At 63.9% G+C, this 57,671-nt stretch carries 51 protein-coding genes (1 of these 51 running past the window's edge); 33 read left to right on the forward strand and 18 right to left on the reverse strand.

Annotated features, from left to right (window positions below; translation table 11 throughout):
• Positions 1 to 343 precede the first annotated feature (343 nt).
• Complete coding sequence (locus ARTB_RS18880) at positions 344 to 1,519, forward strand: acyltransferase family protein (RefSeq protein WP_243181868.1); 1,176 nt, start codon at positions 344 to 346, stop codon at positions 1,517 to 1,519.
• A gap of 161 nt (positions 1,520 to 1,680) precedes the next feature.
• Here ARTB_RS18880 and ARTB_RS18885 read toward each other — a convergent pair whose 3' ends face one another.
• From ARTB_RS18885 to pdhA, 3 genes are read right to left on the reverse strand one after another with little or no spacing between them, the layout of a single operon-like run.
• A complete protein-coding gene (locus ARTB_RS18885) occupies positions 1,681 to 3,165 on the reverse strand; it encodes a dihydrolipoamide acetyltransferase family protein (RefSeq protein WP_243181869.1) in 1,485 nt (494 codons plus the stop codon).
• A gap of 2 nt (positions 3,166 to 3,167) precedes the next feature.
• Positions 3,168 to 4,280, reverse strand: a complete 1,113-nt coding sequence (locus ARTB_RS18890) for an alpha-ketoacid dehydrogenase subunit beta (protein WP_243181870.1) — start codon at positions 4,278 to 4,280, stop codon at positions 3,168 to 3,170.
• Complete coding sequence (gene pdhA, locus ARTB_RS18895) at positions 4,277 to 5,530, reverse strand: pyruvate dehydrogenase (acetyl-transferring) E1 component subunit alpha (protein WP_243181871.1); 1,254 nt, start codon at positions 5,528 to 5,530, stop codon at positions 4,277 to 4,279. Before pdhA ends, ARTB_RS18890 begins: the two co-directional genes overlap by 4 nt.
• Positions 5,531 to 5,689: 159 nt before the next feature.
• Here pdhA and ARTB_RS18900 point away from each other — a divergent pair, with 159 nt between their 5' ends.
• The 15 genes from ARTB_RS18900 (at position 5,690) to ARTB_RS18970 (ending at position 22,732) form a co-directional block, all read left to right on the forward strand.
• Entirely contained in the window at positions 5,690 to 6,154 is a 465-nt protein-coding gene (locus ARTB_RS18900; RefSeq protein ID WP_243181872.1) for an Lrp/AsnC family transcriptional regulator, read from the forward strand.
• A 196-nt stretch (positions 6,155 to 6,350) separates the two neighbouring features.
• Positions 6,351 to 7,826, forward strand: coding sequence for a polysaccharide biosynthesis tyrosine autokinase (locus ARTB_RS18905; protein WP_243181873.1), 1,476 nt, complete (start codon positions 6,351 to 6,353; stop codon positions 7,824 to 7,826).
• A gap of 190 nt (positions 7,827 to 8,016) precedes the next feature.
• Entirely contained in the window at positions 8,017 to 8,979 is a 963-nt protein-coding gene (locus ARTB_RS21800; protein WP_243181874.1) for a glycosyltransferase, read from the forward strand.
• Positions 8,957 to 10,090 (forward strand): polysaccharide pyruvyl transferase family protein, encoded by a 1,134-nt coding sequence (locus tag ARTB_RS18915; protein ID WP_243181875.1) that lies wholly within the window; start codon positions 8,957 to 8,959, stop codon positions 10,088 to 10,090. The genes ARTB_RS21800 and ARTB_RS18915 overlap by 23 nt, the downstream gene beginning before the upstream one ends.
• Before the next feature lie 15 nt (positions 10,091 to 10,105).
• Positions 10,106 to 11,164 carry a glycosyltransferase family 4 protein gene (locus ARTB_RS18920; protein ID WP_243181876.1) on the forward strand — a complete coding sequence of 353 codons (1,059 nt, stop codon included), beginning with the start codon at positions 10,106 to 10,108 and terminating at the stop codon, positions 11,162 to 11,164.
• Positions 11,154 to 11,948, forward strand: coding sequence for a glycosyltransferase family 2 protein (locus ARTB_RS18925; RefSeq protein WP_243181877.1), 795 nt, complete (start codon positions 11,154 to 11,156; stop codon positions 11,946 to 11,948). Before ARTB_RS18920 ends, ARTB_RS18925 begins: the two co-directional genes overlap by 11 nt.
• Positions 11,945 to 12,829: a glycosyltransferase family 2 protein gene (locus ARTB_RS18930; protein ID WP_243181878.1), complete on the forward strand. Its 885-nt coding sequence runs from the start codon at positions 11,945 to 11,947 to the stop codon at positions 12,827 to 12,829. Before ARTB_RS18925 ends, ARTB_RS18930 begins: the two co-directional genes overlap by 4 nt.
• Positions 12,830 to 12,831: 2 nt before the next feature.
• On the forward strand, positions 12,832 to 14,154 hold the full coding sequence (locus tag ARTB_RS18935) for a hypothetical protein (protein ID WP_243181879.1): 1,323 nt from the start codon (positions 12,832 to 12,834) through the stop codon (positions 14,152 to 14,154).
• A 169-nt stretch (positions 14,155 to 14,323) separates the two neighbouring features.
• Complete coding sequence (gene gmd, locus ARTB_RS18940; protein ID WP_243181943.1) at positions 14,324 to 15,352, forward strand: GDP-mannose 4,6-dehydratase; 1,029 nt, start codon at positions 14,324 to 14,326, stop codon at positions 15,350 to 15,352.
• The gene (locus ARTB_RS18945) at positions 15,352 to 16,326 is read left to right on the forward strand and encodes a GDP-L-fucose synthase family protein (RefSeq protein WP_243181880.1); all 975 of its coding nucleotides are present in this window, start codon (positions 15,352 to 15,354) and stop codon (positions 16,324 to 16,326) included. The genes gmd and ARTB_RS18945 overlap by 1 nt, the downstream gene beginning before the upstream one ends.
• Before the next feature lie 25 nt (positions 16,327 to 16,351).
• Positions 16,352 to 17,821, forward strand: coding sequence for a sugar transferase (locus tag ARTB_RS18950; RefSeq protein ID WP_243181881.1), 1,470 nt, complete (start codon positions 16,352 to 16,354; stop codon positions 17,819 to 17,821).
• A gap of 64 nt (positions 17,822 to 17,885) precedes the next feature.
• Positions 17,886 to 19,199, forward strand: coding sequence for a UDP-glucose dehydrogenase family protein (locus ARTB_RS18955; protein WP_243181882.1), 1,314 nt, complete (start codon positions 17,886 to 17,888; stop codon positions 19,197 to 19,199).
• Between the two features lie 696 nt (positions 19,200 to 19,895).
• The gene (locus ARTB_RS18960) at positions 19,896 to 21,089 is read left to right on the forward strand and encodes a DUF4012 domain-containing protein (protein ID WP_279294441.1); all 1,194 of its coding nucleotides are present in this window, start codon (positions 19,896 to 19,898) and stop codon (positions 21,087 to 21,089) included.
• 170 nt (positions 21,090 to 21,259) lie between these two features.
• Positions 21,260 to 21,964 (forward strand): LPXTG cell wall anchor domain-containing protein, encoded by a 705-nt coding sequence (locus ARTB_RS18965; RefSeq protein WP_243181884.1) that lies wholly within the window; start codon positions 21,260 to 21,262, stop codon positions 21,962 to 21,964.
• A gap of 387 nt (positions 21,965 to 22,351) precedes the next feature.
• Positions 22,352 to 22,732: a VanZ family protein gene (locus ARTB_RS18970; RefSeq protein WP_243181885.1), complete on the forward strand. Its 381-nt coding sequence runs from the start codon at positions 22,352 to 22,354 to the stop codon at positions 22,730 to 22,732.
• Positions 22,733 to 22,740: 8 nt separating this feature from the next.
• On the opposite strand, the gene galU is transcribed toward ARTB_RS18970, so the two are convergent.
• Genes galU through paaA form a run of 7 tightly spaced genes read right to left on the reverse strand, consistent with a single transcriptional unit; the run spans position 22,741 to position 28,581 of the window.
• Positions 22,741 to 23,631 (reverse strand): UTP--glucose-1-phosphate uridylyltransferase GalU, encoded by an 891-nt coding sequence (galU, locus tag ARTB_RS18975; RefSeq protein WP_243181886.1) that lies wholly within the window; start codon positions 23,629 to 23,631, stop codon positions 22,741 to 22,743.
• Positions 23,632 to 23,685: 54 nt separating this feature from the next.
• Positions 23,686 to 24,468 carry an enoyl-CoA hydratase/isomerase family protein gene (locus ARTB_RS18980; RefSeq protein ID WP_243181887.1) on the reverse strand — a complete coding sequence of 261 codons (783 nt, stop codon included), beginning with the start codon at positions 24,466 to 24,468 and terminating at the stop codon, positions 23,686 to 23,688.
• Positions 24,469 to 24,507: 39 nt separating this feature from the next.
• Positions 24,508 to 25,734 (reverse strand): 1,2-phenylacetyl-CoA epoxidase subunit PaaE, encoded by a 1,227-nt coding sequence (gene paaE / locus ARTB_RS18985; protein ID WP_243181888.1) that lies wholly within the window; start codon positions 25,732 to 25,734, stop codon positions 24,508 to 24,510.
• A 15-nt stretch (positions 25,735 to 25,749) separates the two neighbouring features.
• Complete coding sequence (paaD, locus tag ARTB_RS18990; protein WP_243181944.1) at positions 25,750 to 26,322, reverse strand: 1,2-phenylacetyl-CoA epoxidase subunit PaaD; 573 nt, start codon at positions 26,320 to 26,322, stop codon at positions 25,750 to 25,752.
• 11 nt (positions 26,323 to 26,333) lie between these two features.
• Positions 26,334 to 27,254 (reverse strand): 1,2-phenylacetyl-CoA epoxidase subunit PaaC, encoded by a 921-nt coding sequence (gene paaC / locus ARTB_RS18995; RefSeq protein ID WP_243181889.1) that lies wholly within the window; start codon positions 27,252 to 27,254, stop codon positions 26,334 to 26,336.
• Positions 27,251 to 27,553 (reverse strand): 1,2-phenylacetyl-CoA epoxidase subunit PaaB, encoded by a 303-nt coding sequence (paaB, locus tag ARTB_RS19000; protein WP_028277739.1) that lies wholly within the window; start codon positions 27,551 to 27,553, stop codon positions 27,251 to 27,253. Before paaB ends, paaC begins: the two co-directional genes overlap by 4 nt.
• Complete coding sequence (gene paaA, locus ARTB_RS19005; RefSeq protein WP_243181890.1) at positions 27,550 to 28,581, reverse strand: 1,2-phenylacetyl-CoA epoxidase subunit PaaA; 1,032 nt, start codon at positions 28,579 to 28,581, stop codon at positions 27,550 to 27,552. The genes paaB and paaA overlap by 4 nt, the downstream gene beginning before the upstream one ends.
• Before the next feature lie 168 nt (positions 28,582 to 28,749).
• Between paaA and ARTB_RS19010 the strand changes: the two genes are divergently transcribed.
• From ARTB_RS19010 to arfB, 3 genes are all read left to right on the forward strand, one after another.
• Positions 28,750 to 29,112 (forward strand): PadR family transcriptional regulator, encoded by a 363-nt coding sequence (locus ARTB_RS19010; protein ID WP_243181891.1) that lies wholly within the window; start codon positions 28,750 to 28,752, stop codon positions 29,110 to 29,112.
• Positions 29,112 to 30,461 (forward strand): permease prefix domain 1-containing protein, encoded by a 1,350-nt coding sequence (locus ARTB_RS19015; RefSeq protein ID WP_243181892.1) that lies wholly within the window; start codon positions 29,112 to 29,114, stop codon positions 30,459 to 30,461. Before ARTB_RS19010 ends, ARTB_RS19015 begins: the two co-directional genes overlap by 1 nt.
• A 63-nt stretch (positions 30,462 to 30,524) precedes the next feature.
• Positions 30,525 to 30,947 carry an alternative ribosome rescue aminoacyl-tRNA hydrolase ArfB gene (gene arfB / locus ARTB_RS19020; RefSeq protein WP_243181893.1) on the forward strand — a complete coding sequence of 141 codons (423 nt, stop codon included), beginning with the start codon at positions 30,525 to 30,527 and terminating at the stop codon, positions 30,945 to 30,947.
• 85 nt (positions 30,948 to 31,032) lie between these two features.
• Here arfB and ARTB_RS19025 read toward each other — a convergent pair whose 3' ends face one another.
• A complete protein-coding gene (locus tag ARTB_RS19025) occupies positions 31,033 to 31,362 on the reverse strand; it encodes a hypothetical protein (protein WP_243181894.1) in 330 nt (109 codons plus the stop codon).
• 305 nt (positions 31,363 to 31,667) lie between these two features.
• On the opposite strand from ARTB_RS19025, the gene lepB reads away from it, so the two are divergent.
• Positions 31,668 to 32,381, forward strand: a complete 714-nt coding sequence (gene lepB, locus ARTB_RS19030) for a signal peptidase I (protein WP_243181895.1) — start codon at positions 31,668 to 31,670, stop codon at positions 32,379 to 32,381.
• 68 nt (positions 32,382 to 32,449) lie between these two features.
• On the opposite strand, the gene ARTB_RS19035 is transcribed toward lepB, so the two are convergent.
• The 3 genes from ARTB_RS19035 to ARTB_RS19045 form a co-directional block, all read right to left on the reverse strand.
• Positions 32,450 to 33,916, reverse strand: coding sequence for a polysaccharide biosynthesis tyrosine autokinase (locus ARTB_RS19035; RefSeq protein ID WP_243181896.1), 1,467 nt, complete (start codon positions 33,914 to 33,916; stop codon positions 32,450 to 32,452).
• Between the two features lie 84 nt (positions 33,917 to 34,000).
• Entirely contained in the window at positions 34,001 to 34,969 is a 969-nt protein-coding gene (locus ARTB_RS19040) for a hypothetical protein (protein ID WP_243181897.1), read from the reverse strand.
• A gap of 401 nt (positions 34,970 to 35,370) precedes the next feature.
• Positions 35,371 to 36,324, reverse strand: coding sequence for a hypothetical protein (locus ARTB_RS19045; RefSeq protein ID WP_243181898.1), 954 nt, complete (start codon positions 36,322 to 36,324; stop codon positions 35,371 to 35,373).
• Between the two features lie 240 nt (positions 36,325 to 36,564).
• On the opposite strand from ARTB_RS19045, the gene ARTB_RS19050 reads away from it, so the two are divergent.
• Positions 36,565 to 37,167, forward strand: a complete 603-nt coding sequence (locus tag ARTB_RS19050; RefSeq protein ID WP_243181899.1) for an arsenate reductase/protein-tyrosine-phosphatase family protein — start codon at positions 36,565 to 36,567, stop codon at positions 37,165 to 37,167.
• Between the two features lie 85 nt (positions 37,168 to 37,252).
• Positions 37,253 to 38,437: a PP2C family protein-serine/threonine phosphatase gene (locus tag ARTB_RS19055; RefSeq protein ID WP_243181900.1), complete on the forward strand. Its 1,185-nt coding sequence runs from the start codon at positions 37,253 to 37,255 to the stop codon at positions 38,435 to 38,437.
• Positions 38,438 to 38,485: 48 nt separating this feature from the next.
• On the opposite strand, the gene opgC is transcribed toward ARTB_RS19055, so the two are convergent.
• Positions 38,486 to 41,038, reverse strand: coding sequence for an OpgC domain-containing protein (opgC, locus tag ARTB_RS19060; RefSeq protein WP_243181901.1), 2,553 nt, complete (start codon positions 41,036 to 41,038; stop codon positions 38,486 to 38,488).
• 214 nt (positions 41,039 to 41,252) lie between these two features.
• Here opgC and ARTB_RS19065 point away from each other — a divergent pair, with 214 nt between their 5' ends.
• From ARTB_RS19065 to ARTB_RS19090, 6 genes are all read left to right on the forward strand, one after another.
• Complete coding sequence (locus ARTB_RS19065) at positions 41,253 to 42,308, forward strand: LCP family protein (protein WP_243181902.1); 1,056 nt, start codon at positions 41,253 to 41,255, stop codon at positions 42,306 to 42,308.
• A gap of 75 nt (positions 42,309 to 42,383) precedes the next feature.
• Positions 42,384 to 43,499 carry an LCP family protein gene (locus ARTB_RS19070; protein ID WP_243181903.1) on the forward strand — a complete coding sequence of 372 codons (1,116 nt, stop codon included), beginning with the start codon at positions 42,384 to 42,386 and terminating at the stop codon, positions 43,497 to 43,499.
• 27 nt (positions 43,500 to 43,526) lie between these two features.
• Complete coding sequence (locus ARTB_RS19075; protein WP_243181904.1) at positions 43,527 to 45,743, forward strand: S9 family peptidase; 2,217 nt, start codon at positions 43,527 to 43,529, stop codon at positions 45,741 to 45,743.
• A 245-nt stretch (positions 45,744 to 45,988) separates the two neighbouring features.
• Positions 45,989 to 46,771 (forward strand): peptidoglycan-binding protein, encoded by a 783-nt coding sequence (locus tag ARTB_RS19080; protein WP_243181905.1) that lies wholly within the window; start codon positions 45,989 to 45,991, stop codon positions 46,769 to 46,771.
• Positions 46,772 to 46,778: 7 nt separating this feature from the next.
• Positions 46,779 to 49,325 (forward strand): hypothetical protein, encoded by a 2,547-nt coding sequence (locus ARTB_RS19085; protein WP_243181906.1) that lies wholly within the window; start codon positions 46,779 to 46,781, stop codon positions 49,323 to 49,325.
• Positions 49,326 to 49,721: 396 nt separating this feature from the next.
• The gene (locus ARTB_RS19090) at positions 49,722 to 50,348 is read left to right on the forward strand and encodes a dihydrofolate reductase family protein (RefSeq protein WP_243181907.1); all 627 of its coding nucleotides are present in this window, start codon (positions 49,722 to 49,724) and stop codon (positions 50,346 to 50,348) included.
• 87 nt (positions 50,349 to 50,435) lie between these two features.
• Here the strand turns inward: ARTB_RS19090 and ARTB_RS19095 are convergent, their stop codons facing one another.
• The gene (locus tag ARTB_RS19095; protein WP_243181908.1) at positions 50,436 to 50,999 is read right to left on the reverse strand and encodes a GNAT family N-acetyltransferase; all 564 of its coding nucleotides are present in this window, start codon (positions 50,997 to 50,999) and stop codon (positions 50,436 to 50,438) included.
• Positions 51,000 to 51,058: 59 nt separating this feature from the next.
• On the reverse strand, positions 51,059 to 52,228 hold the full coding sequence (locus tag ARTB_RS19100; RefSeq protein ID WP_243181909.1) for an acetate kinase: 1,170 nt from the start codon (positions 52,226 to 52,228) through the stop codon (positions 51,059 to 51,061).
• 223 nt (positions 52,229 to 52,451) lie between these two features.
• On the opposite strand from ARTB_RS19100, the gene ARTB_RS19105 reads away from it, so the two are divergent.
• Positions 52,452 to 52,715 (forward strand): hypothetical protein, encoded by a 264-nt coding sequence (locus ARTB_RS19105; protein ID WP_243181910.1) that lies wholly within the window; start codon positions 52,452 to 52,454, stop codon positions 52,713 to 52,715.
• A 32-nt stretch (positions 52,716 to 52,747) separates the two neighbouring features.
• Here ARTB_RS19105 and pta read toward each other — a convergent pair whose 3' ends face one another.
• Positions 52,748 to 54,859 (reverse strand): phosphate acetyltransferase, encoded by a 2,112-nt coding sequence (gene pta, locus ARTB_RS19110; protein WP_243181911.1) that lies wholly within the window; start codon positions 54,857 to 54,859, stop codon positions 52,748 to 52,750.
• A 91-nt stretch (positions 54,860 to 54,950) separates the two neighbouring features.
• On the opposite strand from pta, the gene ARTB_RS19115 reads away from it, so the two are divergent.
• From ARTB_RS19115 to ARTB_RS19130, 4 genes are all read left to right on the forward strand, one after another.
• Positions 54,951 to 55,481 carry a hotdog fold thioesterase gene (locus tag ARTB_RS19115; RefSeq protein ID WP_243181912.1) on the forward strand — a complete coding sequence of 177 codons (531 nt, stop codon included), beginning with the start codon at positions 54,951 to 54,953 and terminating at the stop codon, positions 55,479 to 55,481.
• A gap of 16 nt (positions 55,482 to 55,497) precedes the next feature.
• Positions 55,498 to 56,826 (forward strand): phenylacetate--CoA ligase PaaK, encoded by a 1,329-nt coding sequence (gene paaK, locus ARTB_RS19120; RefSeq protein ID WP_243181913.1) that lies wholly within the window; start codon positions 55,498 to 55,500, stop codon positions 56,824 to 56,826.
• Positions 56,827 to 56,857: 31 nt separating this feature from the next.
• Positions 56,858 to 57,463: a TetR/AcrR family transcriptional regulator gene (locus ARTB_RS19125; RefSeq protein WP_028276376.1), complete on the forward strand. Its 606-nt coding sequence runs from the start codon at positions 56,858 to 56,860 to the stop codon at positions 57,461 to 57,463.
• A 69-nt stretch (positions 57,464 to 57,532) separates the two neighbouring features.
• On the forward strand, positions 57,533 to 57,671 hold the start of the coding sequence (locus tag ARTB_RS19130) for a DUF427 domain-containing protein (protein ID WP_243181914.1). 731 nt of this gene lie beyond the right edge of the window; only the first 139 of its 870 coding nucleotides appear in the window; its start codon is at positions 57,533 to 57,535; its stop codon lies beyond the right edge, outside the window.

The following is a 57,671-nucleotide window of genomic DNA, read 5'->3' on the forward strand; positions in this document are numbered from 1 at the left end:
ACAGGCGATGCCGGGCGGCATCGGTGACCGACAACGCGACCGTCCTCTTGCCAACGTCGACAGCAACAACAACGGGTGATTCACCGGTCACCACGCCCTGAACAGACATAACAAACACCTCCGAAGGCGTCGGGAGGACCCCGCGGATCAACCTCAGGTCCTCAAAGGAATCTGATACATCCCGTCCTGACATCTCCGGAGGTGTTTGTGAAGGACAGACTCAACTCATATCAGCTGTTGCGGACGGCCCCTTGAGTCCTCCAGCTTATTGCGCCAGGGGGCATCCTGTCTGGAAATGCGACACATTAGTTGGAAAGCTGTACCCCGCTATATCGTGTCCCCCATGTCGGGGGAAAATACGTTGACCGTTGCCAAGAAACCTACTCACCTTAAAGCACTCACTGGCCTGCGAATCATTGCCGCCGTGTGGGTTTTGCTACACCACTTTCACGATGTCATATTCGGGCTGCTGCCAGGGCTCACGTTCCTAGCCCCCTTGTTCGATCAAGGATGGCGCGGCGTCGACCTGTTCTTCATGCTTTCAGGCTTCATCCTCTCCTACCAATACATGGACAGATTCAGCGCCGGTCTTTATCGGAAGGAATATCTGCATTTCCTCCGACTCCGCATCGCTCGCGTTTACCCAGTACACTTCCTGACCTTGCATACATCTATGATTCTTTTCACGGCCGCCGCGCTGTTAGGAGTCCCGGTACAGCCAGGACTCAGCGACAATACATTTTGGACCTACCTGCAAAACGTGTTCCTCATCCAAGCGTGGTGGGGCCATCTTCAAAGTTGGAACGGCGCTTCGTGGTCGGTCAGTGCGGAGTGGTTCGCTTACCTGTTGTTCCCGATCGCAGCCACTGTAATCTTCCGGGTGCGATCCATTGCTCTTTCATGGATTGTCGGATTGGTCTCTTTGGCGTGCTTCACGGCCGCTTATCAGATGGTGAACTCCGACGCGACGGTCTCGACCGACGGCGACCTCTTTAGGATCGCGGGTGCGTTCATCGCAGGGTGCTGCCTGTTCAAGGTTTATGCGCTCACTCCGCGACTGGGGCGGCTTTGGTCCGTCGCTCCGAGCCTAGCCATTGTCCTAGTTCTGGTCCTCGCCTACGTTCCATCCGCAGTTTCCATTCTTATGCTGCCGGCCTTCGGCATCCTCATATTGGGCCTTGTCCGAGGAACTGACGGCGTTTCAAGAATGCTCTCGACCAAGGCGATGGTCCACGGCGGCGCCATCAGCTATTCCTTCTACATGATCCATCAGCAAGCGTTGACTGTTGTCAGGAACGTGATTCCAGATTCCCTGTATGGGGGCAGCCTTTGGCCGTTTGGAGCCCTGGTAGTCCTCGGAACGCTCGGCTTTGTTTATCTTGCTGCGCATTTGGTTTTCCGGTTTGTCGAGGAGCCTTGCCGCAAACTCATCCGCGGCGACGGTAAGCATCAAGCCCCGGTTACCCCTTCTGCCCACCCTCAGCCAGACGTGCAGCTGGAGGTGTCGAAGGCTCCATAAGACCGGTTAAGGGTCCCAGCCGGGCCGCAACAGTTTGCCCGCTCGTTCCGCGGTTCACAATGGCGTCCGGAACAACCGAACGTCGAACCCAAGCGAACACTCCCGTTGGGTCAGCATTAGGCTCAATCGGAACGCCTAGGAAATCGTCAGCTCCTCGCTTGTCACATGTCCGCGAGCACCGACCCCGGGTTCTCGATCGCGTCGGCCACGTAGCGCAGGAACCCGCCGGCGGTGCCGCCGTCGCACACCCGGTGGTCGAAGGTGAGCGTCAGTTCGGTGACCTTGCGGACCGCGAGCTCGCCGTTGACCACCCAGGGCTTGTCGATGATCCGCCCGACGCCGAGGATCCCAACCTCGGGGTGGTTGATGATCGCGGCGGACCCGTCAACCCCGAACACGCCGTAGTTGTTCAGCGTGAACGTGCCGCTGCCTAGTTCCGCCGGGGTCGCCTTGCCTTCGCGCACGACGGCGGTGAGGCGGCGGATCTCCGCGTCCAGTTGGCGGGCGCTGAGCTTGTCCGCGTTCCGCACGGACGGCACCATCAGTCCGCGGTCAGTCTGCGCCGCGAAACCGAGGTTGACGCCGTCGAAGGCCACAATCTCCTGCATGGCGCCGCCGGCCACGTCCTCTGTGGTCACGATCCTGGTGTTCAGCTCCGGGTACTTCTTCAGCCCCGCGACGACGAACCGGGCGATGAACGCCAGCAGGCCCGGCGTGTTGTGCGGGTCGGCCTTCTTCAGCGCGGCGCGCATCTCCACGAGCGCCGTCGCGTCCACATCCACCCACACTGTGGCTTCCGGAATCTCGGACCGGCTGCGGGCCATGTTCGCCGCGACGGCCTTCCGCACGCCCCGGACGGCCGTGCGTCCGGCAATGCCCAGCCCAGTGCGCGCATCCGTGGTCACAGTTCCGGTGCCCGATGAAGTGTTGGGACCGGCCGTGACCGGGCTGGTGCTCGGCACTACCGCCGGGCACTCAACCGCCGGGGCGGGTTTGATGGCCGCCTCAACGTCGCGCCGCATGATGAGCCCGCTGGCCCCCGACCCCTGGAGTCCCCCCAAATCGACCCCATGATCGCGCGCCATCCGGCGGACCAGCGGAGAAATAACGGCCCCCAGCTTCCCGGGAACCCGGGTGCGCAGGAGCACCAGGTCATCGGCCGCCCTCTCGGCCTCCGACAACCGTGCCACCGGCGCAGCCGCAGCAGCCTTGGGAGCCCGGGTCCGCCGGGCCACCCCATGCCCGCCAGGAGTCCCGTACCCGATCAGGACATTCCCAGACCCAGCCTTCTCCTCCTCGCGGTAGGTCTCGGCAGCGGCGTCCTCAGTTCCGGCCTGCTCAGCCTCCGGAGTCGCTGCAGGTGCAGTCTCCGGGGCTGCGGCAGGCGCGAACGTCTGGGCACCAACCGGCATCACCGAGATCAGCGGCTTGCCGACGTCGAGCGTCTGGCCGGGCTCGCCGTGCAGCACGGCCACGGTGCCGGCGTACGGGGAGGGCACCTCCACCATGGACTTGGCGGTCTCCACCTCGGCGATCGGCTGGTCCACGCGGATCTCGTCGCCCACGGCCACGAGCCAGTTCACGAGCTCGGCTTCGGTGAGGCCTTCACCCAGGTCCGGCAGGAGGAATACTTTCGGTTCGCTCATGGTCAGTCTTCCCACTGGAGGTCGTCAACGGCGTCGAGGATGCGGTCCACGCCGGGCAGGTAGTAGTGCTCGAGCTTCGGCGCCGGGTAGGGCACGTCGAAGCCGGTGACGCGGCGGATCGGTGCGGCCAGGTGGTGGAAGCAGCGTTCCTGGACCCGGGCGACGATTTCCGAGGCCATGGACGCGAAGCCGTGGGCCTCGGCGATCACGACGGCGCGGCCGGTCTTGCGGACCGAGGCGCAGACGGTCTCGTCATCGAACGGCACGATCGATCGGACGTCGATCACTTCGAGCGAGCGGCCTTCCTCGGCGGCGGCGGCCGCGGCGGCGAGCGCCGTCGGGACGGACGGACCGTAGGCGATCAGCGTCGCGTCGGTGCCGGGGCGGGCGACGGCGGCCCGGCCCTCGGAGGAGGTGCCGCGCTCGGTGTTCGCGGCGTGCTCGGCGCGCAGCGCGTCCAGGTCCACCTGGTCCTTGGACCAGTACAGCTTTTTGGGCTCCATAAACATGACGGGGTCGTCGGAGTCGATGGCTTCGCGGAGCATCCGGTAGCCGTCGGCCACGGTGGCCGGGGTGAAGACCTTCAGGCCGGCGGTGTGCGCGTAGTAGGCCTCGGAGGAGTCGCAGTGGTGCTCCACTCCGCCGATGCCGCCGGCATACGGGACCCGGATGACCATGGGCAGCTTCACGGCGCCCTTGGTGCGGTTGTGCATCTTGGCCACGTGGCTGACAATCTGTTCGAAGGCCGGGTAGGCGAACGCGTCGAACTGCATTTCGATGACCGGGCGCATGCCGTTCATCGCCATGCCGACGGCCATGCCGACGATGCCGGATTCGGCCAACGGGGTATCGAAGCAGCGGCTCGTGCCAAAGGTCTTGGTGAGCCCGTCCGTGATGCGGAAGACACCGCCGAGCATGCCGACGTCCTCGCCGAAGACCAGGACCGAGGGGTCCGCGTGCATGGCGTCCACCATCGCGGTGTTCAGGGCCTTGGCCAGGGTGATGGTCTGCGGGCCGGCCTGCTCGGCCGCAACAGCAGCCTTGGCGGCGGCGCGGGCGGTCGCGGCGCTGACGTTGCCGTTCGCCTCGGAGGACGTGGTGATGGTAGGGCTCATTTCCCGGCCTCCCTTGAGATGGATGCGGCTGCGGCAGATGCGGTTGCGGTGGATGCGGCGTCGCGGGCCAGTTCGTCGGCGAGCATGGCGGACTGTTCTTTCAGCTGTGGTGTGGGGGTGGAGAAGACGTACTTGAAGAGATCCTGCGGTTCCACCGGGACCTCTTCGCTGAGGCCTTCGCGCAGCTGCGTGGCTACCGCCTCTGCCTTTTCGGCGATCACGGCGGCGCGGTCATCGTCCAGCAGGCCGCGGTCCGTCAGGTAGGTCTGCATCCGGCTCAGCGGGTCCTTGGCCACCCATTCGGCGACTTCGCTGTCCTGCCGGTAGCGGGTGGCGTCGTCGGCGTTGGTGTGCGCCTGCATCCGGTAGGTGTGTGCCTCCACGAGCAGCGGGCCGGAACCTTCCCGGGCGAGCTTGACGGCCCGGCCGAGGACGGCGAGCAGGGCCACGATGTCGTTGCCGTCCACGCGTTCGCCGGCCATACCGTAGCCCACTGCCTTGTGGGCGAGCGAAGGCGCAACGGACTGGTGCGCGAGCGGCACGGAGATCGCGTACTGGTTGTTCTGGACGAAGAAGACCACGGGCAGGTGGAAGACGGCGGCGAAGTTCAGGGCCTCGTGGAAGTCGCCCTCGCTGGTGGCGCCGTCGCCGCACATGGCCAGGACCACGGTGTCCTCGCCGCGCAGCTTGGCGGCGTGGGCCACGCCGACGCCGTGCAGCAGCTGGGTGGTCAGCGGGGTGCACTGGATGCCGACCTTGTTCTTGGCGGGGTCGTAGCCGCCGTGCCAGTCGCCGCGGAAGAGCGTCATCGTCTGGACGGGATCCACGCCGCGAGCCATGACGGCCACGGAGTCGCGGTAGGTGGGGAACAGCCAATCACCCTCGGCAAGGCACAGTGCGGCGGCAACCTGGCACGCCTCCTGGCCGTGGCTCGAGGGGTAGACGGCCATGCGGCCCTGCCGGACCAGCGCGGAGTTCTGGTCATTGACGCGGCGGCCGATGACGAGCTGCTCGTAGGCGGCCATCAGTTCGGTCTCGCTGGGCAGGCTGTACTCGTGCCCCGGCTGGGTGCCCTGCTCCGTGTGGGCATTCAGGGTTCCGCCCGGGCCCACCATCTGGATCTGGTGGCGTGCGGGCAACATGTAGTCCTCAACGCTGATACCGAACTTGCTCACGGCATCACCGGCTGGATCTTGTTGCGCGGCCTGCTGTGCAGCTGGCTGCGCAGCGTGGTCTGCGGAGATCGTCATTGGTCCGTCCTTCTGTAGCCACTAATCTTTCCCAGTATGCCGCCAGCCGATGTTTCGTATCCACCTCTCCCGTGAATCGTGGAGATGTCCACAAATTTGCCCTAATCTGGAAGACAAATCGTAAGTGTGAGCTGGATTACCGGCAGGGGTTGTAGACAAATGGCAGAGCTCGAATCAGACCAGGTGGCGGTGCCGCTGGACGATGTGGACCGGAACATCATCGCGGAGCTGACCCGGGACGGCCGGATGTCTGTGACCCAGGTGGCTGAGAACGTCCACATTTCCCGCGCCCACGCCTACACGCGGATTGCCCGGCTGACCGGCGAAGGCGTCCTGACCAAGTTCACGGCGCTGGTGGATCCCATCAAGGCCGGCTTGAAATCGTCCGCCTACGTCACGCTGAAAGTGCGCCAGCATTCCTGGCGAGAGCTGCGCGAACTCCTGCGCGCCATCCCGGAGGTTCATCACATCGCGCTGGTGGGCGGGGACTTCGATGTCATCCTGCTGGTGCGCGCCGTGGACAACATAGACCTTCGCCGGGTGATCTTCGACCAGCTGCAGTCCATGCCCGGGGTCCTGGATACGCAGACGTTTCTGGTGTTTGAGGATGTTGATACGCGCTAGCGATCGACGGGTCGTGAATCCACCAGCTACAAGTCACCCGAACATCAAAGCCCAAGAACTGAATTGTGTCCTTCGAAAGCAGGGGTGACCGCTGTTGGATTTCATTCCGGGTACAATCTCAGAGACCGCAAGAATAAAGCCGTTCTGGGGACGTGCCATGCGGCAGGTCCCCGAGCGTAAGACCAGGGGGCCACGGTTGGACCTGCGCGAATATCTCCAAATCCTAAGAACCAACTGGATTCTTATCGTGGCCGCCACGTTGGCTGGAACTGCAATTGCTGGCGGCGCGTCTGTACTGATTCAGCCAACATATACCGCGGAAACTGAGCTTTTCGTCTCCATTCAGAGCTCAGGCACGGTGCAGGAGCTCCAGCAGGGCAATACATTCAGTCAGGCCCGGGTCCAGTCTTATGCCAAGACCGTGGGTACACCCGCAGTTCTCCAGCCGGCCATCGATAGCCTGGGGCTCGATACCACACCCGGAGAGCTGAGTCGACGAGTAAAGGCATCCACGGACCTCAATACCGTCCTCATTACAATTTCGGTCGAGGACAGCTCTCCCGTTCAGGCGGGCGCAACGGCACAAGCTGTGGCAAACAGCCTCATCAAAGCGGTCGACATATTGGAGCGGCCCAAAACTGGCGGGGCATCCCCAATTAGTCTCTCCGTCATCACGCCCGCAACAGCTCCTGCAGCCCCGTCGGCCCCTAACACAAAACTGAACATCGTCCTCGGCTTCTTGGCAGGACTGGTGATTGGCATAGGGCTTGCCATTCTGCGCACGATTCTTGACACCCGCATCAAGTCCGAAAGTGACCTTAGGCGCGTGAGCGATGCACCCCTGCTGGGACGCATTGCATTTGAGTCAGATGCTTTGAAAAAGCCCCTGCTCACGCAGGTTCCGGCCCAAAGCCCAAGAGCAGAGTCCTTCAGGCAACTGCGCACCAATTTGCAGTTTGCCAACGTGTCCGGTCATGCAAAGACTTTCGTCGTCACTTCATCCCTGCCAGGGGAGGGAAAGAGTACGACTGCTACAAACCTGGCAATCGCACTGTCGGAGGCTGGCCAGGCTGTATGTCTCGTGGACGCCGACCTACGCCGACCAATGGTGGGTGAGTACCTGGGGCTTGAGCGGAATGCCGGGCTAACCACCGCGTTGCTCGGGGCAGCAGACGTAAATGATCTGCTCCAACCATGGGGTTTGGGTCACCTCTACGTATTGACGTCCGGACAAATTCCGCCCAACCCAAGCGAACTTCTGGGTTCGACCGAAATGCAGAATTTGCTTTCGCGGCTAGAACAAGAATTCGATACCGTAATCGTGGATGCTCCGCCGCTGCTGCCTGTAACTGATGCTGCCGTCCTGTCCCGGCACGCGGGCGGAGTCGTCGTCGTCGTAGGCGCGCAGAAGACCAGAGTCCAGGATCTGCAGAAAGCCCTGGAAACTCTCACACTCGTTGGGGCAACAGTGCTCGGCGTCGTGCTGAACCGATTGCAGCTGAAATCCTCGGACGCCTACTCCTACACGTACTACACCGCCGATCCGCAACAGGGTGGTCAACCCGATTCAGCTACAGGTCAGTACGACGATGAAGAGCCTTACTCGGGAGCAGTGGCGAGCCATTCGGCAAGAGCGGCCAGCAAATTCCCTCAAAAGATCCACGGCAGCTAGGGCTCGATGGCATTCACCACCCGTCAGAGAACGGGTGCCCCATGTCTTGCTGATCCTTTCAAAGAAAGTCACTGTAGTGATATCTGCACAGTTGCGCCCCAAGTCGACGTTCATTGTTGTCCCCTGGCTTGAAGGCGGAGGCGCCCAAGGGGCGCTGGAGGGGATCCTCCGTCAGCTAGGACCGGAGAATGTGACTATCGTCATTCTCTTCTCCGGCAATAGAAACCACGCCTCCGCCAAGAACCTGGCCAGCTCGACAATCGAATTAGGCTGTAGACGCAACCCTTGGGGAGTATTTCAGGCCCGTCGAAAACTCAGCCAAATACTCGGCGATGCCACTTCGGTCTACTCGTTGATGCGAGCGAGTCACCTCGTTTTGGGACTTCTCCCCAAGCGCATACTTTCGGACAAACGGCTGGCAGCATCCTTCCATCAACTGCCATCCCAAGACTCGTCTGGAATTCAGGGCAAGATCGAAGACGTTCTTGTGAAACGCGGAGTTAAGTCCGCCGGACTGATTACCGCTCCTTCCGCGAGAGCCGTCGCCGAACTCATTGAACGTGGCTTTGGAACGGAAGCCAACACCAGGGTTGAACACAATATGATCGCGACTTCCGATAAGCCCGCGGTACCGCCCCGGGAAGGCACACTGGAACGGCTGAACTTGGTGTTCGCTGGCAGACTATCTCAGCAAAAGGGCCTCGACCGCATTCCAGAGCTTCTAGCTGGCGTTTCCACCCCCGTTCATCTTCTGTGTCTGGGTGACGGAGAACAGCGGTCCGAGATAGAACGATCCATAGCCGATGTACGTTCACCCCACCGGGTTGAATTACTCCCCCACACTTCTGACGTTGAATCTTTCTTCGACTGGTCCGATGCGGTGTTCCTGCCAAGTCGCTGGGAACTCAATCCCCTTGTTATCTGGGAAGCACGCGCTCGCGGCCGCGGCGCCATAGCGTCAGACATTGACGTATTTGAAGATCTCGCCAGCAGCGGCCCGGTCTGGATGTTCCGTGACCGGTCAACCTTTTCCTCAGTCGTCGAGAGACTGGCGCACGACGAGTCCGAACGGCGACGTGCCTTCATCTCAGCGATTGAATCAGTCGAGCAGCTAAGCACAAGGAGCTCCATTGTCGAATACCTGGAAGTCTGACCTACCCAAGGTCCTACTGCTTCACGCATACAGCCCTAGGAACTCCGGGGACGGACTGCTCGTTGAATTAGCTCGCGAGTCGGTACTAAAGGCCGTCGGACCGGCAGACATCAGGGTGATAGCGTCCGACGCGGAAGCCTTCGGCGGCCCCGCTTACCATCAATGGAACGCTCCGCTACTGGACAAGTGGAACAAGGTTCCTCGACGGTTATCCATGCTGGCAACTGGATTCCTCGGCGGGTCCCGTGTATTCCGGGAAATGGCTCAAGAGGCCGATCTCATAGTTGCGGTCGGTGGAGGATACCTGCGAGGTGACGCTCTCGTCCCGGCCATCAAGAGCTGGGGCGCCCACTTCGGACAGTTGCGTCTGGCGGCCTCCCAGGGACACAAGAGTGTCTATCTTCCGCAAAGCATCGGCCCCTTCCACGGAGTCTATAAGCGAGCAATGCAGAAGAACCTGAGCAAGATCCGTACGGTCTATGCGCGTGATGACCGGTCGGTCTCCGAGTTCGCCGCCGTTTCCTCGCTGCAGCGGATGCCCGACATGGCGGTCCTCGAACTTGCGGAGAGCCCGGCCGGCGCGAAGAGGCCGCAGAATCTCAGCGCGAGGCCGATATTCGTAGCACGTGAACTCTCCAATCCTCGCAACTATTACAACTTGCTTGAGGAAGTTGCGAGATCTGAAGAATTTGAGTGGGCCCTGCAATCGACCGGGGGCGGGAATGATGACTACCCGCTCACGAGTCGCCTCAGCCCCGCGGAACCAAGGAGCATGAAGACCGTGCTTGCGGAGCCTGCGGCTCGGATAGTTGTTAGTACCCGTCTACATGGCGCTCTGTCGTCGCTGATAGCTGGATTCCCCGCAATCCACCTGAGTTACGAGCGCAAGGGGTGGGGGGCTTATGAGGACTTGGGTCTAGACCAATTCGTACTTAACGCAAGGGATGCAACTCTCCCACAGATCAACGATCTTCTGGCCCAAATCCGGACTCATCCGGAAGACTTCTGGGCAACCATCGACGCCAAGCGACAGGATATTAGGGCGCTTCACGGCTCCCTAATATCAAATATGCGCACCGTCGCCTCCCTGCAATCAACGAGTGGTGACTAGGTTGTGGCCAACAAGATGAAGATCATGCACGTTACCGAGGCCATGGGTGGCGGGGTCCAAAACGCAATTTCGAAATATACGCAGATTCTCCCCCATGCAAACCATGTGGTGGTCGGACGCCCCAGACATGGCGAGGAGTCTGGCGAGTTCAGCGACGACACACAGGTGATCGAGTTCAGGGGAAATCTCGTCCAGTTTCTCGTCAAGATTCGACGTACAATCCTAACTGAACGTCCGGACGTCGTTCACCTGCACTCCAGTCTTGCCGGCCTGGCCCGCCCTCTGGTTCCCAGGGCAGTGCCAATAGCGTATTCGCCCCATTGCTACGCCTTTGAGCGAAGGGACAGGAGCGTCCTATGGCGTACGACCCTACGCGCGGCGGAGTGGACGCTGGCGCTGCGGCAACAAACTCTCATTGCAGTGAGCCCGCATGAAGCCGATCTGGGGAGGGCCCTCAATCCCAAAATGGCCGTCCACTACGTTCCGAACGTCCTGACGGCCGAGGGGATCCCGAGTTCCAAGCCACTACGCCCGACTGTTTCCATGGTGGGGCGGATCGGGGCTCAGAAAGACCCCGGGCTCTTCGCCGCCGTCGCAAGAACCTGCGGTCGCGACATAGATTTCACATGGATAGGCGACGGAGACCCGCATCTTAAGCAACAACTCTTAGATGCAGGCGTCACCGTGAGCGGCTGGGTAGATCCCAGAGAAGCGCGGCGCCTTGTTGCCTCCTCAGACCTATATCTGCACACGGGTTCCTGGGAATCTGCTCCAATCTCAGCCATGGAAGCAGCCGCAGCGGGTGTTCCAGTCATCGCCAGAAGAATACCTACGATGGAATCTCTTGGGTATTTCACTGCGTCCGAGTCTGTTACCGACCTAGCTCGAGCAGTTCAGCGGTTCTTCACCGACGACGCCTTTCAGCGCACCGTCTCACTCACGACTTCCAATATGGTTGGGCTCCTCACGGCTGACGAGGCACGACGAAGCCTCGAGACTGCATACACCGACGCCTGCAAAGGGCAACAATCTTTAGGCACCCGAAGTTCAGAAGGAGCTCTATATGAAAATTAGCGTAGTCACAATTGCCTTTAATGATCTGCCGGGCGTCAAGAAGACCCTTGAGAGCGTCAAGCATCAATCCTGGGATGACATTGAGCACATCATTGTTGACGGCGGCTCAACTGACGGAACTCGCGAGTATCTTGCCGGCTTCGGTGACTCAATTCGATGGGTCAGCGAAAAAGATAACGGGCGTTACGACGCAATGAATAAGGGCGCCAAGATGGCCACGGGAGAACTGCTTTGGTTCCTCCACTCGGCAGACATTTTCCATTCCGAAACGTCCGCCAGTGTCGTGGCACAAACATATATTAACGAACACTTTCATTGGGGCTACGGCTTAAGCCGAATTGTGGACGGCAACAATTCTCTCGGCATCGGCGGCCAAGTACCTTTTGAGCACGCACGCTTCCTCATCGGCGGCCGAATCATCCCGCATCAGGCTTCCGTCTTTGATCGTCAGTTCTTCGAGAGCCTTGGAGGCTACAAGACTGAATTTGGATTGACAGCCGATCAAGAGTTTATGATGCGCGCATCGATGAATTCTGCGCCGCGGGTTTGGGCTGAAATCCTGTGTGATTTCGACGCAAACGGCGCCGGATCAAAGCGCAATGCATGGGCTCATTATAGGGATATGATCCGCGCCCGAGCCGAGGCTCGTATTCGTGTTACGAATTTTACGGCGCTCGATAGTATGCTGTCTGTTTTCTTCTGCGGACTGACCGTCCTCGAGAGAGTGATGCGGCGCCCACTACGTAAGTCTGCTCCCCAGATTATTCAGGGGCAACCCAAATGAGCGGTGCCGATGGGATCACCGTAATCATTCCGGCGTACAACTCACAAGACACAATCGAGAGGGCCATCTCCAGCTGCAGTGGGCTGGACGGCTGCAGGATAATAGTCGTTGATGACGGTTCTGTAGACTCTACAGCTGGCGTTGCACGAGCTGCAGGGGCGGAAGTACTCCGCCAGACAAATTCCGGAGCATCCGTCGCCCGTCAAACAGGTCTTCGCGCCGCAACGAGCGAGTTTATCGTCTTCTTAGACGCTGACGATGAGCTCATACCGGCAGGCGTACTCGAGTCAGTAAGAATCCTTAACCGGCAACCCAGTGCGGGAGTAGCCGCAGGAACAGTCATCGGAATCCTTCCGAATGGACGCGAACGTCTCCTGCAACGCACCTACACAGTGGTCAACACTAAGGAGTTGCTTTCGAAGGGCTTCGGGCCTTGGCCTCCCGCTGCTTCGGTTATCAGACGGGAAACCCTGTCGAAGACAGAATCTCTGGATATTCCCGGGCTTGGCACACGTTTTGCGGAAGATTACGAGATGCTTATTCGCCTCTCACTCGCCGGACACGTGATCATGCACGACAGTCCTTCAACGCGATACCGTCTTTTCGCCGGAAAATCCAGCAAAGCACCCATCAAAGCAATAGAGGACAAAGAGTCGATCCGTCGTTACTACGCCGAATCGCTACGCTGGCCTGTCGCTCTTATGAACGGGGCAGAAATAGCAGCGGCAGCGTCGATGAGGGCCGCCCGCTCATCTGCGGCCAATGGAGCCTGGGTCAGCACCGCGGGATGGCTGCTGCGATCCGTCGCCTCGTCGCCATCGCTCATGGTCCGGAAGCTTTTTGGGCGCCTGGCTGCCTTCAGAACAACACCGGGGACATAGCCATGTCAGCACTTCTGGTGAAAGCAAGAGAGTTCGAACTTGGGGGGATGGCCCTCACGAGGCTGGGCACCCTGGCGGCCGGTCTGGGCGCGAATGTGTTTGTCATAGCACTTCTGTCGCGACAGCACGGCGCGGCGACTTACGCGGCATATGCGCTGATCGCCTCTCTTGTGAATCTTCTTCCATTCGCAGACCTTGGCCTCGGCGCCAGCGTTGTCAACGCTACTGCGGACAATGCGTCCGGCAAGCTATCCAATGAGGGATTCAGCCACCTTGTTTCCCGAGCCAGGGACTACATGCTAATCGTCGCCCTGTGCTTGATTCCGGCAACTCTCTGGGGAATCACCAACGGTCAACTGAGTGTTCTTCTAGGTGATTTGGCGTCGGAGCCTGGAATTTTGCTGGGCGCCGGATTTACACTGATCTGCATTGCTGGCTCCATACCCTTAGGCATTGGTGCAAGGATTCTTCAGGGACATGGACGCATGCTGGACGTCGTCCGACTCGGTTTCATCGGCCCCGCTGTCCAGATGTTGATCTACATTCCCCTGTGGCTAACAAATGCGCCCGCCTACCTATACTTCTTCGGTCCTGGGACGGCCTATCTGCTCAACGCGTTCGCGGGCTTCATGATGGCGCGTCGAACGTCCAAGATTCGGCTTCACTTGCCCTTCGCGGGGCTGTTTCTCCGGATCAACAAAGCTGATAGCCCTTGGCACACCGCAGCACCGTTCCTTATAATTTCGGTTGGCATGGCTGTCGGCTTTCAGAGCCACCGACTGATGCTTTCGCAGTTTGGCACCGCACAGCAAGTCGCCGCATATTCCGTAGTTGCCCAGTTTTTGGGGCCGCTGCTAGCGATAGCAGGTGTTGTAGGCCAAAACCTCTGGTCGCGCTACCGAGGCCAGCTCAATCGCAATGAATTGGATCTTGGATCGTTCAGATCCCACCTCGTCATCTTTGCCGTAATCGGCGCAACATTCGCCGGAGGATTCATCTTACTAATACCCGTCGCCGCGGCTCTCATCACGGGAGGCGCCGTATCGCCGTCCCTTCTATTGACACTGGGTGCCGGCTCCTACCTCATAGTTTTCTCCCTGCATCAGCCAAGCGCGATGTTATTGACAGATCCAAGAGCGCTGTGGTTCCAGGCAGCATGTGTGGTCGCAGTTGCGGTTTCCACAGTGACAGCAACCATCCAGACCGTGGGAAGTCTGGGTGCGGCCGCTCCGTACATATGCATGGCGGTGAGTATGTTCTTTATCCAGGTTCTCCCCAGCATGCGGCTGGCAATCTCTCGAGTTCGAAAGCAGTCCACAATATAGCCGAGGTGATCTACACCTCAAAGCCGTAAACTGGGTCGTCATATCCGTAAAGCTGGTCAACCGGCTACCTGCAGCGGCTCAGTTCTATGATAAAAACGTTGTACAGTCTGGCATTGTTGCGCGGCCACCAGGCTGCGTGATTAATTTTGAAACTTCCTGGGGGGCATTTTTGACTAAGCGCGCACTCATCACCGGTATCACGGGGCAAGACGGTTCTTATCTGGCAGAACTCCTGCTCAGCAAAGGCTACGAAGTGCACGGACTCATCCGACGCGCCTCAACGTTCAATACAGCCCGAATTGATCACATGTATGTGGACCCGCACGACCCGGCAGCGCGGCTGTTTCTCCACTACGGCGACCTGAGCGACGGAGCCCGGCTCGTGACACTTCTCGCCGAAATCAAGCCGGATGAGGTCTACAACTTGGCCGCACAGTCTCACGTGCGTGTTTCGTTCGATGAGCCTGAACACACGGCAGATACCACCGGCGTCGGGACTGTCCGTCTTCTTGAGGCCGTCCGCATGTCCGGAATTGAGACGCGGTTCTATCAGGCCTCATCGTCCGAGATGTTCGGGGCCACTCCCCCGCCTCAGAACGAGGAAACCCCGTTCTATCCGCGGTCACCCTATGGCGCGGCGAAGGTATACAGCTACTGGATCACCAAGAACTACCGCGAGGCCTACGGCATGTTCGCCGTCAATGGCATTCTCTTTAACCACGAGTCGCCCCGCCGCGGCGAGACTTTCGTCACGCGCAAGATCACGCGGGCCGTCGCGGCGATTAAAGCCGGCAAGCAGGACCTTCTCTACATGGGAAACCTGGACGCAGTCCGCGACTGGGGATATGCAGCCGAGTACGTAGAAGGCATGTGGCGCATGCTTCAGGCCGACGAGCCGGACGACTTCGTGCTGGCTACCGGCGGCAATTACACGGTTCGCGACTTCCTCCAGATTTCCTTCGAGCATGCCGGCCTCAACTGGGAGAACCACGTACGGTTCGACGAACGTTACCTGCGGCCTACGGAAGTAGATGCACTCGTGGGCGACGCTTCCAAGGCCCAGGCAAAGCTCGGGTGGAAAGCATCTGTCCACACTCCGGAACTTGCCCGGATCATGGTGGATGCTGACATCGAAGCATTGAAGCATGCGGGCAACAGTTGGATCGACAGCGTGGAACTCGAAAGCTGGAAGAAATAGTGGATACAGACATCACTTTCGAGCCAGGACGACTTGACCGATCATCCACTTTCTATGTGGCCGGGCACCGTGGACTGGTCGGATCGGCAATCTGGCGGAACCTCGCAAACGAGGGCTTCACCAACCTCGTCGGACGCACTTCAGCCGAGCTTGACCTAAAGAAGCGCGATGACGTATTTGACTTTTTTGCGGCTACGAAGCCCCGTTACGTTGTGCTTGCAGCCGCAAAAGTTGGCGGCATTCTCGCAAACAGCAATTATCCTGTCGATTTCCTCAGTGACAACGTCCGCATCCAGGTAAATGTCCTCGACGCGGCACGGGAGCATGGAGTTGAAAGGCTCCTCTTCCTTGGATCATCATGCATCTACCCTAAGTTCGCAGAGCAGCCCATCCGCGAAGAATCGCTAATGACTGGCCACCTTGAGCGGACTAACGATGCCTACGCGGTAGCAAAGATCGCGGGAATTATGCACGTTCAGGCCGTACGTCGCCAGTTCGGACTCCCATGGATTTCGGCCATGCCGACGAACCTCTATGGGCCGGGCGATAACTTCTCCACCGAAGGCTCTCACGTACTTCCCGCCCTGATCCGGCGCTATGACGACGCCGTAAGCAATGGAAGCGCGACAGTCACCAATTGGGGCACGGGATCGCCCCGACGCGAGTTCTTGCACGTCGATGACATGGCGGCAGCATGCCTGCACCTGTTGGAAAACTATGACGGTGCTGACCAGGTCAATGTCGGCACGGGCACCGACGTGTCGATCAAGGAACTGGCATCAATCGTGGCCGAGGCCGTCGGCTACGACGGGAAGATGTCCTGGGACACTACCAAACCTGATGGCACGCCTCAAAAATTGCTCGACGTTACAAGGCTGTCTGATGCTGGATGGACGGCGAAAATCAGTCTCAGCGACGGAATCAAGAGCACGGTCGAGTGGTACCGCGCGAACGTCGACCAGATTCGATCGTGAATCACGCCTTGTTCGGGGATAGCAAGTGACAACCAAAGAGAGAGTCGAGCCACAGGCGATCAAGCTCGACGATTGGCGATCCAAGTATTCCAGACGCCTTAAGCTCATCGATGCCGGAGTCGTGATCTGGGCAGTCGCTGGGGCATACGGGGTTCGATTCGGATTCTCCGACATCGGTTCTGATACGACTCAAGACGTTCGCTACCTCGTCTTGTCAGCAGCTTTGGTGCTTTCGTGGTGGCTCATGCTGGGTTTCTGGGGCTCAAGGGAGGCTCGCATTCTGGGCTCAGGCTCAGAAGAGTACAAGAGAGTTATTGCCAGCTCCGCCTGGCTCTTTGGTGCCTTGGCAGTGACCTCATATGCCGTGCGCATAGACACGGCTCGAGGGTTCGTCGGTCTGGCTTTCCCAGCCGGAGCACTCGGCCTGCTTGCCGCTAGGTGGCTCGTTCGCCAGCACTTGAGCCTTGAACGAAAAGTCGGCAAGAGCAGTGCCCGGGTGCTAATTATTGGTGGGCCGTATTCGGTTGCCCATCTGGTGCGCTCGCTCAACAGTGCACCTTCGGCAGGGTATCTTCCCGTGGCTGCGCATCTGCCAGGGGCGCCCGAGGGTACGTCCACCGTGCCTGGATCCTCCATACCGGTGACTGGCGTGCAGTCGGATTTCGACTCCATTCTCGCCATCATCATAGAGACTCACGTGGATGCGGTTGCAGTATCTGCTGGCGTGAATCTTCACCCGAAGGATCTCCGCAGGCTGGGCTGGGACTTGGCCGCACGGGACATAGGTATGATCTTGGCCCCTGCCCTCACAGACGTGGCCGGACCTCGCATCCACACGCAGCCGGTAGCCGGACTGCCGTTGATTCATGTTTCCACGCCCAAGTTGACTGGCGGCAAGAAGGTGGCCAAACGAGCCTTCGACATCGCGGTGGCCGGACTATTGGTAGCGTTCCTATCTCCACTATTCCTCGCGCTTGCTCTCCTGGTCAGGGTCACCGATCCCGGACCAGTTTTCTACCGCCAGGAGCGAATCGGCCTGAGGGGGACTACCTTCAATATGTTGAAGTTCCGTTCCATGAAGGTCAATGCCGACGCCCAACTGCAGGCCCTGCTCGAGGCTCAAGGCTCTAACGACACCCCACTTTTCAAGATTGAGAATGACCCCCGAATAACGCCGCTCGGCCGCGTGTTGCGAAAGTATTCACTCGACGAACTGCCACAACTACTCAATGTACTGGGTGGAACTATGAGTCTCGTGGGGCCCCGGCCTCAGCGAGAAGGCGAGGTAGCCCTGTACGACGACGCCGCCCACAGACGGTTGTATGTTAGCCCCGGCATGAGCGGACTGTGGCAGGTCAGCGGTCGCTCCAACCTCAGCTGGGAAGAGAGCATCCGCCTGGATCTCTACTACGTGGAGAACTGGTCGCTCATGGGCGACGTAGTCATACTCTTAAAGACTTTCAAAGCAGTATTCGCAAGTACGGGCGCTTTCTGATCAAGACCTGCACAAGTCTGGCGGCTCAGGCCGCCAGTCATCATTTTTTGGGGAAGGCACCAAAATGCGTATATCAGTAATCGGCTGCGGTTACCTGGGTGCCGTACATGCTGCGTGCATGGCGGAGCTGGGACATGACGTCGTCGGCATCGACGTCGACGAACGGAAAATAGCCGAGCTCTCATCAGCTAAGGCGCCATTCTACGAGCCTGGACTAGATGAGCTTCTGAGCGAGGTGCAGTCGACGGGCCGGCTGTCCTTCACTACAGACATGGCAGAAGCTGCAGGAAGCGACGTCCACTTTATCTGTGTCGGGACACCCCAAAAGAAGGGTGAGAATGGCGCTGATATGAGTTACGTTGACGCCGCAACCGTCGCGCTTCTCCCCCATCTCCAACCCGGCAACGTCGTCGTCGGTAAGTCCACGGTCCCCGTCGGCACAGCCGCACGGCTTGCTGAATTGGTCCGCGATATGGACACAACGGCACATCTAGTGTGGAACCCCGAATTCCTGCGCGAGGGACACGCAGTTTCCGACACATTGAAGCCGGATCGCTTTGTGTACGGCGTGCCGGGTGGCTCCGAGGACCATCCGGCCGTGGCAATCCTGGACGAGATCTACTCCGTTCCTCTGAATGCAGGCACTCCTCGATTGGTGGTAGACCTGGCAACAGCGGAACTAGTCAAAGCAGCGGCCAATTCTTTCCTCGCGACCAAGATTTCCTTCATCAACGCCATGGCGGAGGTCTGTGAATCCGCCGGGGCGGACGTGACCCAGTTGGCCGATGCAATCGGCCTCGACGACAGAATCGGCCGGAAGTTCCTTAATGCAGGAATCGGGTTTGGCGGGGGATGCCTGCCGAAGGACATCCGGGCGTTCATGGCTCGTGCCGGGGAACTGGGCGCAGACCAGGCATTGACTTTTTTGCGCGAGGTGGATGCGATCAACATGCGCCGCCGGACTCGGGTGGTGGAGCTCACCCGAGAACTCTGCGGCGGCATGTTGCTTGGCAAGCGGATCACAGTCCTTGGCGCCGCCTTTAAGCCGGAGAGCGACGATGTGCGCGACTCCCCTGCCCTGAGCATCGCCGCCCAACTCCAGCTCCAGGGTGCTGTGGTAACGGTTACGGATCCGAAAGCTCTGGTCAACGCTGCCGGTAGGTTCCCGGAACTGCATTATGAAACGGATACCGAGAAGGCTGTCCAAAGGGCCAATGCCTTGCTGCTCCTCACTGAGTGGCAGCAATACCGGGACCTCGACCCGTACGCCTTGGCCGCGTCGGTAAGCACCCCCCGCATCCTGGACGGTCGCAACGTTTTGGACGCCGCCAAATGGCGCGCGGCCGGCTGGAACTACCGCGGGCTGGGGCGTCCGTAGACGATGAGTGGGACGCCCGAATCCTCGGATGCCGGCCTGGCGGGCCTCGCATCGCATGGCCCCGACCGCGCGACGCTTCGACGGCCCCGCCGCCGTCGTTTGGTGATCGCTTCATTATGGTTGGCCGTCATTGCGGTCCTGTCCATCGCCGCAGCGGCCTGGCTCGGCTCCAGGGCCACCATTATCAAGAACGAACTTGAGGCATCCGCCCAGTTGTTCCCCGTTCTAAGAGACAACGTTGCTGCCGACAAGCCACAAGAGGCCAAAGCTACTTCGGAGAAGCTTCTATCCCACACGGCCGCCGCCCGCGATGCCGCGGGAGATCCGCTGTGGACCTTAGCAAGGTCGATTCCCTGGATCGGTGCAAATTTCAGCGCCGTCGCAGAAGTTGCTCGATCAGCAGACGACGTTGCCACTTTGGGGGTTACCCCTCTAGTGAAGGTCTTCGATTCCCTCGACTGGAACAGTCTGATGCCCAGCCCGGCGGGAACCAATCTGGAACCCCTCCGAGCGGCCTCCCCTAGCGTATCTTCCGCTGCGCACGCTGTGCGGGCCACGGCAGAACGGCTAGATGGAATCGACGCCAGCAATCTGTGGCCCCAGGTGGCTGAACCTTTGACACGGGCCCGGGAGCAACTCAAAACAGTGACGGGTGCGCTGGATGCATCCGCGAATGCGGCCCAAATCGTCCCGGGAATGTTGGGGGCTGATGGGGAACGGAACTACTTGCTCATGATCCAAAACAATTCCGAAGCTCGTGCCTCCGGCGGTATTCCCGGAGCGCTAGCAATACTGACGCTGGACAAAGGCAAGCTGACACTGGGTACACAAAGCAGCGGCAGCGCCGTTGGCGTGATGTCACCCGTTATACCCGTGGACGCGGAACAGCAGCAGATCTACTCGACCCGACTCGGGCAATACATCCAAGACGTCAACCTCACCCCGGACTTCCCCACAGCTGCAGCCACTGCGCAGGCTATGTGGGAAAGGAAGACCGGGCAGCATGTGGACGGCGTCCTCTCCTTGGACCCCGTGGCGCTGGGCTATATCCTCGACGCGACCGGGCCGGTCAAGATCACCAGTCCGGAGCTGTTGGCCCTCGCAAAGGACAAATTGCCTACGGCGCTGAACGGTAAGAATGTGGTCCCAACCCTGCTGTCCGATGTCTATGCCAAAATTGCGTCGCCAACAGATCAGGACGCCTACTTTGCAGGCGTCGCCAAGGAAATCTTCGGAGCCCTCTCAAGCGGCAAGGGTGACGCCAAGGGCTTGATCAAAGGCATGACTCGTGGAGCGGCGGAAGGCCGGGTCCTCGTGTGGTCCGGCGGGGCCGCGGAACAAACCATCATCGCGAACTATCCGCTCAGCGGATCTATCGCCGGCAAGAGTGTTGCCCCCGCGCAGTTCGGCGTCTACTTCAACGACGGAACCGGCGCCAAAATGGACTACTACGTCAAGCGGTCCGTTCAACTCGTGAAGGAATGCACGGCCGACGGCTACGGGCAGGTCAAGGTCCGCATCACCAGCACCAACACGGCCCCTGCCGACGCCGCGACGTCGCTGCCGGCCTACGTCACCGGAGGCGGCATATTCGGCGTGCCGGCCGGGACAGTCCAGACCAACGTGATCGCCTACGGCCCGGCCCAAGCCAACGTGGAAACTGCCGCGGTGGACGGAAAAAAGACGGACTTCGCCGCCCACCGTCACGCCGATAGGCCAGTGGGGACAGTAACGGTCACCCTGACCCCCGGCCAGAGCAGCACGGTCGAGTTAACTTTCGGCAAAATCGTCCAGCACACTGAACCTAACGTGGTTGTCACACCCTCTGTGCAAGCTGTCAAGGACGTCATCCTGGGCACCGAGAATTCCGCCTGCGGGGCGGGGACGTAAATGCCAAGTTAACAGTAAGTAAAGCGACTTGATTCACTTTGGTCACACTCGTTTTAGATGCTAGTCTCTGCATGGGCTTATCAAATGAGATTTCAATCCACGGCCGCTCGGGGGGCCGGAAGTCTCCACAATCGCGTGACACACGTATTCACGGTCTCAGGGGGACAAGAATGAAAAAAACACTTGCGGCAATCACACTCGCGAGCTCCATCGCACTCATGGGCGCAATGCCGGCAATGGCAGACAACCAGGGCCAAGGTCAGGGCCAAGGTCAGGGCCAAGGTCAGGGCCAGGGCCAGGGCAACGGCCAGGGCAACGGCCAGGGCAACGGCAAGGGCAACGGCAAGGGCAACGGCAACGGTCACTACCCGGCACCTCCCGCAAACGCCGCCGTTTCTGACGGCGTTGTTGGACCGGGTGCCCAGTTCGTTTTCCGTGGACACGGCTTTAAGGCCGGCGAAGGCCTCGTCATCAAAGTCACGCCCGGGACTAAGCCTGCATCAACGGGTGCAAGCGTCAACGGCCGTGGCATGAGCGTTCCCGGCAAGATCACGCTGCCACTGGCACCGCAGGAACTCTCCTCCCGCGCAGACGCCAGTGGCGCCTTCGCCCTCGCGCTCAGCATCGGCGAGCCGGGCGTATACACGCTCACCGCTACCGGTTTGGAGTCCGGCGTCACCGCCACCTCGAGCATCACGGTAGAAGGCGCAGTAGTAGCGGCCGCTTCCACTTCCACTTCCACGAGCGGATTGGCCAACACCGGCGCTGATTCCAACCTCATGATCTGGTCCCTGGTGGGCGCAGGTGCCCTGGCAGCTGGCGTAACCTCCGTTGTGGTGGTTCGCCGCCGCGCCAAGGCCGAGGTTGCAGTCTAGGTTCCAAACCACACGCACTAAAGATGGTGGTGGGGTTCATCGGGATACCGATGAACCCCACCACCATTCGTGTTAACACGTCATGGGGCCTGTCATGGCCAGTTGTGGTATTTACTAGAGCTATGGGGAGACCGGAATTTGCGGGGAGACATTGGCGCACAAAAAGAAGATGGCAGCCAGACTTTGCCATACCGTTGCCCACCCGACAGGCGCTCCCCTACATCCTCTTGACGTTCCTGGCCGCCGCCGCCTTGGGAACGGCGGCGTTGGCCGTTCTGAAGACCTCCTAGGGCCACTGTGAGGGTGCTGGTACGGCCCCGACTCTGGCAAGGAGTCCTGGGCGGCGCCTTTATCCTGCTGGCACTCATCGGGTTTTGGCCCAGCCCCGTGGACCGGCCCATCCAGGGCGAACTTGCCGCCTTTCTATTTTTGCTCCATGCGCTTGGCTTTCCCGGCTGGATCAATTACGCGTTCGTGGAGGCCTCCGCCAACGTGGTGCTTTTTATCCCTGTGGGAATCGCTGCCACCTTGGCCTTTCCCGGCCGGAAATGGTGGCAGAACGCGGCCTTGGGGCTCTTGGTTTCCACGTGCATGGAACTCGGACAGTTGTTGTTCCTCAGCAGCCGCTTCGCGAGCCCGCTGGATATTATTACCAATACTGCAGGCTGCGCGGCAGGCACCTTGATGGCAGCTGCCGCGCTCAAAGCCTTAAAAGACCAACAGGCCCAGCGCCTTTCAGCGCCGGGCCCGGCAGAGTCTCGCGTTTAGCTTGCTGCCTAATTAACGAATTCCTTCAACCAGGTCTTCAGCTCTTCACCGAATTCAACGCGGTCCGAGGCGATGGAAATGACCGCCTTCAGGTAGCTGAGCTTGTCGCCGGTATCGTACCGGCGGCCCTTGAAGACCACACCGTAAACGCCGCCGCCCTCGCAGTCGGACACGGCCAGGGTCTGGAGGGCATCCGTCAGCTGGATCTCCCCGCCACGTCCAGGTTCCGTTTCCTCCAGGACATCGAAGACCTCCGGATGGAGCACGTACCGCCCGATCACGGCCAGGTTGGACGGAGCGTCTTCCACGGCAGGCTTTTCCACGAGGCGGTTCACCCGGACGTAGTCCTCGCCTTCGACGGCGGAGATGTCCGCGCAGCCATAGGCGCTGATCTGGGACGGATCCACTTCGATCAGGGCGATCACCGAGCCGCCGGTCCTGGCCTGGACGTCGATCATGGTGCTGAGCAGTTCGTCGCGCTCGTCGATCAGGTCATCGCCCAGCAGTACGGCAAACGGCTCGTCTCCCACGTGCTGGCGGGCACACAGGACAGCGTGGCCCAAGCCCTTCGGGTCGCCCTGGCGGACGTAGTGCAGGGGACCCAGGTTGGAGGCGTGCTGGATCGCCTCCAAGCGGTCCAGATCGCCCTTCAGCTCCAGGGTCCGTTCCAGGACCGGGGCGCGGTCAAAGTGGTCCTCCAGCGCCCGCTTCTGGCGGCCGGTGATCATCAGCAGGTCGGTCAGACCCGCTTTGACGGCCTCCTCCACCACATACTGGATGGCCGGCTGGTCCACCACCGGCAGCATCTCCTTTGGCATTGCCTTGGTGGCAGGCAGGAAGCGTGTGCCCAATCCGGCAGCAGGAATAACGGCTTTTCTTATTGATTTCCCCAAAGTCATAGCTGCACCTTACAAATCAAAGGAGCAAAGTGGTAGTCGGGCCCGCAAGAGAGCCTAAAGACCCTTGAAAACCGGGCTGCGCTTCTCCTGGAAGGCCCGGAAACCCTCGGCGTAGTCCTCGCTCTTGCACAGCCGTGCCTGTTCTGCGTTTTCCTCTTCCATGGCCTCCCACAGGCCCAGCCGCTGGTCCCGGATGTGCGCCACGAGGTCCTTGCTGGCCCGGAACGCACCCGTGGCGCCGGTGGCAACGCTGGCCACGATGGCGCGGGTGTTCTCCAGCAGTTCCGCCGCGGGCATGGCCCGGCTGAACAGGCCCTGTGCCACGGCGTCGGCGCCGCTCATGAGCTCGGCGGTGTAGATCAGGTCCAGGGTCCGGTGCATGCCGAGGCGCTCGGTGAAATACCAGTGCCCGCCCGAATCGAGGGTGGCGCCGAGCTTGGCGAACGGTGAGCCGACCTTGGCGTTCTCCGCCACGTAGACCACATCCGTGGCCAGCAGCAGCCCCAGCCCCACGCCGAGGCAGGCGCCCTGGGCCGCGGCGAACGTGGGCGCGGGGAACGCGCTCATTTTCTTCAGCAGCGGCTGGACCAGCCCGCCCAGGTAGGCCTGCGCGTCATCGCTCTCCGGGGTCACTCCGGCAATGTCACGGCCGGCGCAGAAGGCCCGGCCCTCGCCGCGGAGCAGCAGCGCCCGGACTTCGCCGCGTGCGGCGGCGTCGGCGGCGCGATCGTACGCCTGGGACAAATCAGCGAGTGCCTGCTCGTCGAGGGAGTTCAGCTTGTGCGGGGCGTCGAGGACGACCTCGGCGACGCCGTCGGCGATGGAGAGGGAAATCATGGGGCTCCTTGGATTCGAAAAGGCAGGCGTCGAAAAAACCTAGACGTCGAAGTCGACCGTGACTTCCGGGGTGGTGGGGTGGGACTGGCAGGTCAGGACGTAGCCTTTGTCGAGCTCGTCCTGTTCCAGGGCGTAGTTCTCGTCCATGGTGACGTTGCCGCTGACCACCTTGGCCCGGCAGGTGCCGCAGACGCCGCCGGCGCAGGCGAACGGCACATCGGGGCGGACCCGGAGGGCGGCGTTGAGGATGGATTCGCGGGCGTGGGTGGGGCTGGCCACCTCGCCCTGCAGCCCGTCCAGCTTGAACGTAATCTTGTAGGTTTCCTTGGATTCGTCCGCGACCACAGGCCGGCCAATGTTGCCCTCGGGGCGGTCCGGCTTGCCGGAGGTGAACAGCTCGAAGCGGACGTGCTCCGGTGCGACGCCGCGCGCGGCGAGGGTGTCCCGGCACAGCTGTACGAGCTCGAACGGGCCGCAAAGGAACCATTCGTCGACGTCGTCGGCGTGTATGGCGGTGCCCAGCAGCGCCTGCAGCTTCTCGGCGTCGATCCTGCCGCTGAGCAGCGGCGCGATCCGCTGTTCACGCGAGAGCACGTGGTGCAGCGCCAGCCGGGCCGGGTATCTGTCCTTCAGGTCCGCGAGTTCTTCAAGGAACATCACGTCCATCGCAGCCTTGTTGGCGTAGACGAGGTCGAAGCGGGTCTCCGGGTGGGCCGCCAGCAGGGTGCGGGCAATGGCGATCACGGGAGTGATGCCGGAGCCCGCGGCAATCGCCACGAATGAGCCGGGCTCGCCCGCCAACTCTTCCGGATGGTTCATGGAGTTCATGACATTCTGCTCCACGGACTTGCCGTCGCGTCCGTGCTTGGAGACAAAGGCTCCCATGGGGCTCATGACGTCCAGGACGTCGCCGGCCTTGAGTTCGGCATTGGCCCACGTGGAGAACAGGCCGCCGAGGTCTTTCTTGATGGCCACGCGGATTTCGCTGCTGCCGTCCGCGAAACTGCGCGGTTCGGCACAGATCGAGTAGCTGCGGCGGATCTCGTGCGGCTGGCCGTCGGCGTCGGGCAAGGTGGTGCGCAGCGCGACGTACTGGCCCGGCAGGTAGTCGAACTGGCCGGCGAGCTCGGCCGGGACCCCGAACGTCACCTCGATGGCGTCGTCGGTGAGACGGCGGACTTCGTCCACCGTCAGGGTGTGGAAGGACGCACGACGGCGGCCGGTGGCTGCGGCCGACTCCGCGGCGGTCTGGCGGACAACCTTCATGGAAGCACCTGTTCCTTACAAGACTTTGAAGTAGTCGAACGGTTCCTTGCAGTCCTGGCACACGTAGAGGGCCTTGCAGGAGGTGGAACCGAAGCGGGTGAGTTCTTTGGTGTTCAGGGATGAGCACTGGGGACACTTGACGGCAAGCGAGAGCCGGACCGGGCCGGCGTGCCGGGTGGCCGCCGAGTGGCCCGAGGGTGGGGCTATCCCGTACTGCTCCAGCTTGGCCTTGCCTTCCTCGCTCATCCAGTCGGTGGTCCAGGCCGGCGAGAGGACAAGTTCGACCCGGACGCTCGGGTACCCCGCACGGTGGAAAACCGCGGTGAGGTCATCCCGGATGGCGTCCATGGCGGGGCAGCCGGAGTACGTCGGGGTGATGGTGACCTGGACGGCGGGAACCATCCCGCCGTCGTCAGTGCTTGGTTCCGTCGAGACCTGGACATCGCGCAGGATGCCGAGGTCCGCGATGGTGAGGACCGGGATTTCGGGGTCGCACACGGTGGCAGCGACCGCCCAGGCCTTCTCCCGGGCAGTATTGCCCTTGGCGGCGTTGCGGCGCTCGGCGGTTTCCGGATCGGAGACAAACATTTCCATGGTCTCTACCAGCTGGCTCCGGGGTACTCGCGGGCGAGCACCTGCATCTCGGCGAGGAGGTAGCCGAGGTGTTCGGAGTGCAGGCCGCGGCGGCCCCCGCCCGGTGATGGCTGGACGTTGGGGACCTCGAGCTCGGCTTCGGCCAGGATCTCGCCGGTGAGCCGGTCGAAGTCGTCGCGCAGGCTCGATGGCTGCGGCGCGGCGCCGGCTTCGCTGAGGCGTCCGGTGAGTTCGTCGTCGCGGAACAGCTCATCCACGAAGGGCCAGATGACTTTGAACGCCTGGATCATGCGCTGGCGCGATTCGTCCGTGCCGAGGGCCAGGCGCAGCACCCACTGGGCACTGTGGTCCCGGTGGTAGTCCACTTCCTTGACCGCCTTGGCGGCGATGCCGGCCAGGGTGGAGTCGGTGGAGGACGTCAGCCGGCGGTAGAGCTCGAACTGGTAGTAGCTGACCACGAACTGCCGGGCGATGGTGACGGCGAAGTCCCCGTTCGGCTGTTCGAAGAGCGCCGCGGAGCGGAACTCGTGCTCGCGGCGGAAGTAGGCGAGATCGTCTTCGCTGCGCCCGTCCAGGCCGCCGGCGTAGCTGAGGAAGGAGCGGGCGTGGCCCAGCTGGTCCAGGGCGATGTTGCCGAGGGCGACGTCCTCTTCGAGCTCCGGCGCGCGGGAGATCCAGTGGCCCAGGCGCTGGGCCAGGATCAGTGCGTCGTCACCCAGGCGCAGGGCGAACTCGGCAGCGTCTTCGCTTGGCTTCGCGGAGCCGCGGCTGACGGCGAGGGCGATGTCTTCCGGACGGAGGGCGTTGCCGGGGGTGATGCGGGTGGCGCTGGCGGTGGCCTCACCGCTGTTGCCGGAGCCCTTGACGCCGACGGAGATGTCGCCGTGGCCGGCCGTTTCTGCTGCTGCTTCAGGACTAGTGCTCACAGGTGCTTCACGCCCTCGCTCTTGGTGTAGTACGTGGCGTGGCGGTAGTCCTTGCCCTGGGGGGATTCAAAGAAGGAGCCTTTGGAATCGGGGTCACTGGAGGCGATGGCCTCGGCCGGGACCACCCAGATGGACACCCCTTCGTTGCGGCGGGTGTAGAGGTCCCGGGCGTTGCGCAGGGCCATGGCCGCGTCGGGTGCGTGCAGGGATCCTGCGTGGACGTGGGACAGGCCGCGGCTGGAGCGGACAAACACTTCCCAGATAGGCCAGACGTTTCCTGCTTGGGGTTCGGTGGTCATGCTGCGGATTCCTTCTCTGCTTGCTTCATTGCCTGCTTTTCCGCGTAGGCGGCGGCGGCTTCGCGCACCCAGGCGCCGTTCTGGTGTGCCTCGCGGCGCCGTTCCAGGCGCTGGGCGTTGCAGGGGCCGCGGCCGGCGAGGACTTCGTGGAATTCATCCCAGTCCAGCGGGCCGTGCTCCCATTTCTTGGTTTCCTCGTTGAAGCGGATGTCCTTGTCCGGGAGGGTGAGTTCCAGGACCTTGACCTGCTCCATCATCATGCCGACGAAGCGGTTGCGGAGCTCGTCGTTGCTGAACCGCTTGATGTTCCAGGCCATGGACTGCTTGGAGTTGGGCGAATCGTCATCCGGGGGGCCGAACATCATCAGGGCGGGAGCGTACCAGCGGTTTACCGCTTCCTGGGCCATCTGCTTCTGCTCGGGGGTGCCGTGGGAGAGTTCCAGCAGGATCTCAAAGCCCTGGCGCTGGTGGAAGGACTCTTCCTTGCAGACCCGGACCATGGCGCGGCCGTAGGGGCCGAAGGAGGCGCGGCAGAGCGGCACCTGGTTGGCGATAGCGGCGCCGTCGACCATCCAGCCGATGGCACCCATGTCGGCCCAGGTGCGGGCGGGGTAGTTGAAGATGGAGGAGTACTTGGCCTTGCCGTCCATCAGGTCCTGCATCATCTGATCGCGCGGCTGGCCGAGGGTTTCGGCAGCGGAATACAGGTAGAGGCCGTGGCCCGCCTCGTCCTGGACCTTGGCCATGAGGATGGCCTTGCGCTTCAGGCTCGGGGCGCGGGAGATCCAGTTGGCCTCGGGCTGCATGCCAATGATCTCCGAGTGCGCGTGCTGCGAGATCTGGCGCAGGAGCGTCTTGCGGTAGGCCGGCGGCATCCAGTCACGCGGCTCGATCCGGGAATCTTCCGCCATGACCTTGTCGAAATAGGCCTGGCCCTCGGCGTCGCGCCGGGCCGCGTCCTCGGGGCTCAGTTCATGCCGTGCCGGCGATGGCTCGGCGGGCACTGACTGCAGGGTCTGCGATGCCATGGTTGCTCCTAATGAATTTCCGATAAATAATTACCGACCGTTCGTTCAGGATATGCGGAAGGCTGGAGATGCGTCAAGGACGGCTGGCCGCTAAACCGCTGCGCCTTGGCCATCTATACCTAGAGCCACAAGGCTTGATACCCTTCAGCTCTAGGTATAGGAGGCGCGGTGCGGATTGATAAAGACCTGGTCGCCGCCTCGGCCACGCCCTTGGTGCTGGGCATTTTGGCCGAGGGCGACCTGTACGGCTACGCAATCCTCAAGCGGGTGAGTGAGCTCTCGGGCGGCGGCATGCAGTGGACCGACGGCATGCTCTACCCGCTTCTGCACCGGCTCGAGCGTCTCGGTTACGTATCCTCGCTGTGGGGTACCTCCGACGCCGGGCGCCGGCGCAAGCACTACACCATCACGCCGGCGGGCCGGGACGCCCTCGCCGACCGCCAGGAGCAGTGGACCGTCGTCGCAGACGCGCTGCGCCAGGTGTGGCAGACCACCCAGGGGCCGGCGGCCGCGACTGAGGGGTGGGCGTGATGACGCCACACGCTGAGCTGGAGGCCCAGATCGACCGGTGGCGCGGCTACGTTCAGCGGAACCGGGCGATCTCCCCCGCCGACGTCGACGAGCTGGAGGATCACCTGCGCGAGCAAATCGCCGACCGGCAGGCGACCGGCCTCGACGACGAGGAGGCCTTTCTCGTCGCCATCAAGCGCCTGGGCAACCTGGACGCCGTCTCACGCGAATTTGCCCGTGAGCACTCCGACCGGCTGTGGAAGCAGCTCGTCCTGGTACCGGCCGGCCCCGACGACGCCAGTGCGTCCGCGTGGCGCGAGCTGGCCGTCGTCCTGGCACTCGCCGTCGGGGCGGGTGTGGCGGTCAAGGCCGGCTCTGCCTGGTTCGACGACGGTGCAGCCTTGATGCGCAACTTGGGCCTGCTCGTCTTCCCCTTCCTGGCCGCGTACTTCGCGTGGAAGCGGCGCCTCACCGGTGCGGTGGCGGCGACACTGATCGTCCCGTTTGCCGCCCTGGCGGTCGCCCTCAACGTCTACCCGTTCGCCCCGGCCGGATCCACCGGGATGCTCGCCGCCCTGCACGCCCCGGTCATCCTGTGGCTGCTGACCGGGGTGGCCTACGTCGGCGGGAGGTGGCGGTCCGACAAGGGACGCATGGACTTCGTCCGGTTTACCGGCGAGCTAGCGGTCTACTACACGCTGCTGGCGCTGGGCGGCGCAGTCCTGATCGCCCTCACACTCGCGAGCCTCCGGGCTATTGGTGTCGATTTCCAGCCGGTCCTGGAAGACTGGGTTCTGCCGTTCGCCGTGCCCGGCGCCCTCGTCGTCGCGGCCTGGCTCGTCGAGGCCAAGCAGCAGGTTGTGGAAAATATCGCCCCCGTGCTCACCCGCGTTTTCACACCGCTGACCGTTGCCATGCTGCTGGTCCTTCTGACCGTGCTTGCCACAGCGGGCGGTTTCGTCGATATCGACCGCAACCTGCTCATCCTCATGGACGCAATCCTGGTGCTCGTCCTCTGTCTGCTGCTCTATTCGATTTCCGCCCGCGACCCGCTCGCCCCTCCCGGACTGTTCGATGCACTGCAGTTGGCCCTCGTCATCGCGGCCCTTGCGGTCGATGCCGTGATGCTGACCGCGATGCTGGCCCGTATCGCCGAGTTCGGCTACAGCCCCAACAAGATCGCCGCGCTCGGCCTGAACCTGCTGCTGCTGGTGCACTTGTTGCGCGCGGCCTGGCTCGCCGTCGGATTCCTGCGCGGCCGGCTCCCGTTTGCTGCCGTCGAGCGCTGGCAAACCCGCTACCTGCCGGTCTACGGCGCCTGGGCAGCAGTCGTGGTGGTGGTCTTCCCGCCTATCTTCGGCTTCATTTAGGCAGCAGGGTCTCCGCACAACAGAGAATGTCAGCCCTCGCCCATATCGTGCAAGGCTAGTGCCATGGATCTGGAGGTGTCGCCCGCGCTTACGATTCCCGCGTCGGAACTCGGCTGGCGGTTCTCGCGTTCGTCCGGGCCAGGCGGCCAACACGTCAACACGTCGGACAGCCGCGTCGAGCTCTCATGGGACGTCGCCGGCTCGGCGGCGCTTTCGGATGGCCAACGGCAGATGCTCCTCACGCGACTCGGACAACGCCTCATCGCCGGGGTGATCACCGTGACCGCATCGGAGCGGCGCTCCCAGCTGCGCAACCGCGAGATTGCTTTGGCCAAGCTCTCAGCCCTCGTGGCAGAGGGGCTTGCTCCCGAGGCTGCCCGCCGCCGGCCGACCAAACCCACCCGGGGCTCGAACCGGCGGCGCCTCGCCGCAAAGGAACAGCGGGCGGTGACGAAACGGCAACGTCAGCGGCCGTCCGCCGAGTAGCTCCGTCCAGTCACTTATCAGTCGCGGGCAGCCGGAGCGCACAGATGGAAACCTGTTCGATCGGCTAACCCGACGCGGCTGGATTCTAGGCTGCTGCCAGCCTCCGGAGCCGCGGGGCCGGCGCATATTCCGTCGGCGCAACGATGCTGAGCTGGCATTCTGACTGGAGCGGATCAATGGCGGCCGGGAGGTGGTGGGAGGCTGAGCACTCCCGCAACTGCTCGAGGGCCGCCGGTTCCACCACGGCGTGGCTGACATCCAACACAAGGTGGAGTCCTTCTTTCAGGTGGTTTGCCCGCTTGACCACCACGTACAGGGCCTGGAGGCTCCTCGCCGTCACATGTCCCTGCGCTGCTACTTCTGCCTGACCGCAGTCGAGGTCGAGCCTGACAAGAACCCGGAGTTTGTGGTTCAAAACGATTCCCCTGTTCGTGCATTCACCGCTTGGCCGCGACGCTGCGACCGGTTTGGCCGCGACGCTGCGACCGCAACCCAGCCTAGGCAGGGAGTGTGACGTAGGCAACAGTGCGCTTCATATCCGGGAAACCTCGCGTTATGTGCCGGTTTGTTGGCCACAAAGTGTTGATCGGCGGCCCCGGCGTACTGTATTGGGGGCCGCCATGGGGCCCCCAACCGCCGCGGCGAGGAACTACCTCACCGGATGCAGGACGAGCCAGCGCCGGCGTCTTGAGTCCGGACCGCCGGTGATAGCTTGAACTCGTGAACATCGGCGCAGGCAAGAAGCTCCCCCTCTGGGCCTCCGTGACCCTGAACATGCTGGTAGCCCTAGTGGCCGTCGCCCTGATCCAGGGGTTCCTGGTGAAGGCCTACCGGATACCGTCAGGATCGATGGAGCCGACGCTGCAGGGGTCTGCGGGCGACGGCGACAGAATCCTCGTGAACCGTCTTGCCTACGCTGGCTCAGAAGCACGCGCCGGTGACATCGTGGTGTTCACCCGCCCGGACAGCTGGCAGACGGAATCGGCGGTGGCACGCAGCGGCGGGTTCGCCGGGTTTGCCCGTTCGTTCGGCGATGTGACAGGGATCGGGCCCTCCAACGAGCAATTCCTGGTGAAGCGGGTGGTTGCGACCGGTGGCCAAACCATCAGCTGCTGCGGAGAGGATGGCAAGCTGCGCATCGATGGCCAGCCCCTCGACGAGCCCTACATTTTCGAGGATTTGCCGTTTGAGGCTGGCAGCAACGACTGCAAGACCAGCCCCGGTTCGCTCAGGTGTTTTCCTGCGTTTACAGTCCCCGAGGGAGAGCTCGTGGTGCTCGGGGACCACCGTTCGGTCTCGGTTGATTCGGCCATCGCCTGCCGGAGCCTGACTGTTGTAGCAGGCGTCTGCATGAGGACAATTAAGTCCTCGGCCGTCGTCGGTCAGGTGGCGGCGAGATTCTGGCCCCTTGACCGCGCTGGCGGAGTGGGCTGACTTTTCGGGGTAACGAAAATCCCCTCGGAGCGGTCGCTCCAAGGGGATATCTTCAGTGCTAACGCGCCTCAGTGCGACCGAGCGGCCACCGGCTCGACGGATTGATACGAGGTGTAGTACCTGTACGAGCCCGCGCCTGTGGTGGGCACGCGGTTGAGAATGGTGCCCAAGACGTTGCCGTTCACCCGCCCCAGGTTGCCGAGGGATTTGCCAAGCTCTTCATCGGTGGTCTTTCCGGACCTGACAACAACGATTGCTCCGTCGGCAATGCGTGTGAGGACGGCGGCGTCTGTCACGGGGAGCAACGGCGGGGCGTCAACCAGCACAATGGCGTCCTGTGCGAGGGTCCTGAGCAACGTCTTCATGGCCTGGGAGCCCAGCAGCTCACTGGGGTTCGGCGGGATCCGGCCGGACCCCAGCACCCGCAGGTTAGGCATCGCGCTCCATTCCTGCAGCACGTCTTCCAGCTCGGCGTGGCCGCTCAGGACGTCGGTTACACCCACGCCGGGGATCAGGTTGAATACGTCGACCAGGGTGGGGCGGCGTAGGTCGCCGTCGACCACTACAACGTTCTCACCGGCGGCGGCCATGGTGACCGCCAGATTGGCCGTCACCGTCGATTTACCCTCGGCCGGAACTGAACTCGTCACCACAATGATCCGCGGCGGATTGTCGACGTCGACGTACTGGAGATTTGTCCGGAGCTCCCTCAGGGCTTCGGTGATGGCATGCGAACCTTCGCCCGATGCGACCGGGCTGAATCCATCGTCCAGCACGGTGCTTTTCCCGTCCAAGCGGTGGTCCACCGGGAGCGTGCCCAGCACGGGCACGCCGAACCGGCGCTCGATCGCAGTGGCACTGCGGAGCCTGCGGTCCAAACGGTGGCGAAGCATGGCGTAGAGGATGCCAAAAACCAGGCCGGCCAAGGCTCCGATGGCCAGGGCCAGCTTCACGTTGGGAGATGTTGGGGCGGTCGGCAGGAGGGCTTGGCCGAGGGGCACCACGCGGATGACCGGTACGGGGACGACGTTCGAGCCTTCCACCGCTTGGATGCTTTCCAATTCCTTGACTTGCTCGGCGAGGCCCATGACCCAGGCATCCGCGACCCGTTGGGCCATCGCGGGGTCAGTGGACGTGGCCGTGACGGCAAGCTGGGCGCTTTCCTTCGGTACGGACACGGTGACGGCCCCCAGGAGAGCGTCCGGCGAAGTGGTGAGGCCAAGGGACTTGACGACTCGCTCGGCCACAAGCCTGGACTTGGCCACAGACTCGTACTTGGCGGCCTTGGTCTGGGCCAGGTTCTCGCTCATGAGCGAAAGGCTGAGGTTATCCGAGCCGCCTGCCACCACGATCCCGCTGGACTGCGCCGAGTAGATCTTCGGCTGAAGGAGGGTCCAGCAAAAAGCGAGCACGGTGAGAGCCAGGGTGAAAGCCAAGATGCCCTTCCACCGGGCCCGGGCGATGCGCAGGTAGTCCTCCAGGGCAAGCCCCGCGGGTGTCTGCCCGTTGTTCTCGGCCGTCTCAAAACCAGTCACGTGTTGGTCCTCTCCCCCGTGCCTGGTCCCAACGACCCACACGAAAAGTTACTTTACGGTACGGTGACCGCGTTGGTGTGCATATTAACCGCGCAGGAGCAATCCCTGGCCGACGAGGCCCTCCACGGCCGCATCGAGCAACACTTCATAGCCCTCGGGCAGCCCGTGTACGGCCTCAATTCGGGCTGCCAAAGTCTGCAGCGAGACGGGACGCTGGGCTGTCTGCCAGATGATCGGTCCGATGCCACTGAGCCTGATGACTTCAGTTTCCGTCAGAACCAGAAGGTCTCCGCCGATTTCTACTGCGTCAACGGCGTCGGTCCGTTGCAGCCAGCCTCCGGGGATCGGTTCTTCCTTCTTTTCACCTGCCTGGTGATCTGCCTGCTCCGCTTCCGACTCCAGCAGGGCGGGAGCCCATGCGGTGATGACTTCTGGCCGGTCATAGGGCTGCGCCAAAAACAGCGGCGCCAGGCTGTCCGTTAGGTCCGCGGCTTCGGAATAGCTGACACGGAGCACTCCGCCCACGCTGTCAATCAGCCGGCAGAGCGACTGAAGCGGCTGGAACACGGCAGCCTGGGAGGAGGTGTCCGGGATCAGCGCAAGCACTGCATCCACCAGAGGGACCGGCTCGATGACGGGGAGCTGATACTCGCCGCCGGTAACCCTGTCGAGCAGTGCGATGGACGTGATGCGAGGGCTTTCCGGTGCGACTTTCAGGCCAAGTTCGTCCGGGCCCACCTGGAGTTTCGCTGCGCCCGTTGTTGTCTGCTTGACCGACAGCGGCTTCGGGTACGGCTCGATTGTCCCGTCAGCACGGATTGCAACAGTTTCGTCAGTTATGTAGCCGAAAGTCTGGGCAAGCTGCGAAGAGGCGGTGGTCTTTCCGGTGCCGGATTTTGCGACCAAGGCAATGACCGCGCCCTCGGCATCGGCCACACCGCAGGCGTGGAGCATCGTCAACTCGCCGGCGCGCTCAAGGATGGCAGCGACAGTGACCTCCGAGGTCACGGCTTCGGCCAAGACCTCGAACGTGTCCGCGCCGAGATGCTTCACCCCGCCTCCGGGGAGCTTCGAATCAAAGTGGAGGGAAGCGGTGAAGGGTTGGGCTGAGACGCTGGGCTCCGCTACCGATGTGACGGACCTCAGATCTCCTAAGCAACGGCTCCAGGCCTCAGCCATCGCTTGCCGTTGAGTAAGTGTGGTGGCCGCACCCCACCTGACTGTGAAGTTGATACCCAGCACGTCAAGGGACAAGTCATTGGGCGCGCTCAATCAATCTCACCAATCCGGCAACGCCTTAAAACCTCACTGCCCTCTACCAGCAGATACCCGCGCTGCAAGAACCGTTCTGACATGGCAACCCCAACATGATCCCCGATATTTTTGCTTCTGGCCATTAGATCACTAATGGCCTATTGCACGAGCCGGAGCATCTGCAGTGGAGCCCCCTACACCTAGGGCTTCCTGAGAGTGGCAAACCTGTGAACCGCTGTGAGAGTTGTGCGCTCGTTGGTGGCGGAGTCGATGACGGTGACAGTCACGGTGACGGTGTAGTTCAACACTGTGCCCTTGTTCGGCGCCGAACCATTGCCCGTTCTGGAATAAGATCCGAAAGTGAAAGCCTCGGAAGTACCCCCGGCCGGCACAGCCAATGCTCCGCTCCAGCTTCCCGCAGACACGGCCGTGTTGTTGATCTTGCCGATCACGAGCCCTATGCCGGAGTTGGCCGTGGTCGTATCTGCGGGATCGATGGCGATGCTTACGGACGCAGTTCCCGACATGACAGCACCGGTTGTCGAGACGGAGAAGCCCTTGGGACCCGTTCCCAGCACGGCTGGCGTTCCCGTGACAATCGGATCAGCCGTGCTGGGGACAATGCTTGCTGACAGAACTGGCTTTAGAGAGGCAACAAAGACCATCGCGGGCAGAACAGTCTTCTTGGTGGCGGACTCGACCACGGTGACCGTTACGGTGACGGTGTAACTCAGTACGGCGTCTTTCGGCACCGTACTCGTTCCCGTTCTCGTATACACGAAGTCGTAAGGAGAGGACTGCCCGCTGGGCGGCAGGGCCGAAGCGGTGACGGCGAGGCCAATGCCAGCAGTCTTCGCAGCAGCGTCGGGTTCGATAGCAATGACGACTGAAATAGCTCCCGCCACAGCAGCACCGGTCGTGGCGACAGCGAAGCCCTTGGGCCCCGTTCCATGCATCAGCCTAGTTCCGATGACCGTTGGAGCCGTCGTGCCGAGAACAAGGCCTGCCGACAATGTCGGCTGCGGCGTCGATGCCGCAGCGGCCGGCGCTGCTATAGCTGCCGCGATCACGGGCAGACTCCACGCGGCGCCCTTAACAACTGCACGGCGGTCGAAACTAGCTTTCGGTGCAGCCAGGCTCTTGATCTCCGACATCTTTTACCCCAAGTCGTGTGCGGCGGAGAGCCCCCAGTCGAGCAAGCTCCTGCCGAGCGTTTCGGCATCCTTTGACGACTGTACGCAGAAAAGCATGAATCTTCAATATCAAGATGCTTTATTTTCAAGAACGACAGAATTAGCCACTATCTCCTTGAATCGATCTGGTCGCGCCCTGCGCGGCTAGACTCGGGAACCACGTCGCTGGCAAGAGTTTCGATAATGGAAGTTGGATAAACCTTGGAATCCCCTCGCCCCGTTCGGATCCTGACGGTCTGCACCGGCAACATCTGCCGCTCGCCGGTGGCCGAGCGCCTGCTGCAGGCGGGCCTGGATCAAGTGCAGCCCGGTACTTATGTGGTTCGAAGCGCCGGCACGCGGGCCATGGTGGGCGATCCGATCCAGCCGAGCTCTGCGGACATCATCAGGACGTACGGCGGCACTCCGGACGGTTTTGCGGCGCGCCAACTGACGCAAAAGATCCTCCGGGAGTCCGATCTGGTGTTGGCGATGACCGCTAAACACCGCGGCGAGGTAATGCAGATGGATGCCTCTTTGCTGAAGCGGACTTTTACTATCCGCGAGTTTGCCCGGATGCTGAAGGTCCTTGAGCAGCGCGACGCGGACACCCCCGCACCCTCCCCCGCCAGCGACACTCCATCCTTTTGGCGGGAACTCCCCGGCCGGGCGGCGTCAGTTCGGCACCTGGCACTGGCGCCGGACGCCGCCGACAACGATGTTGTGGATCCCTACCGGCGCGGGCAGGAGTTGTATGACCAGATGGAGGACGAGCTCGCCCCGGCCATCCTCGCCATCCTGCGTTTCGCCCGCCTCCACAGCTGACTTCGCTTCCTTCAGCCGCGGTTCACCGGCGCCGAAACCGGTCTTGGACAGTACTCTTGACGGTGACGGTCTGGGAGGACGGCAAATGAATGTGGATCTGACAACAGCCGACGAGAATGAGCGTGTCAGGCTGGTGTCCCTGCACGGCTTATCCCTGTTGGATACACGGGCGGAGGAACGCTTTGACCGGATCACCCGTGCCGCCCGTGAACTGTTCAATGTCCCCGTAGCCGCCGTGAATCTGTTGGACAGCGACCGGGTGTTCGTGAAGTCACCGCAAGGAACGGGCTTGAGGGAGATCGACCGGAAGGACACCTTCTGTGACGCCGCGATCGCCCAACCGGAAATCCTGATGGTCCCGGACGCGATGGCGGACCGGCGGTTCTTGGACCTGCCTGACGTCGTCGGCGGACGCGGGGTCCGGTTTTATGCCGGCCGGCCGCTGAGCGTGGATGCAGGCAGCAGGGTCGGCACTCTCTGCCTGTTTGACACCCAGCCGCGTGAGCTTTCCGAGGTTCAGCTCCGGCAGTTGGATGAACTCGGAAGCTGGGCCGAACGTGAGCTCCAAGACTCCGCAGACCGGGACCGTGCCCGAGCCGTGCAGCAGGCCCTACTGCCATCCTCCACGCCGGGCGCACCGCACTATCAGATTTCCGGGATCTGCCTGCCGAAAGGGGACGTGGGCGGGGACTTTTACTCGTGGAGCGAATCGGAAGACGGTGTGGATCTGATGCTTGCCGATGTGATGGGCAAGGGGACGGCTGCGGCGCTCATGGCCGCCACCGTCCGCAGCGCGGTACGCAGTACAGGAGGCAACGCGCCCGGTGCGGTTATGGACGGGGCCAGCAGGCTCCTCGCAGAGGACCTGGAGAACACGGCCACCTTTGCGACGGCCTTCCTGGCAAGGCTTGAGCCGGCCAGCGGGCGCCTGGAGTACGCCGACGCCGGTCATGGCCTGAGCATCATCGTCGCCCTTGACGGCTCCTACCGCCGCCTGCCCTGTCGCGGGCTGCCGCTGGGACTCGGTGAACCAGGCTCGTGGGGCACGGCACATACTGTCCTCGCCCCGGGAGAGACCCTCGCGAGTTTCACCGACGGGCTCCTGGACCTCTACGACGGTACCTTGGCCGCGCTCGATGACCTCGCCGCCCTCGTCCGCGACCATACCCCCGCACAGCTCACCGCCCTCCTGCAGGACCTCCACCGGGAGACCCAGCCGGATGACGACGTCACAGCTATCTTCCTCACCCGCCTTCAGGTGGCCGCCTAGCACACCCTCTGGGGAGGCTGGTGGCGGTTCTGGCCGCCGCGGCGCCCGTCAGGTGGGGATGACGCGAAACAGAAAGCGTGTCCGGACCATCACCCAAAGAACGGCCAGCACCACCACGTATGCGGCCGTGTTCAGCAGGACTCGGCCATCCTGCAGGGCGGGGATATTGGATATGACAGCGATCAGCACTACATGCATGATGAAAACGTAGAGTGTGGCCCGTCCGAGGGGAATCAAGAACCACCCCAAAATACGCTCCACGGGCTTCCAATAGGCCGTTAGGAACGCGTAGACCGCCACTACCAGCAGCACTACGTTGAGCAACCTTCCCGGCTCCAGATAGGTACGGCCGAAAAAGGCATCGTACATGGCACGGTAGGTGGCGTCCGGCATGACGGCCAGCCGGGCATCAAACCCGTTGGCAAGATACGGATTACAGAAGGACAGGAAAGCCAGTGCGGCGGCGGCCGCCGTGCAAGCGACCACCACCCAGGTCCGACGGCCCAGCCAGGCGATGATGGCCGCCCGATGGTACCCGGCCACCAGACCGAGCACGAAGAGGACCTGCCATACCATCAGCGGAAAGGAGTCCTCGAACTGCGAGGGCAGCAGCCGGATCCTGAACACAGCACCCGCCGCGTAGAGAGCTGCGGTCGACGCCAGCACCCACAGCACCTTTCCCCGGGACAACGCCGCCAATACCAGGGGGCTGACGATGAGCAGCACCACATAGAGGCCCATGACGTTGAACTGCCAGGGCCCGAACTTCAACAGCAGGATCCCGGGGATCACTTCGGGGGGCACCGGAAACTGCAGTAGGGACCCCATTCCCGCGTAGAGGTCATAGGCGCGGCCCGATCCCCCGCGCCCCGCGGCGCCCGTTCCCTGGTCAACGAATGACGTCAGGGCATCCGCATTGACAGCCGGCACAAGGGAAAAGAGGAAGACGCCGAGCAGAACCACCAAGGCCGTGCCGTACAGTTTTCCCGCGCGCCTCCCGGCATGGTCCACCACGTCACCAAGGTGGTCCGTGACCCGCGGACCGAACACCATGCCCAGGACCAACCCGGAAAAAAGGACAAAGAGTTCCGCCCCGGACACGAAGCCCACGGCCTCCTGAGTGAACAACTGAAAAAGCGAAGTCATGCCCAAGTGATTGACCACCACAAACACAATGGCGAGCCCACGCAGGAGATCGACCCTTGAATCCCGGGAAGAGGGGTCCTTGTACGACCAGCCCGAAACGCGGCGCAAACGCCGGGGAGCGGCCCACAACAGGAACAACACCAACACCACAGCGGCACCAACGCCCCAGACTGCCACGCCAGAAAGGACCTGACCGGCGTCCGGCACGGAAGCACTCGGGTCTTTGGTGGCAGTGACGGGTCCCGTTACCAGGGTGGAGCCTTCCAAGCGGTTTCCGGCCGCTGCCGCGAGGTCCGGCCGTCCGGTCAGCCGCCAATCGATAGCGGCCACACCGTTGTCCCTGGTGCTCATCTTCTCATCCCAGACCACGGCCTCGACACCGCTGAACCGCTCTGACGAGGACTCAGCAAGCACTTGCCCCCACCAGGAAAGCTTGATGGCGGACTCCTCAGCGCCGCCGACTGTGGGGCTGTAGAACGCTGCAGTCTGGAGCATCAGTGGCTTAGCACGTCCTTGGACGTAGGCGCCGTAGAAATTGCCGTAGGAACCACCGGCCTCGTGACCGGTCAGCATGTCTGCCAGCTCCCCGGACGCCGGCAACGAGTTCACGGCGGCTCCGCCACGGGTGTCGTCATGGTAGGCGCTCAGCCCGACCCACTCAACGACGTCGTCCCCGGGATAGTACGGCGAGTAGCCGTCATCAGCACCATCCCAGACACCGTCCCCGTTGGAGTCCAGGATCCGATACCCGTCAGAGCCGGGCCCGGGCGCGTTGCGGTTCCGCTCAAAGGGGTAATCCTTGGCCAGGAAGGGCTCCCAGACCATGACAGTGCCGGCGTCGTCAATGGAGCCAAACGCGGCTGCCACCGCCCGAAAGGCGGCCACATAGGCAGCTGGCTGCTGGCCCCAGCTCACCCAGCTGGAGTTCATGTCCGGGGCAAACCGGATGAACACTTTCCCGGGAATCCCCTCCGTGAGCCGGCCGATCTCCTGCGCAAAGGCAAGAGCCCTAACAGCATCGATCTGCTCCAACGGAACAGCGGGCTTTACCGTCAGCTGGGCATGGGCGCCCAGGGAGCCTGCCTGCTCGACGAACTTGCGGACATCCGCCTTCTCGGATTCCCGGACCGGCACGGTGACATCGTGGCTGAAAATGCCCGGCGAGGAACCCAGCCGTTCAGAGAACCCCGCCGCGCTATCCTCGCCCCATTGCAATGCTGCACCGAGGAGAGGACCGTGACCCTCCGCCGGACCCGTTGAACCGGACGAGGCACGTGCCGGTTCGGCCGCCGGACCAGCAACGGAACCACCCATCGGGTCGGCGTCCGCAACCATGGCCGGGCCCGCAATAAGCAGGAACAGGAAAGCCGGCAGGAACGCTGCATAAAGGAGTCCGCGGCCCGGCACTCGGGCATCTCCAACCGTGGCCGAACGCCGCGCGCCGCGATGCTTCATCTGCCCCTCCCCACGGGGATATCCGGACCCCTCTGTGAGGCCACCGCCCGATACTATCGGGCCGAGGCAGTCCAGATGACCAGGCCACGCACCGCCGGAAGTGTTGATGGACGGGCCCGGTGTACTGTATTGAGGGCCTCCACGGCGCCCGTGCGGCCCTGGCATTGGTCAAAATGGAATCCGGGCACCATGCCCGGCCAACTTAGAGGAACACATGACACACCCCTTCGACAGCCCAGACGACGCCGGCAGGGCGGAACTCCGCGAGCGGCGGCCCGCGAAGAAACGCCGGGGCCGCATCGTGCTGATCGCCGTCGCCGTGGTGGTGGCGCTCGTCGCGGTGGTGGCTGGCGGCTATCTCTTCAACCTCGCCCACACCTTCGACTCCGGTAGCAGAAAGATCGACCAGGCCTTCCCGGAGGAGTCCACGCGCCCGAAGAAGACTGACACGTCGATGAACATCCTGGTGATGGGCAGCGACAGCCGCGGCGCCGCCGAGCCCGACACCGCCAGCACGCCCACTGACCAGCGCGCGGACACGCTGATGCTCGTGCACATTCCGGCTGACCGCAAGAACATCTACACGATGTCCGTCATGCGCGACCTCTGGGTGGACATCCCCGGGCACGGCGAGGCGAAAATCAACTCGGCGCTGGCCCTTGGCGGAACGCCGCTGATGGTGCAGACCATCGAGTCGATCTTCCAGCAGCGCATCGATCACGTGGCGATGATCGACTTCGAGGGCTTCAAGGGGCTCACCGACGCGCTGGGCGGGGTGACCGTTAACACCAAGCTGCCGTTTACGTCGAACGATCTGAAGGGCCAGTCCTTCGCCCCGGGCCAACACACCTTCAACGGAACCGAAGCCCTGGCCTTCGTCCGCGAACGTCACGCCTACGCGGACGGCGACTACCAGCGGGTCCGCAACCAGCAGGAGTTCCTGCGGGCCATCATCAAGAAGTCCACCGCCGGCCAGACGCTGAGCAACCCAATCACTATCAACAACATGGTGGGCGCCGTGTCGCCGTTCGTCACTGTGGACAAGACCTTTGATTCGGGAGCCGTGGCCGGGCTGGGACTCGAGCTCAAGGACATCCGGGCACAGAACACCGTCATGTTCACGCTGCCCACCAACGGCGTCGGAACGTCCGCGGACGGCCAGTCGATCGTGCTGGCCGACCCGGCCGCCATCCAGAAGATCTCCGCAGCGATGGCCTCCGGCACCCTGGGCGAATACGTCGCGGCGAACAAGTTCGAGAACGGCAACTAAGCCCGGCCGGGTGAGGCGCCCAGAGAGGCCCTTGGACCCATAGTCCGTGGCCGGGCGCGATGGTAGCGTCCGCTTATGGGGAACGCTCCGGAGCCAGCAGCAGCGGCTTCCGCGGCGTCCCCGCCCCCTCCTTCGCCCGCCGTGGCAGGCGCCCGCCGTCGGACGCTGCTGCTGCTGGGGGCACTGCTCGCGGTCGCCGTCGCGGTGGCCGTCGCGGTCGCGGCCTACATACTCCCCGGGCCCCGTCCCGGTGGCACCGGCCCGGCCGGAGCTACGGCACCGGCCGCCGCCCCCGCGGCCGCGACCGCGACGGCGGCCAGTCCCACGCCGGCGCCCACCCCCACGCCCACCCCGGAACCACCCGCCGTCGCCCTCAACATCCTGCTGATCGGGAGCGACAGCCGGGTGAATGAGCGGGCGGCGGCGGCCAACGGCACCACCTCCGACCAGCGCGGCGACGCCCTTGTGCTGATCCACCTCCCGGCGGACCGGAAGAGCGTCTACGGCATCTCGATCATGCGCGATCTTTGGGTAGACATCCCCGGCCACGGAACCGCGAAGGTGAATGCCGCGCTGGAACTGGGCGGACTGCCGCTGATGACGCGGACGGTGGAGGCGCTGCTGGGTGCGCACATCGACCACACGGTGATGCTGGATTTTCAAGGGTTCGCGGCCATGACGGATGCGCTCGGCGGTGTCGACGTCAACATCAAACAGTCATTCACCGCCACAGCAGATGACAAAGTGCACTTTCCGGCGGGCGTGAACCACCTCAACGGGCTGCAGGCCCTGGCCTTTGTCCGCGAGCGCCATGCCTTCGCCGATGGCGATTACCAGCGGGTCCGGAACCAGCAGACGTTCTTGAAAGCCGTGATGGCCAAGCTGGCTTCCGAAGGCGGCCTGGCGGACCGCGGCACCGTCCGCAAACTCATCAAGACGGTGCTGCCGCACGTGACCCTGGACGCAAGCTTCACCCTGGAGTCGCTGGAAAACCTCGCCTTCGGCCTGCGGAGCACGCCGCCGGGACGCGGCGTGTTCTTCACCCTGCCGACCGCCGGCACCGGGACCAGCCGGGACGGCCAGTCGATTGTCCTGAAGGACCCTGCCGCGACCGCAGCGCTCTCCGCCGCACTGCGCTCGGGAACGCTCGCCAGCTACGTGGCGGCCAACAATCTGCAGAACGGCAATTGAGGCGCCGCTCTTCGGTAGATTGGGTCCATGACCCAGACTCCCGCCCAGCCGTCCCCGCAGCCTCCCGTCGCCCGGAAAGTTCCCTCGGTGCGCACCCATCACGGCGACGCGTTCGAGGACAACTACGAGTGGCTCCGGGACAAGGAGTCCGCAGAGGTCGTGGACCTGCTCAAGGCGGAAAACTCCTACCAGGAGTCCGTGACCGCGCACCAGGAGCCGCTGCGCGAGGCGATCTTCCAGGAAATCAAGGGCCGCACCCAGGAAACTGACCTTTCCGTCCCGAATCGCAGGGACGGCTGGTGGTATTTCACCCGCTCGGTCGAGGGCAAGGAGTACGGCATCCACTGCCGCTTGCGCGGCCAAGACACCGGGGACCGCGTCGCGGACTGGACTCCCCCGGCCGTGGAGGCCGGCGTCGTCATCCCCGGAGAGGAAGTCCTCCTCGATGGCAACCTCGAGGCCGAGGGCAAGCCGTTCTTCGCCGTGGGCGGGGCCGCCACGACCATCGACGGCACCCTCTACGCCTACGCCGTGGACAACGCCGGCGACGAGCGCTTCACCCTGCGCATCAAGGACCTCCGCACCGGCGACTTGCTGCCGGATGTGATCGAGAACGTCTTCTACGGCATCTCCTTCTCCCCCGACGGCAGCCGGATCTTCTATACCGTGGTGGACGATTCGTGGCGGCCGTACCAGGTCAAGTCCCACGTGCTCGGCACACCCGTCGGCGAGGACACCGTCATCTACCAGGAGGACGACGTCGCCATGTGGCTCGGCTTCGAGCTCTCTGCCGACCGGCGGCACCTGGTGCTCAGCATCGGCTGCTCCGAGTTCAGCGAGACCCGCCTGCTGCGCTTTGATGACCCCGACGCCGGCCTGCGCACCGTGATCTCCCGCGACGACCGCATCCTCTACGAGGCCGAGCCGTTCCTGCTGGCGGACGCCTCGGGGCGGGGCCGGGAGCGGATCCTGCTCACGCACAACAGGGACGCCATCAATTCCATGGTCTCGCTGGTGGACCCGGCCGAGCTCGCAAAGCCGCTCGCCGAGCAGCACTGGGACACCGTCGTCGCCCATTCCGACCAGGTCCGGGTCAACGGCGCCGGCGTCACGTCGACCCACGCGGTGGTCTCCGTCCGCAAGGACACCATTGAACGGGTCCAGGTCCTGCCCCTGGCAGGACTGGGCACCCCGGAGCAGGGCGCCGCCGTGGAGCCTGCGTTCACCGAAGAGCTGTATACCGCCGGCGTCGCGGGCTCCGACTACGAGGCGCCCGTGATCCGGATGGGCTACACCTCCTACTTCACCCCGTCGCGGGTCTACGACTTTGTGCTGCCCACCCCGGAGCTCCCGGCCGGTGAACTCCTGCTGCGCAAGGAAAGCCCTGTGCTGGGCGGCTACACGCCGTCGGACTACGTCGCCACCCGGGAATGGGCGGTGGCGTCCGACGGGACCCGGATTCCGCTCTCGGTCCTCCGCCACGCCTCCGTCCGGCAGGATTCGACGGCGGCCGGTCTGGTGTACGGCTACGGCTCCTACGAAATGAGCATGGATCCGGGCTTCGGGATCCCCCGGTTGTCCCTGCTGGACCGGGGGATCGTGTTCGTGATCGCCCACATCCGGGGCGGCGGCGAGCTGGGCCGGCACTGGTACGACGACGGCAAGAAGCTGCACAAGAAAAACACGTTCACCGACTTCATTGCGGCCACGGACTGGCTCGCCGGTTCCGGCTGGGTGGACCCGGCACGGATCGCGGCGATGGGCGGCTCCGCCGGCGGCCTGCTCATGGGCGCGGTCGCCAACCTGGCGCCGGAAAAGTACGCGGCGATCGTTGCCGCCGTCCCGTTCGTGGACGCACTGACCACCATCCTGGACCCCGACCTGCCGCTCTCGGCGCTGGAGTGGGAGGAATGGGGCAACCCGATCACCGACCCGGACGTGTACGCGTACATGAAGTCGTACACGCCCTACGAGAACGTCCGTGCCGTGGCGTACCCGAAGATCGCCGCGGTCACCAGCTTCAACGACACCCGCGTGCTCTACGTGGAGCCGGCCAAGTGGGTGCAGCGGCTGCGCGAGGTGAACACCGGCGGCGAACCCGTCGTTCTGAAAATCGAGATGGAAGGCGGCCACGGCGGCGCGTCGGGCCGATACGTGCAGTGGCGCGAACGGGCCTGGGACTACGCGTTCGTCGCCGATTCCCTCGGCGCCACCGAACTGCTGCCCGGGGGCGGACTGAAGTAAGAACCCCATCGGTTGCTCCGTAGCCGCCCTTTTGGGCCTCCATTAGGGCACTTACGGAGCAATCGATGCGTTTTCCGGCCGGTCAGCGGGCTTTCCGGCGTTAATCCGGGAGCCCGCTACCGATATTTGGTCATCATGCTTACTATTTACTGGCATGATGGGCACTTCGACGTGGAACCCGTCCGCTGGGGGCGGGGCGTCGTAGGGCTTTGACCGGGCACTGGGTGCCGGAGATGGAGTTTGTTATGAACGTTGAGCAGGGAATGACCCCGTTGACTGATGATGAGCTGATGGCGCAGGGCGGCACGGCTCTCCCGGACAAGGAAGTCGCCTCCGTCCTGGACCTGAACGCCGACCTGAACCTCGGGATCAGCGCCGCGGCGCCGATCGACCTCGGCATCGCGGCCAACGCCAACGTGGCCGCCCCGATTGACGCAGGCGCTTCGGCTAACGTCCTCTCCGTCGGATCCGAGTCCCAGGCCCTCGCCGACCAGGGCACCATTATCAACCAGGGCGTCACGGGCGATGCCACGGCAGACTCCACCCAGGACAGTGTCATCGACCAGGGCACCGGTGCGGATGCTGGAGCCACAGCAGGTTCTGCCGCAGCGCCTGCCGCCACCGATGCGGCCACGCCTGCCGCCACGGCCGATCTCGGCGGCGCTGTACCCGCCGGCACGGTACCCGCCGATGCCACCGGCGTCTTGCCGGATGGCACGGCCCCGGACCTGGGCGGTGCGCTGCCGACGGACGTGGGAGCCGCCGCCGGCGCCGCGGGTGCCCTCAGCGGCAACCTGCTCAACGTCGATGTGAACCTGGACGCCAACGCTGGCATCGCGGCACCGATCAATGGTGCGGTGGCCGCCAACGCCAACGTGGCCGCGCCGATCGACGCTGCCGTCGGCGCCAACATCGGCTCCATCGACAGCAACGCGTTCGCCGTCGCCCAGCAGGATGCCATCATCAACCAGGACATCCATGGCGACGCTACGGCGTCGGCTGACCAGCAGTCCGACCTGAAGCAGTAGCACCTAGATGAGCACTGTGCACGGAGGGCCGTCCGGTCAGGACGGCCCTCCGGCCCTGCCTGCCACCGGCGGCGCCACATCCGCCGCCGCATCGCCCGACGCCGGCGCACGCGCACGCGGCGACGCTGCCGGCCCGCCGTCGTCCGCCGCGGTCGGCCTGCAGCCGGTTCCGGTGCGGGCCGCCGGCGTCCAGCTAATCGGCGAGGCGAAGGGATCCGGTTACAAGGAAGCCCCGTCCCTCGTGCGCCGTTCCGACGGCCAGACCATCCAGCTCACCCGACTGCTGTACCTGGTGCTCGAGGCGATCGACGGCGAGCGGGGCCTGGAAGAAATCGCCGGGCACGCCAGTGACAGTTTCGGACGGCTCGTCAGTGCCGAGAACGTCCGCACCCTGATCACTTCCCAGCTGCTCCCCCTCGGCCTCCTGCAGCTGGCGGACGGTTCCGAGCCCGCGGTAAAGAAATCCAACCCGCTGCTGGGTATGCGCTTCCGGTACTCGGTGACCGATCCGGACCGCACCCGGAAGATCACCGCGCCGTTCGCCACGCTGTTCAACCCCTTGATCGTGGTGGCCGTGACCGCGGCCTTCCTGGCCACGTGTTGGTGGGTGCTGATGGTCAAGGGTCTGGCATCGGCCACGCATGAGGCCTTTGCCAACCCCGGACTGGTGCTTTTGATCCTGGTGGTCACGGTGCTCTCGGCCGGTTTCCATGAGTTCGGCCACGCCGCCGCCGCCCGCCGCGGCGGGGCCACCCCCGGCGCCATGGGGACCGGCCTGTATCTGATGTGGCCGGCCTTCTATACAGACGTCACGGATTCCTACCGGCTGGGGCGCGGCGGCCGGCTGCGCACGGACCTCGGCGGACTGTACTTCAACGCCATCGTGGCCGTCGCGATCATGGGCATCTGGTGGGCCACCGGCTTCGATGCGCTGCTGCTGGTGGTGGTCACCCAGATCCTGCAGATGGTCCGGCAGCTGATGCCGCTGGTCCGCTTCGACGGCTACCATATCCTGGCCGACGCTACCGGTGTCCCGGACCTGTTCCAGCGCATCAAGCCCACGCTGCTGGCCCTGGTGCCGTGGCGGAAGACAGATCCCGAAGCCGGGCTCCTGAAGCCATGGGCGCGGGCCGTGGTCACCATCTGGGTGCTGGTCACGGTCCCCCTGCTGCTCTTCAGCATGGCCACCATGGTGCTCACCCTGCCGCGCGTCCTGGGCACCGCCTGGGATAACGGCCTGAAGCAGCAGGCCATGCTTTCCCACAGCGTCGCCACCGGGGACCTCGCCGACGCCGCCGTCCGGGTGATCGCGATCGCCTGCCTGGCGCTGCCGGTGCTGGGCATCTTCTACATCCTGTTGCGCCTGGTCCGCCAGCTGGCCACCGGCCTGTGGCGCAAGACCCGCGGAAAGGCCCTCCAGCGTGCCACCGCCATCGTTGCGATCGCAGCGGTGGCGGCGGGCCTCGCCTGGGCCTGGTGGCCCGGAGCTGACACCTACCGCCCGGTCCAGCCCTACGAGCGCGGCACCCTGGCCGACGCCACCACCGCCGTCTTCCCGGCCTCCGCCGCGTCCCGGATGGCCGAGGGCCAGTCGGGAACGACCGTTGCCCTGTGGCCGGAGGGCGCCCGGCGGCCCACACGCGAGGACCCGCAGCTGAGCATGGTCCTGGTGCCCCGGCAGTCCGGCACGGCCAGCACGGCCGGCCCCGCACCGGCGCCGGCTGCCCCTTCCTGGGTCTTCCCCTTCGACAAGCCGGCCGCTCCGGAGGGCGACGGCAACCAGTCGCTCGCGGTCAACACCACTGACGGTTCCGTGGTCTACGATGTCGCCTTCGCCCTGGTCTGGGCCGAGGACGGTGACACCGTGGACACACGGAATGAGGCCTACGCGTTTGCCAGCTGCGCGGACTGCGCCGCCGTGGCGGTGGGCTTCCAGGTGGTCCTGATTGTGGGACAGACCGATGTGATCGTTCCGGAAAATCTCTCGGCGTCGGCGAACTATAACTGCGTCCGGTGCCTGACCTACGCCTTGGCCAGCCAACTTGTCCTGACCCTGGATGGGCCCCTGAGCAGCGACGGCACGGCCAGGCTTAACGAGCTGTGGCAGGAGATCGCCGCCTACGGCAAGGACCTGCGGAACCAGCCACTCTCGGAGATCCAGGGCCGGCTCAGCGCGTACAAGGAACAGATCATGGCGGTCATCAAGGCCGATCCGAGCGCCACCCCGGCCGGGTCCGCCGGTACAGCCCCGACGCCGGGCGGCACTCCTGCCGCCACGCCTGGTGCCGGTACCGCTGCCACGCCCGGTGCCGGTACCGTTGCCACGCCCGGTACGACGTCGGGAGCCACTGCCGAAACCACCCCCGGCAGCACGCAGGCCCCGGCCCCGGGACCCACAGGAGCCACGGCGCCGGGTGACGGTACGACGTCGTCCGGTCCCGCCCCGGGCTCCGGTGCCACGGATCCGGCAGGGCAGCAGCTGACGCAACCCGCGGCTCCCGCACCGGGCACGGTCTCACCGGCGCCGGCATCCACCGCGCCGCCGGCACCCTAAGGCGAGGACCGATTTTGGGTCCGAATCGGGTTCGGGTTGGGCCCGAATCGGTTCCGAATTGACGCAGATGGCCGGAATGAGGACTTCATTCCGGCCATCTGCGTCAGATCGGCGTCTCGCCAGACCGCTACCCGTGAGATCGCTGCCCCGTCAGGTCGGTACTTCCCTTAGATGGCGCTTCCCTACGCCGTCGGCCGCTGGATACCTGCTGCCGGGCCTTCCATTCATCCGCGGGGAAGGTGTACACCATTTCCGTGGCCCGTTCGTCCTTGTAGTGCCACCTGCCGTGATTCCAGGCCCAGCCCGGGCCGGTGAACCCGGCACCCGGAGCACCCAGCGCCCAGCACCCAGCACCCAGCACCCAGCACCCAGCACCCAGCACGGAGAGGCAACACGATGAGACTAACGCTGACAGAGTTCCTCACATTGGACGGCGTGGCGCAGGGTCCTGGATCGCCCGAGGAGGATACCAGCGACGGCTTCTCACAAGGAGGTTGGTTCGTCCCCTACCTTGACGAGGAATTCATCCAGCAGGCGGCGCACTGGCTGGGTGAGGCGGATGCGTTGCTGTTCGGCCGCCGGACCTACGTCAACTTTGCGAGGGACTGGCCGAGAATCACGGACCCTGATGATCCGTTCTCTGAGAAGATGAACGGTTTGCCGAAGTACGTGGCCTCGCAGAGCCTGGCGCAGGCTGGTTGGGCGCCCACGACCATCCTGTCCGGGGACGTCCCCGCACAGGTCGCTGAGTTGAAGAGGCAGCCCGGCAGGGAGTTACAGATCCACGGGAGTGCCCGGCTGGCCCAGTCGCTCCTGACGAAGGGGCTGATCGACGAACTGAGGCTGGTGATCGCCCCTGTGGTGGTGGGTAACGGCAGGCAACTGTTTCCGCCCGGAGGCGCCCCGGCGGGCCTGCGTCTGGTCGGCAATGAGGCGACGCCGGGCGGACTCGCGATTCTTGTCTATGAGTCGGCAGGGCTTCCGACGTACGGGACCTATGAGCCTGGTTCGTCCGGCACCTGAGGCCCGTGGTTGAGCTTGAGGCCGATGGTTGAGTCGGCCGCTACGCTGCACCAGGCGGAGGTGCCCGGGTTCAAGCGCCGGACAAGGTCAGCGGGCCTGCCACTCGTCCGCGAGGATGGCGTACACCACCTCCGTGGCCCATTCGCCCTTGTAGTGCCATTTGTCCACCTGCCGTGATTCCAGGCGCATGCCGAGCCGTTCACAGAGTGCCGCCGAGGCCGTATTCAGGGCATCGAGCTTGGCGTCGATGCGGTGGAAGCCCAGGTCCTCAAAGCCGAGCTTCAGCAGTGCCCGGGCGGCCTCGCTGGCAATGCCCCGTCCCCGCGCCTCCGGGGCCAGGCTCCAGCCGATCTCGGCCTGCCCGCACCCCTCCAGCCACTTCAGCACCACCTCGCCGAGGAGCCCGGGCGAATCCTGGGCCTCAATCGCCAGGGCCACCCAGTCACCCTCCTTCTCGAACTCGAAGTTGGCGTATCGCCCCACCGTTTCCATCGACTGGGTGTAGCTCTTGGCCTCGCGGGGCAGGAACCGGGCGGTTTCCGGGAGCGAGTGGTAGGCATGGAAGGCATCGAGGTCGGCAGCTGCAAAACGCCGCAGCACCAGCCGCTCGGTGCGGATGGGCAGCGGAGGCAGCGGCTTGGGTTCATTCATGTCCCCAACGCTACCCACCGCTGCTCCGGAAGCGCCGTTTTGCGCGGCCAAAAGGGCGGCTACGGAGCAACGGAGGCCTGCGCGACGACGGCGGCCGTTGCCTCCGCGATCGCCCGTTCCTCGTCGGTGGGAACCACAAGGACCGGCAGGGCCGACGTCGGGGTGGAAATGACGCGGGGTTCCCTGGACCGTTCCCGGTTCAGCCCGGCGTCGAGCTCGACGCCGAGGGCACCGAGCCGCTGCGCCACCAGGTTCCGGAACTGGTGCGAGTTCTCGCCGATTCCGGCCGTGAACACAAGGGCCTTCGCGCCGCCCACGGCCACGTGGTAGCCGCCGATGTACTTCGCGAGCCGGTAGGACGCGACCGCCAGGGCCATGGCCGCCTTTGCATCGCCGGCTTCCGCGGCCTCGACCACGGAGCGCATGTCGTTGTTGCCGGCCAGGCCTTTGAGCCCGGACTGCCGGTTCAGCATCGAATCCAGGTCCTCGGGTGACCATCCGTTCCGGCCGAGGAAGACCAGGATGGACGGGTCGAGGTCGCCGGATCGGGTGCCCATGACGAGTCCCTCGAGGGGCGTGAATCCCATGGACGTGTCGATTGACTGGCCGCCCCGGATCGCGGTGACCGAGGCGCCGTTCCCCAGGTGGGCGATCACGGCGTCGAACTCCTCGACCGGAACGTCCAGCAGCGCCGCCGACCGGTGCGCAACGTATTCGTGCGAGGTGCCGTGGAAGCCGTAGCGGCGGATCCCATGGTTCGTGTAGAGCTCGTCCGGCACCGCATAGCGCCAGGCGTGCTCAGGCAGGGTGCGGTGGAAGGCGGTGTCGAACACGGCCACCTGCGGCAGTTCGGGCCACTTCTTCGAGATCGCGCGGATGCCAAGGACGTTGGCGGGGTTGTGCAACGGGGCGAGCGGGTTCAGCCGCTCAATGGCCCGGGTGATCTCGTTGTTGACCAGCACCGGCTCGGCGAAGCGCTCCCCGCCGTGCACCACGCGGTGGCCGACGGCATCCAGTACGCGGTCCCCCAGTGCGTCGTGGATGGCCGCGTCCACTTGTTCCAGCGCCTCGGCGTGGTCGCGCGGGCCCTCGATCTGGCCGTCGCCCTCACCGCCGGCACCCATGCCGATCTTCTCGACCAGGCCTTCGGTGAGCACGCTGCCGGCCTCGACGTCGCGCACCTGGTACTTGAGCGAGGACGAGCCGGAGTTGATGACGAGCACGAGCATGGGGCCTCCTAAGCCTTGGCTTCGACGCTACCCGAGGGTGCGCCGGGACTGGCATCACGCCGGAGCCTGGCCGAGCGCTCCGTGGGATCCACTATAAATTGCCGGACCAAATTTGCCGGAACGCCAGTGGCGCCCATCCGTTGCGAAAGCCAGTCCGTTGCGAAAGCCTGGCCGGGCGCCTAGAGTCGGCGGACCAACTGGACAACTCACGAAGGGGATTTCCATGACTGACGACGCGACCCAGCCGGAGGGCACCGAACCAGCGGGCACCGAACCCGCCAGCGGTTCCGGTAAACAGGATCCCACCGGCGTCGTCGGCGCGAACCCGGCCCTGGACGACACAGGAAACCCCAAAGCCGCCGAGGTCGGCGAAGCGCCCGAGGCCCCCGAGAATCTGGAGGACCTGGATCTCACGCCGGCGGGCCTGGCCGATGAGCCGGCCAAGGAGGAAGACCCCGAAAGTCCGGCGAAGCCGGAAAACAGCTGACCAGGAAAACAGCGAAGCCGGAAAACAGCTGACTATGCGCGGGCAGCCGCAGGTTCCGGCTCGGTAGCGGGCTCCACGGACTGCGCCTGCACGGCGGTGATGGCCACCGTGTTCACGATGTCCTCCACGGTGCACCCGCGCGAGAGGTCGTTAACCGGCTTGCGGAGGCCCTGCAGGACCGGCCCGACGGCGACCGCACCCGAGGACTGCTGCACTGCCTTGTAGGTGTTGTTGCCGGTGTTCAGGTCCGGGAAGATGAACACGGTCGCCTGCCCTGCCACGGACGAGCCCGGCATCTTGGACGCGGCGATGGCGGCGTCGACGGCGGCGTCGTACTGGATGGGGCCTTCAACGGCGAGATCCGGCCGGCGGTCCTTCACGACTTCGGTGGCCTGCCGGACTTTGTCCACTGCTTCCCCGGTCCCGGATCCGCCGGTGGAGTAAGACAGCATGGCCACCCGCGGCTCCACGCCGAACTGGGCTGCGGTCTCGGCTGAGGCCAGCGCGATATCCGCCAGCTGCTCCGCGTTCGGGTCAGGGTTGACCGCGCAGTCGCCGTAGACCAGCACCCGGTCCGGCATCAGCATCAGGAACACCGAGGAGACGATTTTTACGCCGTCCCGGGTCTTGACGAACTCCAGCGCGGGCCGGATGGTGTGAGCCGTGGTGTGCGCGGCGCCGGACACCATGCCGTCCACCACGCCGAGCTGCACCATCATGGTGCCGAAGTAGCTGCCGTCGAGCATGACTTCCAGCGCCCGGGCCTGGTCCACGCCCTTGTGCGCCCGCAGCTCCGCGTACTTCTGGGCAAACTGCTGGCGCAGCTCCGACGTCGCGGGGTCCACGATGCTCATGCCGGAGAGGTCGATGCCCTGGGTGGACGCCAGCTCCCGGACCGCCGACTCATTGCCCAGGATCGTGAGGTCGCAGACGTCCCGCCGGTGCAGAATTTCGGCGGCCCGCAGGATCCGCACGTCGGTCCCCTCGGGCAGGACAATGTGCCGGCGCTGCAGCCGGGCCCGCTCAATGAGGTCGTGCAGGAACCGCAGCGGCGTCATCCGCTCCAGCCGCGGCAGGTGCAGCCGCTCCACCAGCTCGGCCTCGTCCACGCGCTTAGCCCACAGCCCCACGGCCGAGGCCACCTTGCGGCGGTGCCCCGACCAGATCTCGCTGCGGACCTCGGACACCCGTTTGGCGGTGGTGTAGGTATCGTCCGGGGCCGCGAACACGGGGAATGGTGCCTGCGCCAGCAGCGAGTAGATGTTGGGGTCCGGGGCCAGGCCGCCGGTGAGGATGAGCGCGGACGGCACCGGAAACTCGGGCGAGAACGACGACGCGAGGCACGCGACCATCACGTCCGCACGGTCACCGGGGACGATCACGAGGGCGCCGTCGTCGAGCACGTGCAGGAAGTTGGCCACGTTCATCGCCGCCACCTTAATGGAATGGACGTCGCGTTCCATGTCCTGCCGGCCGGCCACTTGGCGGATCCCGAGGGCCGAGGCCACCTCCCCGGTGGTCGGCCGTGCGATGTCCTCCAGCTCGGGGAAGACGTAGACGGGGCGGCCGGACGCGCCGGGCTTCACGGCGGCGACGATCCCGTCCACGTCCTCCGGGTCGGCGCGGTTCACCATGATGGCCAGGAGGCTGCAGTGTTCCGCCGCCAGTTCCTTGCGGGCAACCTCGACGGCGTCGGCAGCCTCCGCGACGGTCCGCCCCTTCGCGCCCACCACGGCGACGATCGAGGCGGCCAGGTTGTTCGCGAGGCGAGCGTTGAGGTCGAATTCGACGGCGGCATCCTGGCCGGTGAGGTCCGTCCCCTCCACAATCACCACGTCGCAATGGCGGGACATTTCGGCGAAGATCTCCACGCAGCGGGCGTCGATCTCGGCCCTGTTTCCCTCGGCCAGCAGCCCGCGGACCTCGGCAAACGTCAGGCCGCCGCGGCAGCGCTGGTCGTCAAGATCGAACCGGGCCTTCATCAGCGCCACCATCGGGTCCGCCGCGGCGTCGTTGCCGTGAACCACAGGCTTGAAGAAGCCGATCCGGTCCGCGTGCCGGTGGAGGGTGTCCGCCAGCCCCAGCGCTATGAGGGACTTGCCGGAGCCCGGGGTGGTCGCGCTGACGTAAATTCCTTTGGCCATGTGTCCCAGCATACTTACACCCCTTGACAGCGGGCACCCACATGGGATTACCTAATGAACATTCGGTAAATAAAGCTGGAGGCAACGACGCATGGCTGAACTGACGGTTTCCGGGGGCACCCACCCCATCCTGAAAGACGACTACGCCTCGGAATGGATGGGCATCGAAGTCCTGGCGCTGGACGACGGGCATGCCACGATCCGCATGACGCTCCGGCAGGAAATGCTCAACGGCTTCGGCATGGCCCACGGCGGAATGATCTTCGCCTTCGGCGACACCGCCTTCGCCCTCGCCTGCAACCCGGCCAACCCGCTCCCGGGCGAGGACTCCAGCATCACGGTTGCTGCCGGCGTCGACATCAACTTCCTGAAGCCCGCCTTCCGCGGACAGGTGCTGACCGCCGTCGCGAACCGCCGCGCCAGCACCGGACGCAGCGGGCTGTACGACATCCAGATCTACGCCGCCGACTCTGGCGCGGGCATCCCGGCGGCGGCACCGGCCGGCGCGGCCCCCGCAGCAACCCTTCCGGGCCAGCTCCCCACCGATACCGCTACCGACGCCCCTACGTGGGAACTCATCGCCGAGTTCCGCGGCCGCAGCCGCACCATCTCCAAGAAATAGAAACAGGGAACCACTGATGACCCAAGAAACTGCCGCCGCCACTACCGACGCTGTCCTGGACCGCGAGGAGACCATCTCCCGTGACGAGCTCGAGGCGCTCCAGCTCAGCCGCCTGCAGCACACCGTGGCCTACGCCTATGACCGCGTCCCCCTGTACAAGCGCAAGTTCGACGAGGCCGGCGTCCACCCGGCGGACCTGCGTGAACTCTCCGACCTCGGCAAGTTCCCCTTCACCACCAAGGAGGACCTCCGCCTCGAGTACCCCTTCGGCATGTTCGCCGTGCCGCAGCACGAGGTCGCCCGGATCCACGCCAGCTCCGGCACGACGGGCCGCGCCACCGTGGTGGGCTACACGAAGAAGGACCTCGCCGACTGGGCCAAGCTTGTGGCCCGCTCGCTGCGCGCCTCCGGCGTCCGGCCCGGCATGAAGGTGCACAACGCTTACGGCTACGGCCTGTTCACCGGCGGCATGGGCGCCCACGCCGGCGCCGAGGCCCTCGGCTGCACCGTCATCCCGATCTCCGGCGGCCAGACCGAGCGCCAGATCACCCTCATCCAGGACTTCAAGCCCGACGCCATCCTGGCCACCCCCACGTACCTGCTGACCATTGCCGACGCCATGATCAAGCAGGGCATCGACCCGGCCTCCACGTCGCTGAAGTACGCGGTCCTGGGCGCCGAGCCGTGGACCGAGGAGATGCGGCACGAGCTCGAGACGACCATGAACCTCAAGGCCTGCGACATCTACGGCCTCTCCGAGGTCATGGGCCCGGGCGTCGCCGGCGAAGCCGTGGAAACGCAGGACGGCAGCCACATCTGGGAGGACCACTTCCGGCCCGAGATCATCGACGCCTTCGACCCCACCGTGGTGCTGGGCGACGGCGAACCCGGTGAGCTGGTGTTCACCTCGCTCACGAAGGAAGCCCTGCCGATCATCCGGTACCGCACCAAGGACCTCACGCGGCTCCTGCCGGGCACCGCACGGCCGGCACACCGCCGCATGGGCCGCATCACCGGCCGCAGCGACGACATGATCATCCTGCGCGGGGTGAACCTGTTCCCGTCCCAAATCGAGGAGATCGCCCTGCGCATCCCCGAGCTCAGCCCGCACTTCCAGCTGGAACTGACCCGGCCCGAGGGCCATCGGATGGACCAGATGACCGTCAAGATCGAGCGCCGCGACGCCGTCAGCGTCGAGGGCGCGGCGGCGGCTGCCAAGGCCCTGCAGCAGCAGATCAAGATCCACGTCGGTTCCTCCTGCACCGTCGACGTCGTCGACCCCGGCTCGCTGGAGCGGTCCAACGGCAAGCTGCGCCGGATCTACGACATGCGCCCCAAGGGCTGAGTGAGCACCAGATCGTGAGAAACTAGCCACTATGCCCAGCACAGCAACCACCACCAAGCGCGGCCGCCCCGGCTATGACCAGCAGTCGGTGCTGGTCATCGCCGTCGACGTCTTCAACCGCCACGGCTACGATGCCACCTCGATGGGTATCCTTGCTGAGAACCTGGGCATCTCCAAGTCCGCGATCTACCACCACGTCCCGTCCAAGGGTGACCTGCTGAAGCTAGCCCTGGACCACGCCCTGGGCGGGCTCGAGGCGATCCTGGACCAGCCCGGGGCAACCTCCGGTTCGGCCGATGCCCGGCTGGAGTTCGTGGTCCGCCAGACCATCTCGGTGCTGGTGGAGCGGCTGCCCTTCGTGACACTGCTGCTGCGCCTGCGCGGGAACACGGAGATCGAGCGGGATGCGTTGGAACGGCGCCGCACCTTCGACCACAAGGTCGCCGCACTGATTTCCGAGGCACGGGATGAGGGCTCGCTCCGCCAGGACATTGACCCCCGGACCGTCACCCGGCTGCTGTTCGGCACCATCAACTCGATCGTCGAGTGGTACAAGCCGGGCGGCTCGCTGTCCCCGGAGAAGCTGGCCGACGACGTCATCACCATGGCGTTCCACGGCCTACACGTCCCCCGCTGACCGCCTGCCGGCCGGCGGGTGGCCGGGTAAGTCGTTGACGGCAGGATAACGGACGCCCACCCTGTAGTCATGGCCACGAAGATATCTGACGTCCTCTTCAGCACGTTCCCCGATTTGCGTTACCAGCCCACCGCGAAGAGGGTCCGTGCCATGGTGGGCGGGCGTGCCGTCGTCGACACTCTGGGTGCGCTCTTGCTGTGGGAGCCCA

It is taken from the genome of Arthrobacter humicola (assembly GCF_022803015.1).
Taxonomy (GTDB): Bacteria; Actinomycetota; Actinomycetes; order Actinomycetales; family Micrococcaceae; genus Arthrobacter; species Arthrobacter humicola_A.

Coding starts and splice junctions, on each gene's coding strand:
- ARTB_RS19100 (WP_243181909.1), bottom strand. CDS start 52,228: ATGCTCGTGCTCGTCATCAACTCCGGCTCGTCCTCGCTCAAGTACCAG.
- ARTB_RS19055 (WP_243181900.1), top strand. CDS start 37,253: ATGAATGTGGATCTGACAACAGCCGACGAGAATGAGCGTGTCAGGCTG.
- galU (WP_243181886.1), bottom strand. CDS start 23,631: ATGACTTTGGGGAAATCAATAAGAAAAGCCGTTATTCCTGCTGCCGGA.
- ARTB_RS18935 (WP_243181879.1), top strand. CDS start 12,832: ATGTCAGCACTTCTGGTGAAAGCAAGAGAGTTCGAACTTGGGGGGATG.
- ARTB_RS18890 (WP_243181870.1), bottom strand. CDS start 4,280: ATGAGCCCTACCATCACCACGTCCTCCGAGGCGAACGGCAACGTCAGC.
- pdhA (WP_243181871.1), bottom strand. CDS start 5,530: ATGACGATCTCCGCAGACCACGCTGCGCAGCCAGCTGCACAGCAGGCC.
- ARTB_RS19075 (WP_243181904.1), top strand. CDS start 43,527: ATGACCCAGACTCCCGCCCAGCCGTCCCCGCAGCCTCCCGTCGCCCGG.
- ARTB_RS18955 (WP_243181882.1), top strand. CDS start 17,886: ATGCGTATATCAGTAATCGGCTGCGGTTACCTGGGTGCCGTACATGCT.
- ARTB_RS19045 (WP_243181898.1), bottom strand. CDS start 36,324: ATGTCGGAGATCAAGAGCCTGGCTGCACCGAAAGCTAGTTTCGACCGC.
- ARTB_RS18930 (WP_243181878.1), top strand. CDS start 11,945: ATGAGCGGTGCCGATGGGATCACCGTAATCATTCCGGCGTACAACTCA.
- ARTB_RS18980 (WP_243181887.1), bottom strand. CDS start 24,468: ATGATTTCCCTCTCCATCGCCGACGGCGTCGCCGAGGTCGTCCTCGAC.
- ARTB_RS19015 (WP_243181892.1), top strand. CDS start 29,112: ATGACGCCACACGCTGAGCTGGAGGCCCAGATCGACCGGTGGCGCGGC.
- paaB (WP_028277739.1), bottom strand. CDS start 27,553: ATGACCACCGAACCCCAAGCAGGAAACGTCTGGCCTATCTGGGAAGTG.
- ARTB_RS18960 (WP_279294441.1), top strand. CDS start 19,896: ATGTTGGGGGCTGATGGGGAACGGAACTACTTGCTCATGATCCAAAAC.
- ARTB_RS19070 (WP_243181903.1), top strand. CDS start 42,384: ATGGGGAACGCTCCGGAGCCAGCAGCAGCGGCTTCCGCGGCGTCCCCG.
- ARTB_RS18900 (WP_243181872.1), top strand. CDS start 5,690: ATGGCAGAGCTCGAATCAGACCAGGTGGCGGTGCCGCTGGACGATGTG.
- ARTB_RS18965 (WP_243181884.1), top strand. CDS start 21,260: ATGAAAAAAACACTTGCGGCAATCACACTCGCGAGCTCCATCGCACTC.
- ARTB_RS18925 (WP_243181877.1), top strand. CDS start 11,154: ATGAAAATTAGCGTAGTCACAATTGCCTTTAATGATCTGCCGGGCGTC.
- paaA (WP_243181890.1), bottom strand. CDS start 28,581: ATGGCATCGCAGACCCTGCAGTCAGTGCCCGCCGAGCCATCGCCGGCA.
- ARTB_RS19105 (WP_243181910.1), top strand. CDS start 52,452: ATGACTGACGACGCGACCCAGCCGGAGGGCACCGAACCAGCGGGCACC.
- ARTB_RS19085 (WP_243181906.1), top strand. CDS start 46,779: ATGAGCACTGTGCACGGAGGGCCGTCCGGTCAGGACGGCCCTCCGGCC.
- ARTB_RS19065 (WP_243181902.1), top strand. CDS start 41,253: ATGACACACCCCTTCGACAGCCCAGACGACGCCGGCAGGGCGGAACTC.
- ARTB_RS18885 (WP_243181869.1), bottom strand. CDS start 3,165: ATGAGCGAACCGAAAGTATTCCTCCTGCCGGACCTGGGTGAAGGCCTC.
- ARTB_RS19115 (WP_243181912.1), top strand. CDS start 54,951: ATGGCTGAACTGACGGTTTCCGGGGGCACCCACCCCATCCTGAAAGAC.
- paaD (WP_243181944.1), bottom strand. CDS start 26,322: ATGTTTGTCTCCGATCCGGAAACCGCCGAGCGCCGCAACGCCGCCAAG.
- paaK (WP_243181913.1), top strand. CDS start 55,498: ATGACCCAAGAAACTGCCGCCGCCACTACCGACGCTGTCCTGGACCGC.
- ARTB_RS19090 (WP_243181907.1), top strand. CDS start 49,722: ATGAGACTAACGCTGACAGAGTTCCTCACATTGGACGGCGTGGCGCAG.
- pta (WP_243181911.1), bottom strand. CDS start 54,859: ATGGCCAAAGGAATTTACGTCAGCGCGACCACCCCGGGCTCCGGCAAG.
- opgC (WP_243181901.1), bottom strand. CDS start 41,038: ATGAAGCATCGCGGCGCGCGGCGTTCGGCCACGGTTGGAGATGCCCGA.
- arfB (WP_243181893.1), top strand. CDS start 30,525: ATGGATCTGGAGGTGTCGCCCGCGCTTACGATTCCCGCGTCGGAACTC.
- paaE (WP_243181888.1), bottom strand. CDS start 25,734: ATGAAGGTTGTCCGCCAGACCGCCGCGGAGTCGGCCGCAGCCACCGGC.
- ARTB_RS18920 (WP_243181876.1), top strand. CDS start 10,106: ATGAAGATCATGCACGTTACCGAGGCCATGGGTGGCGGGGTCCAAAAC.
- ARTB_RS19125 (WP_028276376.1), top strand. CDS start 56,858: ATGCCCAGCACAGCAACCACCACCAAGCGCGGCCGCCCCGGCTATGAC.
- ARTB_RS19095 (WP_243181908.1), bottom strand. CDS start 50,999: ATGAATGAACCCAAGCCGCTGCCTCCGCTGCCCATCCGCACCGAGCGG.
- ARTB_RS18880 (WP_243181868.1), top strand. CDS start 344: ATGTCGGGGGAAAATACGTTGACCGTTGCCAAGAAACCTACTCACCTT.
- ARTB_RS19080 (WP_243181905.1), top strand. CDS start 45,989: ATGAACGTTGAGCAGGGAATGACCCCGTTGACTGATGATGAGCTGATG.